The following is a 56,190-nucleotide window of genomic DNA, read 5'->3' on the forward strand; positions in this document are numbered from 1 at the left end:
GGGGGCGGCGGCGCCGAACCAGACCGAGGTGCACCCCTCGGCCCGCAGGATCTCCGCGGCCCGGCGCACCACGCGCGGCGTGGGCACCATCATCCGCGTCCGGTCGCGGACCACGGGGAAGGGCTGCTCCGCGTCGAAGCGCGCGGCCTCCGCGCCGTCGCGCCACGTCGAGGCGTACACCACCACGCTGCCCGGGGCCTGCCGCACCGCCATGTTGTGGACGAACTGCTGGATGCCGCCGGGCCGGGGCGGGAAGTCGTTGGTGACGATGAGGGTCTTCTGCATGGTGATCCGTACCATAGGTCAGGACCGTGCGCCCGCGGGAACCGGGAAACACCTTGTCCCCGTCCCGACAAGGGGCGGTACGCTCGCCCGACCGGCCGGGACGTCCCCCCGACGCAGGCCGTCCGCGACCGAGTGAGGGATGCACCTGTGGAGTCGGCAGAGCCCGGAGAAGCCAGTCCCCCCTCCCCGGCCCGCACACGGCCCCTCCCGCCGTCCCCTGGCCCCCTCCCCCCGGCCGCGCCGGGGCCGCGCACCGCCGCCGGACCGCTGTGGGCGCTCGGCCTGTCCTTCGTCGCCACCCGCGTCCTCGTGGTGCTGATGTGCCTGGGCGTGTGGCGGATCTCCGACCTCGACGTCACCACCGACGTGTCGGTGATCTACCACGGCTGGTACGAGGTGCTGCGGACCGGCACCTTCCCCCTGGACGACGTCACCTGGCAGTACCCGCCCGGCGCGGCCCTGGTGATCCTCGCCCCGGGCCTGCTGCCGTGGTCGTACCTGACGTCCTTCATGGTGCTCGCCGGCGCCTTCGACGCCCTCGCCATGCTGCTGCTGGTGCGGGCGGGCGTCCGCGGCCGCCGCCGGTACGCGGGGGCGTGGCTGTGGGTGGTGGCGGTTCCGCTGCTCGGCCCCACCGTCTACGCCCGCTACGACATCGTCGTGACCGCCGTCGCCGTCGCGGGCCTGCTGGCCGCCGCCCGCCGCCCCCGGCTGGGCGGCGCGCTGCTCGGCGTCGGCGGGCTGCTGAAGGTCTGGCCGCTGCTGGCCGTGCTCGGCACCCCCCGCGGCCGCCGGACCCGGCGCACCTGGACGGCCGCCGCGGCCGCCGCCGCGGGCCTGGGCTTCCTCCTGGCGGCGGCGATGAACGGCGCCTTCCGGTTCCTCGCCTTCCAGCGCGACCGCGGCGTGGAGGTGGAGTCGCTGGGCGCGCTGCCGGTCCACTGGGCGCGGCTGGCCGGCCGGTGGCAGGGGGAGGTCGCCCTCAACTACGGGTCGGTGGAGTTCCTCGGCCCCTGGGTGCACACCATCGGCCGGATCTCCCTGGGCGCCACCGCGCTGGGCTTCGGCTGGCTGCTGCTGTGGCGGCTGCGGGCCCGGGAGCGGCGGGCGGCCACCCCGTACGACGCGGCGCTGGCGGCGCTGCTGGTGTTCACCGTCACCAGCCGGGTGGTCAGCCCGCAGTACCTGGTGTGGCTGATCGGCCTGGCCGCCGTCTGCCTGACGGCCCGGGGGACGACGCAGCGGCCGGTGGCGGTGCTGATCCTGCTGGCCTCGGGGCTGACGGTGCTGGAGTTCCCGGTGATGTTCGGCCCGGTGGTCTCCTCCTCGCCGAGCGGCGTGGCGCTGCTGACCGCCCGGAACCTGCTGCTGCTGGCGGCGACGGTGCTCTCCTGCGCCCGGCTGTGGCGCTCCACGGCCCGGCGGCCGCGGCCGGAGGCGGACACCGGGGAGTGGGAGGCGGGGTCCGAGGTGCACACGCGGGCCGGCGACCCCTTCGAGGCGGAGACCGTCGCGTACACCGTCCGTCCCGGCATCGTGTACGAGAAGCACCTCCTGGACGGCCTGGAGAGGCCGGACGGCCCGGAGGAGCAGGGCGGCGCGGGCTCCGGGGCCCCGGCCCGGTCGGGCGCCGCCCGCTCAGGCGGCGTCCCCTCCTGGGCGCGCGACGACCGCTCCGCCCCGCGCTGACTCCCACGCCCGGGCCGCCGCGATCCGCCGCACCGCGCTCGGGTGGGTGGCGAAGAGCAGCTCCAGCACGCGCGGCGGGTCGACGTCCGCGACGTTGGCCACCGCGAGGCGCCGCTGCATGGCGGCGAACGCCCGGGGGTCGCCGGTGAGGTCCAGGGCGTGCCGGTCGGCGCGGGCCTCGATGCGGCGGCTGACCGCGCACCGGGGCGGCCCGGCCAGGGCTCCGGCCAGCGCGGCGCAGGCGGCCAGCAGCGGCAGCGACCGCGGGTCCGCGGCGTCCGCCGCGCCCGCCGCCCCCAGCAGCGGCTCCAGGGACAGCAGCAGGCCCAGCAGGCAGACGCCGGCCGCGGCGCCCGCCGCGCCCAGCAGGGTGCCGCGCAGCACGTCGCGGTGGACCACGTGGCCCAGCTCGTGGGCGACCACCAGCTCCACCTCGCGCGGCCCGGCGGTGGTCAGCAGGGTGTCGTACGCGACGATGCGGCGGGTGGCGCCGAGGCCGGAGACGTAGGCGTTCAGCGCCGTCGTGCGGCGGGAGGCGTCCGCCACCAGGACCTCCCGGACGGCCACGCCGTCGCGCCCGGCCAGGTCGAGCAGGGCGGTGCGCAGCGCGCCGTCCGGCATCGGCGTGAAGCGGTTGAAGAGCGGCTCCACGACCAGCGGGAAGAGGAACGAGAGGGCGACGGCCAGCACCGCGGCCGCGCCGGCGGCCGGCAGCCACCACCGCTGCGGTGACCACGCGGTGAGCGCGTACACCCCGTACGCGGCGGGCAGCACGAGCACGAGCGTGAGCAGCAGGCCGCGCAGCACGTCCACGGCCCAGCCGCCCCAGCCCTGCGTCACCAGCCCGTACCCGCGCCGGACGACGCGGACCCGGGCGGCGAACGGGAGCCGCAGGGCCTCCCCGAGCAGCACCAGCGCGGCGGCGCCGCCGAGGACCTGGGCGGTCCGCGTCCCGCCGAGCAGGCCGCCGACGGCCGTCACCAGGGCCGCGCCCGCGCCGGTGAGGCCGAGCCAGGCCGTCAGGGCGAGGCCGGCGAGCCGGCCGCCCAGCACCCAGGGGGTCTGCGCCCGGCGCAGGGCGCGCCCGCGGGCGGCCTCCTCGGGGGTGAAGTCCCGGTACCCGCGGCCGTCCGCGCCGCCGCCGCCGTTCACACCGCCGCCGCCGTCCGCGTCGCCGCCGTCCGCGCCGCCGGCCCCGTCCCTGCCGTCGGCCCTGCCCCTGCCGTCGGCCCCGTCCCTGCTGCTGACCCCGTCGGCGTCCACCCGCTGCCTCCCGCCTCCCGTCGCGGCCGGTCGCCCGGCAGGGCCAAGCATCGCAAAGCGGCGCCGCCCGTGCGAGGAGGGCCGCGCAGGGCCGGCGGCCGGTGCTCAGCCGAGCGCGGTCCGCAGGGCGGCGCGCCAGTCCCGGGTGAAGGCGTCGAGGCCGGTGCCGAGGGTGCGGCGCAGGGCGCGGTCGACGACGGCGGCGCGGTCGGCGGACCGGTCGGAGGGGGGCGGTCCCCCGGCGGCGACGGCGCGGTAGAGCGCGGTCAGGCGCTGCGGGCCGTGGCGGCGGGCGACGAGGTCGCAGGCGAACCAGGCCGACTCGTAGGCCTGGGCCAGGCCGGTCGCGGTGGTGGCGAAGTCGGCGTCGGCCGGCAGCGCCCGCGGCAGGCGCCCGGCGGCGACGTCGGCGGCCAGTTCGGGGGCGACCAGGCGGGCGGTGCGCCCGGCGCCGAGGTAGGCGGTCCAGTCGGCGGCGCCCTCGGAGAGCCACAGCGGCGTCCAGGGCCGGGTGGCGGCCCGGGTGGCGACGTGGACGGCCTCGTGGGCGGTGACGACCCGGCGCCCGAGGGTGCTCAGCCCGTGGTAGGCCTCCGGGTTCACCAGGATGCGGTCCGCCGGGGCGGCGGGGGCGCCGGGCGCGGCGGTGGTGACGGCGGCGATGTTCCGGTACTCGGCGGCGGTGGCGTCCAGCAGGCGGGCGAGCTGGTCCAGCGAGGCGGGCGCGTACAGCAGCAGCCGCCCGGCCCAGCCCGCGCCCCAGACGGCGCCGACGGCGGGGACGGCGCGGTCGGCCTCCCGGGCGAGGGCGCGGAGGTCGTCCTCGGGGGCGAGGCCGAGGACGAGGGAGTGCCGGCCGTGCACCGCCCGCACCGTGCCGAGGTCCCACAGCAGGGCGCTCCCGACGGGGTCGTCGGCGGCCACCAGCCAGCGCCCTCCGGCGGGCACGAGCGCGAGGCGCCGGGTGGCGCTGGCGGGGAGGCGGTCGTAGCCGGCGATGCGGTGGTCGAGCTGCACCTCGGCGGCGAGGCCGGCGGCGGTGCGCTCGAGGCGCACCAGGCGGTGGGCGTACGCGGCCAGCGGCACCTGCGCGGTGCGCTCCAGCAGCCCGTCCTGGAGGGGGCGCAGGGCCGGGGCGGCGGTGGCGGCGAGCGCGGCGGGGTCGCGGCGCAGGACGGCGTCGGCCCGGCGGGCGAGCAGGGCCTCGACCTCGCGCCGGGCCTCCGGCGGCGCGGCGGCGGGCCGGGCGCCGGCGGGGGCGGGCCGGACGGGGGCGGGTGACGGGGCCCGCAGCGGGGACAGTTGGAGGAGTCCGCCGGCGGCGAGCAGCAGCGCGCCCCGGCGGCCGATCCGGCGGCCGCCGCCCGGTATGGCGGGGGCCGCTCCTGCCGCGTCCGCCCCGGTCGCGCTCAGACGCGCACCACGGCCGCGACGGGCATGGTGTCGACCCGCTCGTAGCGGACCCGGGCTCCGGGGTAGGGCGCGTGGATGATGGTGCCGCCTCCGACGTACATGCCGACATGGTGCATGTCACCGTAGTAGATGACGAGGTCCCCCGGCCTGGCGTCGGCCAGCGGGACGCGGCGGCCCGCACCCGCCTGGCCCTGGGAGGTGCGGGGCAGGGCCACTCCGGCCTTCGCCCAGGCCCAGGAGGTCAGCCCGGAGCAGTCGAAGGCGTGGGGGCCTGCGGCGCCGAAGAAGTACGGGGAGCCGAGGGCGGAGGTGGCGGCGGCGACGGCGGCCGCGGCCCGGTTGTCGGCGGGGGCCGGGAGGGCGGCGAGGGCCGTGCGCCCCGCGCCGCGGCCGGCGCGCAGCTCCGCCCCGCGGGCGTCGTCCGCGGCGAGGCGGGCGCGCTGTGCGGCGCTGAGCGTGCCGAGGAGGGCGCGGGCCCGGCCGAGCCGGTCCTGGATCTGCCGCTTGTCGCGGGCGAGGGAGCTGCGGACCCGTTCGAGCTCGGCGAGCCGGGCGTCCGCCTCGGCGCGCTGCTGGGCCAGGGCGCGCTGCCGGGCGGTGACCTCGCGCAGGGCGTCGGCCTGCTGGGCGGCGAGGCGGTCCACCACGGTGGCGCCGTCGAGGTAGTGGGCGGGGTCGGAGGAGAGCATCAGCTGCACGCCGGGGTCGATGCCGCCGGAGCGGTACTCGGCGCCGGCGACCTGGCCGAGGTCGCCGAGCATGCGGTTGACCGCGTCCTGGCCGCGGGCGAGCCGGTCCTGGAGGTCGGCGGCCTCGGTGCGGAGCGTGCGGAGGCGCTCGCGGGCGCCGTCGTAGCGCTCGGTGGCGGCCTCGGCCTGGGCGTAGAGCGCGTCGACCTGCTGCCTGACGTCCTGTTCGGAGGGCTGCCGGGGCGGGGCGGCCGGGGCGCCCGGGGTGCCGGGGGCGGCCTGCGCGGCGGCGGCCGCGGACAGGGCGAGGGCGCCGGCGGCGGCCGTGGTGAGCACGGCGGCACGGGTCCGGCCGGGTTGCCGGGGACGTCGGTGGGTGGCCAACGCGGGTGCGCTCCCTTCGTCCTGCCGCCCCCGGAGGGGCGGTGGTCCGGGGGCAGAGGCTAGTGACAGCGGCCCCGTCTGTCCAAATTGCCGTTTGTCATAACTTTTGACCCCTCTTCGGAAAGCCCTGCTGGAGGGGCCGGCGCGGGCGGGCCAGGGGCGCGAAGACCGGCGCGCACGGCTCGTACGCGCCGGTCCGGAACGCCGAGGGCCCGGCACCCCGAGGGGGTGCCGGGCCCTGGACGGGGCCGACGGTGCGTCAGATGCGGACGATCTTGGCGATCGGCATCACGGTCGCGGACTCGTAGCGGACCACCGCGCCGGTGTGCGGGGCGTGGATGATCTGCCCGTTGCCCACGTACATGCCCACGTGGCTCATGCTGCCCGGGTAGTAGATGATCAGGTCGCCGGGCTTGGCGTCGGCGATGCTGGTGCCGACGTAGGTGCCGGCGCCGGCCTGGGCCTGCGAGGTGCGCGGCAGCGAGACGCCGGCCTGGTTGTAGGCCCACAGCATCAGGCCGGAGCAGTCGAAGGTCGACGGGCCGGTGGAGCCGTAGACGTACGGCGAGCCCAGGCGGGTCTCCGCGGCGCGGATGGCGGCGGCCGCGTAGCTGGAGGCGCCGACGGTGCTGGCGCTGCCGCCGCCGGTGCTCAGGTTCGTGCGCTGGGCGGCGCGGGAGGCGCGCTGGGCCGCGGCGGTCTCGGCGGCCTGGAGCGCGGCACGCTCCTGCGCGGTGAGCGTGTTGAGCAGGGACTGCGCCTTGGAGAGCTTCTGCTGGACCTCGCTCTTGGCGTCCTTGAGCTCCTTGGCGGTGCTGTCCAGCTCGGCGAGCTTCTGCTGCGCCTCGGCCTTGTCCTGGTCCAGCTTGCGCTGCTTCTCCTGCAGCTGGCGGAGGGTGTCGGCCTGCTGGGCGCTGACCTGGTCCAGCGAGGACGCCTTGTCCAGGAACTGGCTCGGGTCGGAGGAGAGCATCAGCTGCACGGTCGGGTCGATGCCGCCCGAGCGGTACTGGGAGGAGGCGAGCTGCCCCAGCGTGCCCTGCATGGTGGAGACCTCGGCCTGCTGCCGGGCGACCTGGTCCTGCAGGTCGTTGACCTGCTTCTGCAGCTCGTGCTGCTTCTCCTTGGCGCCGTCGTACTTCTCCGTCGCCACCTCGGCCTGCTCGTTGAGCTTGTCGACCTGGGCCTTCACGGACTCCTTGGTCGGCTTCGGGGCCGCGCTGGCGGCTCCGGCCTGCGCGGAGATCGCGACGGCGGTGGCGGCGGCGGCGGTCAGGACGGAGATCCGCGCGCGGCTCGGCTGCTTGGGACGGCGGTGGGTCGCCACGAAGGCGGGCTCCATTCTTCCAACGGCCGCCTACCGGGTGAGCTGACGGGTTCGGGCCTGGAAGGCGCCCTACGACGTCTCAGCCGCTGCGAAGCCGGCTCTGACGCCGATTCACCCCGAGGAAGGTGGTTCCCCGGCTCCGATCCGACGGCGTCCCCTGGAGGAGGGCACAGCTGCCCTGCCGCATCTCGAACTCGGCGGGAGCCCCCGCCGTCACCCGGTCGGGTGATCGCCGTGCGGTGGCTCGACGCCAGACACTAGTAACTCGACTGTGATCCGTTCAAATCCTTGTAGGTAAAAACTCCCGGCGGGAGCGGTATTTGTTCGGAAGTGACACGGGCGGTAGCCGTGACATAACCGAGAGCCGATCGTTAGGGACCTGCCGACGGCCCGTATCCGGAAAAACCGTCACGTCCGTTGTGTCCGCATTGCCGCTTCCGTCCGGCCTCCTGGTGCGGGGTCAGCCGACGCACGGGACCGGTGGGGCCTCCGGGACCGGTGGGCGGCCCGCCGGGGTCGCCCCGACGCCCTCCCCGCCCACCGCGGCGCCCACCGCGGCGCCCTCCGCACCGCCGCGCCCGGGCGGCGCCGCCGGGCGGACCGCCCCGCCCGCCGTCCCGCCCGCGGAGGCGGTTCCGGACGCCCCGGGGGACGGGCACGGCCACGCCCCGGGCGGCCGCCGGCCCCCGGCCCGCTCAGGTGCGGACGAGACGCTTCAGCAGCAGGGCGGAGGAGACCGGCCGCGCCCCCGCCCGCCTCACCCCGTCGGCCACCTCGCGGTCGGAGGAGACCACCACCACCGGACGCCCGGCCGGCTCGGCCCGGACCAGCCGCCGGATCAGCTCGTCCGCCGTCTCCCCGGTGCGGCTGAACCGCACCCGCACGCCCCGGGGCGGCGCCATGATCACCGGCGCGTCCAGGTCCTGCCCGTCGAAGACGCAGGTCACCTCGGCACCGCTCTGCGCCGCCAGCATGGACAGCCCGCCGAGCAGCCGGACCCGCTGCTGCTCCAGCGGCAGCGAGGGGTAGCCGGTCTTGGTGACGTTGTACCCGTCCACCAGCAGGTGGACCTGCGGCAGTGCCAGGAGCTGGTCGAGCAGCGCCGGGTCGTCCTCCGCCAGCGCCCGCCGGGCGACGTCGTGCGGCGACGCCGACGCGGGCGCGACCGCCTCCACCAGGTCGGCCGGGCGCAGACCGGAGACCGGCAGCGCCAGCTCCCGCTGGAGGCCCTGCGCGGCGTGCAGCACGGTGTCCAGGAGCAGCCGCAGCCGCATGTCGTCGGCGCTGCGGCCCTCACGGGCCGTGCGGCGGGCCGCCTCCAGGGCCGACTCGGCCTCGGCGAGCCGGTGCCGCAGCCGCCGCGCCTCGCCCTCGGCGGCGCTGCGCTCGGCCTGGGCGGCGACCCGCGCCGTCTCCAGCTCGGCGGCGACCTTGCGGGTGGCGGCCTCCGCCCTGCGGGTGTCGCTCTCCAGGCTGCGGATCCGCTTGCGCAGCGTCTCGGACTCCCGCCGGGCGGCGTCCAGTTCGGCGCGCAGCCGGTCGGCGTCGGCCCGGGAGGAGGAGCGCAGCGCCGCCAGCTCGGCCTGGAGCTTCTCCGCCAGGCGCGCGGCCTCGGCGGCACTGCCCTCCGCACCGGCCCGCTCGGCCTCCTCGCCGGCCTCGGCCACCAGGCGGCTCCAGCCCGGCGGGCGCACCAGGTACGCGGCGGCGGCGACGTCCATGGGGTCGGCGGCGGCGGGGGCGGCGCCGGCCTCCAGCGAGCGCACCAGCTCGGGCTGGCCGAGGCGCAGCCGGTCGGCGATCCGCAGCCGGAAGGCCGGTTCGGCGGCCAGGGCGGCGGCGAGCGCGGTGGCGGCGTAGCGGGCCCGCCGGGCGGGGGTGAACTTGGCGTACGGGCGCAGGCCGGCGGGCAGTTCGGCGGCGGGCAGGCTGCCGAGCGCGTCCGCCGCTATGCCGACGACGCGGCGGCGCACGGCCTCGGGCAGCGGGCGGTCGAGCTGCTCGCCCCCGCCGGCCGCGCCGGGGTGCGGGTCCGTGCCGGCGGCAGGGCCGGAGGCGGGCCGGACGGCGGGACCGGCGGCGGGCGGCGGCCCCGCCGGGACCGGGGCGGTGCCGGGCGCGGCGGCGTCGGGAGCGGGGCTGCCGGGAGCGGCGGCGTCGGGAGCGGGGCTGCCGGGAGCGGCGGCGTCGGGAGCGGGGCTGCCGGGAGCGGAGGTGCCGGGAGCGCCGGACGGGCCGGGACCGGCGTCCGTCCCGTGCCCGGTGCCGCCGTCCGCGCTCCGCACAGGGGTCCGCCCCTGCGGCCCGGCGGCCGCCCCAGCTCTGTCCACCACGTCCTCGACTCCGATCCGTCTTGTCAGGCGCCTCCCCGTACACCGCCCCCGCATTGTCCCGCGTGCCGGTTCCTGCCCGGCGCCGCGCCGCCCGAACCGCGCCGTCAGCCCTGCGGAGCGCCTCCCGCGGACTCCCCGCCCGGCCGGCCGGCCGCCTCCTGCGCGGCCGCGGTCTCGGCGGCCCCCGGGCGGTCGACGAGCTCCACCTGGTCCACCGCGTTGCACCAGCGGCAGCGGACCGACTCCACGGTCTCGCTCAGCACCTGCCGCTCCTCGACGCGGGACTCGCCGGCGAGGTCGAGGTGGACGAACTCCACCACGCGGGAGGACCGCGTGACGTCGAAGCGGGTCAGGTTGCCGCACAGCGTGCAGCGCCAACGGGTCGCTTCGGTGGGCACGGGGACAGGCATGGGAGGGTCCTCTCGGTCGTCCCGGTCGATCGCGTACGCAAACCCTATGGCCTGCGGCGCCGCCCGCGGGCACCGCGTTCGCACCTCGGGACGCACCGGCCCGGGGGGCCCGGGTCCGCACGGCGCCCGCGGTCGCGCCGCGGCCCCGGGGGCCGCCCCGGTGCGGGGCGCGGGGCTCGCCCGTCCGCACCAGCCCGCCGTGTCGGCCCGGCGGCGCCGAGGCATGCTGCGAACCATGGTGATCCCGGTGCACGACGACAACCCGGTCCGCAGGCCGCCCCTGGTGACCTACGCGCTGATCGCGGTGAACGCCGTCGTCTTCGCCGCCGGCCCGGCCTCCGGCCTCGACCCGTCGCCCGGCCCTGCGCAGCGGCGGGCGTGCGCCGTGCAGCGGTACGACCAGCGGTGGGGGGCCGTCCCCCGGGAGCTGCTCACCAACCGCGTCCTCTCCCCCGCCGAGCTCCCGCCCCCCGCCCCCGGCGCCCCGCGCTGCCCGCCGGCCCCCGTGCGGGGGAAGGTGCCGGTGCTCTCGGCGGTCACCTCGCTCTTCGTGCACGGCGGCTGGCTGCACCTGCTGGGCAACCTGCTCTTCCTGCTCGTCTTCGGCAACAGCGTCGAGGACCGGATGGGCCGGCTGCGCTTCCTCGGCTTCTACCTGGGCATGGGGGCGCTGGCGGCGTACGGGTACGCCCTGGCCGAGATCCACACCGCGGAGGCCGTCCGCAGCCTGATCGGGGCGTCGGGCGCGATCGCCGGGGTGCTGGGCGCGTACCTGCGCCTCCACCCCCGGGCGCGGGTGACCAGCCTGGTGCCGCTGCTGCTCTTCCTGCCGCTGCGCTTCCCCGCCTGGCTGGTGCTGGGGTCGTGGTTCGCGGTGCAGTGGTGGCTGGCGCACTCCGAGGACGGGGCGGCGCCGGGTGTCGCCTACCTGGCCCACGTGATCGGCTTCGCCGGGGGGTTCGTCTGCACGTGGCTCCTGTACGGACGGCGGCGGCGCGCCCCGCTGCCGCCGGCGCCACCGGCCGCACCGGCGCCGGACCCGGCCCCGCCCCGCGAGGCCGACCCCGACCCCGTCTGAACGGGGCCGGTGCCCGAGCCCCGCCGGGGGCACGGCCCGGCACCCTGCACCCCTCCGGCCGGCCGGGCTCAGTACGCTGGCTGACGGCCGTCCCCCCTTCCGCCCAGGAGACCTGTGTGATCACCGCGATCGTGCTCATCAAGACCACCGTCGACCGGATCCCCGAGATCGCGGAGACCGTCGCCGCCCTGGACGGCGTCAGCGAGGTCTACTCCGTCACCGGCACGTACGACCTGGTCGCGATGGTCCGGGTGCGCCGGCACGAGGACCTCGCCGAGGTGATCCCCGGTCGGCTCAACAAGGTCCCCGGCGTGCTGCACACCGAGACGCACATCGCCTTCCGCACCTACTCGCAGCACGACCTGGAGACGGCCTTCGCCCTGGGCCTGGACGAGTAGCCCCGCCGGTCCCGCCCCCGGGGCTCGCCGGTCCCGCCCCCGGGGCTCGCCGATCCCGCCCCCCGGGCCCGGGGGCGGGGGCGGCGGCCGGCGGCGCCGGTCAGCGGCGGCGGGTGTCCGGCACGCAGCGGCCGCCCTCGGTCCGGTACGACCAGCGGGCGCCCTCGGCGACCAGCTCCCGCAGCGCCGCCAGGAACCGCTCGACGTGCTCGTCGGGGGTGCCCGCCCCGAAGCTGACCCGCACCGCGTTCAGGCTCCGCCCGCCGGGGAGGGACGCGTCGGGCGCGCCGCACGCGGAGGGCTCCTCCCCGGTACCGCCGAGCAGCGTGCGCACCAGCGGGTGGGCGCAGAAGAGGCCGTCGCGCACCCCGATGCCGTACTCGGCGGAGAGTGCGGCGGCGACGTGCGAGCTGTTCCAGCCGCGGACCGTGAAGGAGAGCACCCCGACCCGCGGGTGGTCCTCGCCGAACAGGGTGAGCACCCGCACCCCGGGGACCTCCGCCAGCCCCTCCCGGAGCCGGGCGAGGAGCCGCTGCTCGCGGGCCCGCAGCGCCTCGAAGCCCGCCTGGGTGAGCGCCCGGCAGGCGGAGGCGACGGCGTGGGCGCCGACGACGTTGGGCGAACCGGCCTCGTGGCGGGCCGGGCCGCGGTGCCAGTCGACGGCGAGCGCGCCGCCGGCCTGCCGGGCTACCGTGCGGCTGGCGCCGCCCCCGGCCAGGTACGGCTCGGCGGCGTCCAGCCAGTCGGCGCGCCCGGCGAGCACGCCCGCGCCGAACGGCGCGTAGAGCTTGTGGCCGGAGAAGGCCGCCCAGTCCACGCCCAGCTCCCGCACGGAGACCCGCTCGTGCGGGGCGAGCTGGGCCGCGTCCAGCACCACCCGGGCGCCGTGGCGGTGGGCGGCGGCGGCGAGCTCGGCGACCGGCCAGACCTCGCCGGTGACGTTGGAGGCGCCGGTGACGCAGAGCAGCGCGGGCCCGTCCGGGCCGTCCGCCAGCGCCTCCTCCACGGCGGCGACGGCCTGCTGCGGCGAGCGGGGGGCGGGCAGGCAGGTCAGGGTGATCCCCTCGCGGCGCCAGGGCAGCAGCGCGGCGTGGTGCTCGGTCTCGAAGACGAGGACGCGGGTGCCCGCGGGCACGGCGGAGGCCAGCAGGTTGAGGGAGTCGGTGGTGGAGCGGGTGAAGACGACCTGGTCGCCGTCGCGCAGGTCGAGGAAGGCGGCGACCGTCCGGCGGCTCTCCTCGAAGAGGTCGGTGGAGAGCTGGGAGAGGTACCCGGCGCCGCGGTGCACGCTGCCGTAGAGGGGGGCGTAGGCGGCGACGTCGTCCCAGACCCGGCGCAGGGCCGGGGCGCTGGCGGCCTGGTCGAGCGCGGCGTACGGCACCCGGCGGCCGTCGGCGAGGGGGACCTCCACGTCGGTGCCGAGCACCGGCAGGGGCGCGTCGGCGGCGGCCGGGGCAGCAGCAGCCGGGGCAACGGCGGTCGGGGCAACGGCGGTCGGGACGGCGGCGGCCGGGGCGGCGGCGTACGCGGAACGGACGGTCATGGCGGTGCTCCAGGGGGCGCGAAGGCGTGCGGGGGCGGGCGCCGGACGGGCGCGGGCAGGGCCGACCGTGGCGCGGCGGTGCCGCACCGGACGGGTGGTGCAGCCGGGAGGGCTGCGAGGGGGTCGGCCCCGGGGCCGGGGAGGGCGCGCGGACGGGGGCGCACGGATCCGGCCGTGGGGAGGGGAGGCCTGCGGCCTCTAGCGCATTCGCTGCTTCACGGGTGGACTCCTCGGGACAGGACCCCCGGACGTGGCACGAGGGGTCCGCGCTTGCCGCGGGGCGTCTGCCGCACGGCCCGGTCCTCACCCGGGGCACCCCGCCACGGACGGAGGGTTGCCGGACAGCCGGCCGGGGCCTTGGTGGCTGTCACTCGTGACCTGCCGAGGAGTATGCCAGGGCCCGGCCGCCCCCGCAGCCGCCGTCCGGGATGCGGACGGGAGGTGCGGCGGCGGCCGGGCCTGCGGAGCGGGTCCGGCGCGGCGGGGTCAGCCCCGCTGGGTGGCGGCGGCCCAGCGCTCCAGGGTCCGCTGCGCGGCGCCGGAGTCGACGGCCTCCGCCGCGCGGGCGACGCCCGCGGCCAGCTGCCCGGTGAGCGGCGCACCGGTGAGGTCCAGGGCGGTGAGGGCGGCCGCCGCGTTGAGGAGCACCGCGTCCCGCACCGGCCCGCGCTCGCCGGCGAACAGGCGGCGGGCCACCTCGGCGTTGTGGGAGGCGTCGGCGCCGCGCAGCGCCTCGATGCCGACGAGCGGGATGTCCAGGTCGCGCGGGTCGAAGGCGGTCTCGGTGACGGCGCCGTCGCGGACCACCCAGACGTGGGAGGTGCCGGTGACGGTGAGCTCGTCGAGGCCGTCGTCACCGCGGAAGACCAGGCCGGTGGAGCCGCGCCGGGCGAGCACGCCCGCCATGATCCCGGCCATCCGGGGGTCGAAGCAGCCGATGGCGGAGGCGGTGACGCGCGCCGGGTTGGTGAGCGGGCCCAGGAAGTTGAACGCGGTGGGGACGCCCAGTTCGCGGCGGGCCGGGGCCGCGTGCCGCATCGCGGGGTGGAACCTCGCCGCGAAGCAGAAGGTGATGCCGGTCTCCTCCGCGACCTCGGCCACCCGGCGGGCGGACAGGTCGAGGGAGATGCCGAGCTTCTCCAGGACGTCGGAGGAGCCGCTCGCGGAGGAGGCGGCGCGGTTGCCGTGCTTGACGACCTTGGCGCCGGCCGCCGCGGCGACGATCGCCGCCATGGTGGAGATGTTGACGGTCCTGGCCCGGTCGCCGCCGGTGCCGACGATGTCGACGGCGGGTCCGGGGATCTCCAGCGGCTCGGCGTGGGCGTACATCGCGTCGACCAGGCCGCCGACCTCGTCCACGGTCTCGCCCTTGGCGCGCAGCGCCACCATGAAGCCGGCGACCTGGGCCGGGGTGGCCTCCCCGCTCATGATCCGGTCCATGGCCCAGGAGGTGTCGGCCGCGGTGAGGTCCTGGCGCTGCAGCAGGGCAGCGAGGACGTCCGGCCAGGACCGTGCCTGCACGGGGTCGACGCCTCCGTACGCAGGTGACACGTTCGCCATGACCAACTCCAGCCTTCGCCTCGGGACAGATGGGAGAGGAGAAGGCCCACCCTATCCAGCCGGGGAGGCGCGACGCCCGGAGCCGGGCCTCCCGTCCCACCGTGCGGACGGGCCGGAGGGCTTCGGCGCGCCGGGCCCGGGCCGCGGGTCCGGGCCCGGCCGGGGGCGCTCAGGAGGCGGCGTGCGCCCGTCCGGCGGTACGGGCCCGCAGCAGTTCGGCGGCGGCGCCGGCCAGCGCGACCGGGTCGACGGGGTGGGGGACGGCGGCGTCGGCGCGGCTCCAGGCGGCCAGCCAGGTGTCCTGCGGGCGGCCGATGAGGACGAGCACCGGCGGGGCCTGGTAGATCTCGTCCTTCAGCTGGCGGCACAGGCCCATGCCGCCGGCGGGCGCCGCCTCGCCGTCGAGGACGCAGAGGTCGACGCCCCCCGCGTCGAGCGCGCGGACCACCGCGGGCGCCGTGGCGCACTCCAGGTACTCCACCTCGGGCAGGTCGGCGGCGGGGCGCCGGCCGAGGGCGAGGCGGACCTGCTCGCGGGTGGTGCGGTCGTCGCTGTAGACGAGGACGGTGACGGTCTCGTGCGCCATGGACGGTGCCCCCGGGGCTCGGCGGGATGTGATCGGGACCACTTCGACTGCTGCTGGATGGTACTCCCGATCAGGGCCGCCGACACCCCGCGTGAGCCGTTGGAGGGTACGTCGTCCACCGGACACACCGAGGGAGGACCCCCGGAGTGAAGGCTGAATAAGGGACCGACATAATGTCGGACGTGGCGACAGCAACAGCAGTAGAAACCGGGCACGCGCACGGATCGGTCAACCGGCCGAACATGGTCAGCGTCGGAACCATCGTCTGGCTGAGTTCCGAGCTGATGTTCTTCGCGGCCCTCTTCGCGATGTACTTCACGCTCCGGTCCGTGACGGGGCCCGCGTTCTGGCACGAGAAGGCGGCGGCGCTCAACGTCCCCTTCTCCGCGACCAACACCACGATCCTGGTGCTCTCCTCGTTCACCTGCCAGATGGGTGTCTTCGCCGCCGAGCGCGGCGACGTGAAGAAGCTCCGGTCGTGGTTCACGGTCACCTTCATCATGGGCGCGATCTTCGTCGGCGGTCAGATCTTCGAGTACACGGAGCTGGTCAAGAAGGACGGCCTGTCGCTGTCCTCGGACCCGTACGGCACCGTGTTCTACCTGACCACCGGCTTCCACGGGCTCCACGTGACCGGTGGACTGATCGCGTTCCTGCTGGTCCTCGGCCGCACGTACGCCGCCAGGCGGTTCACGCACGAGCAGGCCACGGCCGCGATCGTCGTGTCCTACTACTGGCACTTCGTCGACGTCGTCTGGATCGGCCTCTTCGCGACCATCTACCTGATCAAGTAGCGGTCCCGGGCCGACCCGCCTGCCGACCAGACACCCAGACGACCAAGATCCTGACACCGGGGTTATCCGTGAAAAAGCTCTCCGCACGACGGCGCCACCCGCTGGCGGCGCTTGTCGTCCTACTCTTCGCGCTGGCGGCCACCGGGGGGCTGTACGCCGCGTTCGCGCCCGCCGGGACGGCGCAGGCCGACTCCTCCTCGCAGTCGCTCGCGATCGAGGAGGGCAAGAAGCTCTACGCCGTCGGCTGCTCCTCCTGCCACGGCCTGAACGGCCAGGGCGGCACCGACGGCCCGAGCCTCGTCGGCGTGGGCTCCGCCGCGGTCGACTTCCAGGTCGGCACGGGCCGCATGCCGGCCCAGCAGCCCGGCGCGCAGGTGCCCGCGAAGAAGAACATCTACTCGCAGGCCCAGATCGACCAGCTCGCCGCGTACGTCGCGTCCTTCGGCCCCGGGCCGGTGGCCCCGACCAAGGACCAGTACGACACGGCCAAGGGCGACGTCTCCGCCGGTGGAGAGCTGTTCCGCACCAACTGCGCGCAGTGCCACAACTTCGCGGGCAAGGGCGGCGCCCTGACCCACGGCAAGTACGCCCCGGCGCTGGACAACACCTCCCCGAAGCACATCTACGAGGCCATGCAGACCGGCCCGCAGAACATGCCGGCGTTCCCGGACTCGGTGATGCCCGAGAAGCAGAAGCGCGACATCGTCGCCTTCGTGCGCCACACCGCCGAGGCCCCGTCGCCCGGCGGCATGGACCTCGGCAGCCTCGGCCCGGTGACCGAGGGCCTGTTCGGCTGGATCTTCGGACTCGGCGCCCTGATCGCCGTCGCCATCTGGGTCGCCGCCCACACCTCCAAGGCCAAGAAGTCATGAGCCACGACATGTCAGAAGAGAAGCTGCCGGAGCACCGCGGCTCCGAGGGCCACGAGGTCGCCGTCCACGACGACCCGTTCGCCGACCCGGGGCTGCCGCCCCACGAGGTCCGCCGCACGGACATCGACGAGCGCGCCGCGAGGCGCGCCGAGCGCCAGGTCGCGCTGCTGTTCACGGTCTCGATGCTGGCCACCATCGGCTTCATCGCCTCCTACGTGGTCTTCCCGATCGACCAGATCGTGTTCATCTGGCCGTTCGGCCACGTCAGCAGCCTGAACTTCGCCCTGGGCACCACCCTGGGCGCGGCGCTGTTCTGCATCGGCGCGGGCGCGGTCCACTGGGCCCGCACGCTGATGTCGGACGTCGAGGTCGCCGACGAGCGCCACCCGATCGAGGCCCCCGAGGACGTCCGCGCCAAGGTCATCTCCGACTTCAAGGCGGGCGCCGAGGAGAGCGGCTTCGGCCGCCGCAAGCTGCTCCGCAACACGCTGATCGGCTCGATGGCCCTGGTGCCGCTCTCCGGCGTGGTGCTGCTCCGCGACCTCGGGCCGCTGCCCGGGAAGAAGCTGGAGCACACCGGCTGGGACGCGGCCACCCCCGCCAAGCCGATCAAGCTCGTCTCGATGAACACCGACGAGCCCCTCAAGGCCGAGGACGTCACCGTCGGCTCGCTGGTCTTCGCCAAGCCCCAGGGCCTCTCCGAGGCGTCCGAGGGCTTCCAGCAGGCCATCGCCAAGGACGCGGTCATGCTCGTGCGCATCGCGCCGGAGGACATCAAGGACCGCCCCTCGCGCGAGATGGGCTTCGATGGCATCCTGGCCTTCTCGAAGATCTGCACGCACGTGGGCTGCCCGATCAGCCTGTACGAGCAGCAGACCCACCACGTGCTGTGCCCGTGCCACCAGTCGACCTTCGACCTGTCGGACGGCGCCCGCGTGATCTTCGGCCCGGCGGGCCACCCCCTGCCGCAGCTGAAGATCAAGACCGACGCGGACGGCAACCTCATCGCCACGGGTGACTTCAACGCCCCCGTCGGCCCGAGCTACTGGGAGCGCGCATGAGTGCCGCGAGCGGCGCCGCCTCAGGCGGCGCGAAGCCGAGCAGCAGCCGCGCGAAGCCGGCCAACAAGGCCGAGGCGGCTGCCGACTGGGCGGACGGCCGGCTGGGCATCTACAGCCTGGCCAAGTCCAACCTGCGGAAGATCTTCCCGGACCACTGGTCCTTCATGCTGGGCGAGATCTGCCTCTACACCTTCATCATCATCATCCTGACCGGCGTCTACCTCACGCTCTTCTTCAAGCCGAGCATGGGCGAGGTCGTCTACCACGGCTCCTACATGCCGCTGAACGGCATCAGGATGTCCGAGGCGTACGCCTCGACGCTGGACATCAGCTTCGACGTCCGCGGCGGTCTGCTCATCCGGCAGATCCACCACTGGGCGGCCATCCTCTTCGTGGCCGCGATGCTGGTCCACATGATGCGCGTCTTCTTCACCGGCGCGTTCCGCAAGCCGCGTGAGATCAACTGGATCTTCGGCGCCATGCTGCTGATCCTGGGCATGTTCGACGGCTTCATGGGCTACTCGCTCCCCGACGACCTGCTGTCGGGCACCGGCATCCGGTTCATGGAGGGCGCGGTCCTGGCGGTGCCGATCGTCGGCACCTACCTGCAGATGTTCCTGTTCGGCGGGCAGTTCCCCGGCGACGACATCATCCCGCGCCTGTTCACCGTGCACGTGCTGCTGATCCCGGGCATCATGCTGGGCCTGCTGGTGGCCCACCTGATCCTGGTCTTCTACCACAAGCACACCCAGTTCGCCGGTCCCGGCCGGACCGAGAAGAACGTCGTGGGCATGCCCCTCATGCCCGTCTACATGGCGAAGGCCGGCGGCTTCTTCTTCCTGGTCTTCGGCGTGACCTCGGTGGTCTCCGCGATCGCCACGGTCAACCCGATCTGGGCGTATGGCCCGTACCGCCCGGACCAGGTGTCGACCGACGCCCAGCCCGACTGGTACATGGGCTTCTCCGAGGGCCTCATCCGGCTCATGCCGGGCTGGGAGATCCGGGCCTGGGGCCACACCCTGAACCTGGGCGTGTTCATCCCGCTGATGATCTTCCCGCTGGTCCTCGTGGCCATCTGGGTGTACCCGTTCATCGAGGCCTGGGTCACCGGCGACAAGCGCGAGCACCACATCGCCGACCGCCCGCGCAACGCCCCGGTCCGCACCTCCTTCGGTGCGGCGTGGATCAGCCTCTACCTCGTCCTGCTGGTCGCGGGCGGCAACGACCTGTTCGCCACCCACTTCCACATGTCGATCAACTCGATCACCTGGACGATGCGGATCGCGTTCTTCGTGGTGCCGGTCCTGACGTTCATCGTCACGAAGCGGATCTGCATGGGCCTGCAGCGGCGCGACCGCGACAAGGTCCTGCACGGACGCGAGAGCGGCATCATCAAGCGCCTGCCGCACGGCGAGTTCATCGAGGTCCACGAGCCGCTCAGCCCGGCCCAGCTGCACAAGCTGACCGCGCACGACCAGCTCCGTCCGGTCGAGCTGCCCGCCGCGGTGGACGAGAACGGCGTCAAGCGCAAGATCACGCGCTCGCAGAAGCTGCGGGCGAAGCTGTCCCGCGGCTACTTCGGCGAGGAGGGCCAGATCGCCAAGCCCACCGCCGAGGAGTACCGCGAGATCACCAGCGGCCACGGCCACCACTGACGCTCCCCGGAGCAGTCGCCACACCAGCAGGGCCCGTCCCCGGCAGCAGCCGGGGGCGGGCCCTCGGCCTTTGCCCGGCTCCCCCGCCCGGAGCCCGCGTCCCGGAGCCTCCGGCCCCGGCCCGCCCCGGCCCGCGCTGCCGCCACAATGGGGTCCACCGCCACCGCGCCGCGCCGTCCGCCACCGGACCGGGCCGCCGGCGGCCGGAACCCGCAGCCGGAACGAACCCGAGGGACCCGCACCGTGCAGATCACCGTCGACCCGTCCTCCCCCGTCCCGCCCTACGAGCAGGTCCGCGCCCGGATCGCCGAGCTGGCCCGCTCCGGGGAGCTGCCCACCGGCCACCGGCTGCCCGCCGTCCGGGCCCTGGCCTCCGACCTGGGCCTGGCCGCGAACACGGTGGCCCGCGCCTACCGGGAGCTGGAGGCGGACGGCGTCGTGGAGACCCGGGGCCGGCACGGCACGGTGATCGCGGCGGCCGGGGACGCGGCCCACCGCCGGGCGGCGGCCGCCGCCGCCGAGTACGCCGGACGCGCCCGGCACCTGGGCCTGGACCACGACGAGGCCCTGGCGGCCGCGGTGACGGCCCTGCGGGCCGCGTACGGCGGCTGACGGGGCCGCCCCGGGCGGGCCCACGGGCCGGGAGTGCCCACAGGGCCGACGGAGGCCGTGGGAGGCCGGTGAGGCCGGTGAGGGGACGGCGAGGCGTCTGCGGCCCCGGCGAGGGGCCGGGGGCGGTCCGCGCGGGGTCAGCGGGGCCCGGCGGGCCGGGCGGCGGTGGTCGGGGCCGACGGGACGGCCCGCGGGACCGGGGCGGCCCGGCCCGGCGCGCGGACCCGCCCGCCGGGCGGCGCCGGCGGGGAGGACGGTCCGGCGGAGGCGGGCGGCTGCGGGAAGGGGACCGCCGGGGAGTCTCCGGGCGACGCGGCGGCACCGGGCCCGTGGGCGCAGAAATCCCGGGGGAAGGGCGCCACGGGCAGGCCGCGCGCCAGGCGGGACCGGACACTGCGGCAGAACGAGGTGGCGCCCGGCCCGGCCGCGCCGGCGGGCTCGTGGGCCCGGCCGGCGAACCGCGCGTGACGGCGGCAGTGGAGGGCGAGGCCGGGGTCGAGGGTCCGGTCGCCGGCGGCGGCCCGCCGGTCGACGGCCGAGCAGGTCGGGCTGGGGCCCTCGGCGGAGCGCAGCCCCAGCCGCCCGGCCTGGCGGCGCAGGTCCTCCATCGCGGCGGACTCCTGCCGGTCGCAGGCGACGGCCCGGGCGGTGTCGACGGCGCGTCCCGCGTCGAGTGCGGAGGTGAGGGCGGCGCAGTCGGCGGACTGGCTGGCCCCGAGGACCCTGACCTGCGGGAGGTGCTCCCGGGCCGGCGCCGCACCGCCCCCGGAGAGCGCCCCCAGGGCGGCGGCGGCCGTGCCGGCGGCCAGCAGGGCGCCCACCAGCAGGCCGCCGAGGACCGGCGCCCCCCTGCGGCGCTCAGCAGGACGATCGGCACCGTCCATGGTCACCCTCCTCCCTTCCCTTCCTCTCCCTTCCCGGCCGCCGCGGACAGCCGGGGGTCCCTCCGGCGGCCGGGCCTCGGCCGCCTGCCGGGGCCGGGCGGCGCCCCGCACGGTCCGGGCCGCGGCGGCCGGACGCCTCCGGCCGGCCGGTCCGGACGGTGCCGCCGGACGGCCCCGGCCGTGCGCCCCCGTACCGCACGGCCCGCGGGCCGTACGGCGGCCCCGCTCAGAGCAGCGGTGCGAGCGCTCCGGCGGGCGCCGCGGCGCCGCCGGCCGTACCGGCCCCGGCCGTCGCCCCGGTCGCCGCCCCGGCTCCGGCCGCGGCGACGGGCGCCGCGGGGGGACCGGCGGTGGAGACCGCCTGCCCGGCGGCCGACCCGGCCAGCCACTGGCTCCAGGTGAGGTTCCAGTCGCCGAACCCGTTGCCGAACGGCTCCATCATGTGGCCGTTGCTGCGGACCACCCGGACGATGTCGCCGAGCCGGACCTGCCCGTAGAACCAGTGGGCGTCCTCGGTGGACATGCCGGTGCAGCCGTGGCTGACGTTGGCGTGGCCCTGCGCGGCCACCGACCAGGGCGCGGCGTGCACGTACTCGCCGCTCCAGGTGACCCGGGTCGCCCACTGCACGTCCAGGCTGTAGGCCTCGGAGCTGCCGGCGGCGATGCCGACGGTCTCCCCGTCCATGCGGACCTCGGCCTCCTGGCCCAGCACGACCTTGACGCCGTTGCGGGTCTCGAAGCCGGGCTTGCCGGTGGTCACCGGGAGGGTCCGGACGAGTCTGCCGTTGCGGCGGAACTCCATGTGGTCGGTCACCGCGTCGACCAGGGCCTCCACCCGGTCGCCGGTGCGGAAGGAGATGCGGCTGGGCGCTCCCCCGTACAGGCCCGGCCGGATGTGCCGCCCCTGGGCGTCGAAGGCGACCTGGACGGCGGCGTGGGCGGGCCAGTACTGCTGCGGCCGGAAGTGCAGGGTGCTGTCGTCGACCCAGTGCCAGGCGCCGGTGACGGCGGGCTGGGAGGTGACCCGGAGGCCGTGCTCGACGGAGGCGCGGGCGGCGCGGTCGTGGACCGGCCGGGAGAGCTGGACGGTGACGGGCTCGCCGACGCCGTAGACGGCGGCCGCGCCCTCCTGGCCGCCGGCCGGGCCGAGGACGGCGGTCAGCAGCGAGGTCCCCGGCCGGGTGGAGAGGGCGGCGGTGGTCCCGCCCCGGCCGCCGCGGCCGTCGTCGGCGCCGACCCGGACCGTGTAGCGGGCCCCGGCGGCCAGCGGGGAGGTGCTGCGCCAGGTCCGCCCGTCGGCGCTGAGGCGCCCGGTGACCTGCCGTCCGTCCGCGGCGGCCACCGTGACGTCGGTGAGGCGGCCGCGGGCCAGGGTGACGGTCAGCGCGGTGGAGGGGTCGGCGACGGTGCCCGCGGCCGGGGTGAGCCGGACCAGCGGTGCGATGTCGACGGCCCGGGGCGGCGCGACGGCGTCCTGGGGGGCGCGGGAGGGGGAGGTGCACGACCCGAGCAGGACGAGGGAGCCGGCCAGGACGGCGGGGAGCGCCGCCCTGCCCCGGCGCCGCCGGCGGGACCCGACCGGGCGGAGCCTGCCCGACGGTGACGCACCGGCCGGGGACGCACCGTTGTGCGGTGTTCCTGCCGCAGTGCCCATCGCTGCCTCCGCATCGCCGAAGATCCTTCACATCGTAGGAAGAGCGGACGGAGGGGGCCCTCCACGCCGGGCGCGGTTCGTCCGCACGGGTGAACCGCTCACCCGTACGGACGCGCGGACAGGCGCGCGGACGCGGACGCACGGACGGAGACGCACGGACGGCCGGGGCCGGGCACCTCGGAAGGTGCCCGGCTCCGGCCGTCGTGTGCGGGTCCTGCTACTGGTTCTGGTTCTCGCCCCGGTAGTACTCGAAGACCCAGCCCCACAGGCCGACCAGGATGATCGGGAGGGACCAGTAGAGCAGCCACCAGCCGAAGACCACGCCCAGGAAGGCGAGTGCGCCGCCGAAGCCGAGGGCGAGCGGCTGCCAGCTGTGCGGGCTGAAGAAGCCCTGCTCGCCGGCGTCGTCGGAGACCTCGGCCTCGGGGTTGTCACCGGCGCCGGTGTCCACCCGCCGGGCGGTGAAGCCCAGGTAGAAGGCGATGAAGATGCACAGGCCGAAGGCCAGGAAGAGGGCGGTGGTGCCCGCCGGCTCCTTGGACCACAGGCCGTACGCGATGGCCACCGCCAGGATGAAGACGGAGAGGCCCGCGAAGATCTTGCCCTGCTCCCTCATCGGGCGTCGCCCTCCTTGCGGTCAGCCGGGGCCGCGGCCGCGGTGAGGTGCTTGGCCGGCTCGCCGTGGTTCTCCAGGTAGTCCTGGGCCGCGATCTCCGGGTGGTGCAGGTCGAACGCCGGGGACTCGGAGCGGATCCGCGGCAGGGTGAGGAAGTTGTGCCGCGGCGGCGGGCAGGAGGTCGCCCACTCCAGCGAGCGGCCGTAGCCCCACGGGTCGTCCACGGTGACCTTCTCGCCGTACCGGGCCGTCTTCCAGACGTTGTAGAGGAACGGCAGGATCGACAGGCCGAGCAGGAACGAGCCGATGGTCGAGACGGTGTTCAGCGTGGTGAAGCCGTCCGCGGCCAGGTAGTCGGCGTACCGGCGGGGCATGCCCTCGGCGCCGAGCCAGTGCTGCACCAGGAAGGTGGTGTGGAAGCCGATGAAGAGCGTCCAGAAGGTGATCTTGCCGAGGCGCTCGTCGAGCATCCGGCCCGTCATCTTCGGCCACCAGAAGTGGAAGCCGGCGAACATCGCGAAGACGACGGTGCCGAAGACCACGTAGTGGAAGTGGGCCACCACGAAGTAGGAGTCCGAGACGTGGAAGTCGATCGGCGGGGAGGCCAGCAGCACGCCGGTCAGACCGCCGAAGAGGAAGGTCACCAGGAAGCCGACCGTCCACAGCATCGGCGTCTCGAAGCTCAGCGAGCCCTTCCACATGGTGCCCAGCCAGTTGAAGAACTTCACACCGGTGGGGACCGCGATGAGGAAGGTCATGAAGGAGAAGAACGGCAGCAGCACCTGGCCGGTGACGTACATGTGGTGCGCCCACACCGTCACCGACAGGCCGGCGATCGCGATGGTCGCCGCGATCAGGCCGGAGTAGCCGAACATCGGCTTGCGGCTGAAGACCGGGATGATCTCCGACACGATGCCGAAGAACGGCAGCGCGATGATGTACACCTCTGGATGGCCGAAGAACCAGAAGAGGTGCTGCCAGAGGAGCGCTCCGCCGTTGGCCGGGTCGAAGACGTGGGCGCCGAACTTGCGGTCCGCCTCCAGCGCGAAGAGCGCGGCGGCGAGCACCGGGAAGGCCAGCAGCACCAGGACACCGGTGAGCAGCACGTTCCAGGTGAAGATCGGCATCCGGAACATCGTCATGCCGGGCGCGCGCATGCAGATGATCGTGGTGATGAAGTTGACCGAGCCGAGGATCGTGCCGAAGCCGGAGAAGGCCAGACCCATGATCCACATGTCGGCGCCGACGCCCGGCGAGCGGACCGCGTCGGAGAGCGGGGAGTAGGCGAACCAGCCGAAGTCGGCCGCACCCTGCGGGGTGAGGAAGCCGGCGACGGCGATGATCGAGCCGAACAGGTAGAGCCAGTAGGCGAACATGTTCAGCCGCGGGAACGCCACGTCGGGCGCACCGATCTGCAGCGGCATGATCCAGTTCGCGAAGCCCGCGAAGAGGGGCGTCGCGAACATCAGCAGCATGATCGTGCCGTGCATGGTGAACGCCTGGTTGAACTGCTCGTTGGAGAGCAGCTGGGTGCCCGGGCGGGCCAGCTCGGCGCGCATGACCAGGGCGAGGACGCCGCCGATCAGGAAGAAGGCGAACGAGGTGCCGAGGTACAGCGTGCCGATCGTCTTGTGGTCGGTGGTCGTGAGCCACTTCACCGCGGAGGCGCCCTTGCGGGTGCGCGGCTCACCCCCGCCGACCGGAGCCGCGGGCGCTCCCGCGGCTGCCCCGTGGGGCTCGTTGAGGATGGTCACTTCTCACTTCCCGTGCTGATGAGGCCGGAGGGGACCGCGCCGGTCTGGCCCTTGGCCCGCAGTTCCTGCAGGTGCTTCCGGTAGTCGGCCGGCGAGACGACCTTGACGTTGAAGAGCATCCGCGAGTGGTCCACACCGCACAGCTCCGCGCACTTGCCGCGGAACGTGCCGTAGGCGGTGGGCGTCACCTGGAACTGGTTGACCAGGCCGGGGACGACGTCCTGCTTCATCAGGAAGTTGACCGTCCAGAAGTCGTGGATGACGTCCCGGGAGGTCAGCTTGAACAGGACGGACTCGCCCTTCGGCAGGTACAGCGTCGGCGGCTGCGCCGGGGTGCCCACCTCGTACGCGCCGGCGGCGTTCTTGCCGTGCTCGTCGTTCTCGTAGTTGAACGCCCAGCTCCACTGGAAGCCCACGACGTTGACGACGTGGTCCGGCTTCTTGGAGGTCTCCAGCAGGCGGGACTCGTCACGGGCGGTGAAGTAGAACAGCACCGAGACGATGATGATGGGGACCGCGGTGTAGAGCGCCTCGATGGGCACGTTGTACCTGGTCTGGGGCGGAACCTCCACCTTGGTGCGGCTGCGGCGGTGGAAGACCACACTCCAGAGGATCAGGCCCCAGACCAGCACGCCGACAACGAGTGCAGCGATCCAGGAGCCCTGCCACATCAGGAGGACGGTGGGTCCTTCCTTGGTGACGGGCGAGGGCAGGCCGAGCCTGGGGAGGTCCTGGGACGAGCAGCCGGTGGCGGTCGCGATGACGAGGCCCAGTGCCAGCGCCTGAGGCAGCTTCCGCCGCATCGTGCGCCGCGGCGAGCGGTCGGAGCCGTTGGGACTCACGTAGCGCCTTCCCGAAGTCTCGCCCGCGATCGCGCCCGGCGGGGAAGGTCTGTCGACCTCCGACCCGTTGGGGCCCGGCCACGGGCAGGGTTTGGATGTTTATGCGGGCCAAACCCTACTCCAGCCCGGTGCAGGTCTCGCGGGCAGGTCCCGCTAACGCGCCGTCCGGGTACCCGATCAGCCCTTGTGGGAGGGGAATCGCAGGTCACGGGGGTCGTACAGCCGATCGGGGGACGGTCGGCCGCAGGGGCTGCACACGGTCCCGGGGGAGGCGTGGAGGGGCCTCGGACGGGGTATCCCGCAGGTGTGCGGACGGCGTCCGGCCGGTGGCCCGCGATCGGGCTACCGTGGCCTGCGTGCCCTACTTCGACGCCGCCTCCACCGCCCCTCTCCACCCGGTCGCCCGGCAGGCCCTGACCGCCGCCCTCGACGAGGGCTGGGCGGACCCCGCCCGCCTGTACCGCGACGGCCGGCGGGCCCGGATGCTGCTGGACGCGGCCCGCGAGACGGCCGCCGAGGTGCTGGGCGCCCGGGCCGACGAGGTCTCCTTCACCGCCTCCGGCACCCAGGCCGTGCAGCTCGGGGTGCTGGGCGCCCTCGCGGGGAACCGCCGCACGGGCCGTCACCTGGTGCACTCCGCCGTGGAGCACTCCAGCCTGCTGCACGCCGCCGAGGTGCACGCGGCGGCCGGCGGCGAGGTGACCGAGGTGCCGGTGGACCGGCTGGGCAGGGTCGACGCCTCCCGCCTCGCCGCCGTGCTGCGGCCCGCGGCGGAGCACGGCGCCGGGCGGGGCACCGCCCTGGCCTGCCTGCAGTCCGCCAACCACGAGGTGGGCACCGTGCAGCCGGTGGCGGAGGCCGCCGAGCTGTGCGCGGCGGCCGGGGTGCCGCTGCTGGTGGACGCGGCGCAGAGCGCCGGGCGGCTCCCGGTGCCCGGCGGGTGGTCGCTGCTGGCGGCCAGTGCCCACAAGTGGGGCGGGCCGGCCGGGGTAGGGGTGCTGGCGGTGCGCAAGGGGGTCCGGTACGCCTCGCCGCTGCCCGCGGACGAGCGGGAGCGCGGCCGGGTGCCGGGCTTCGTCAACGTGCCCGCCGTGGTGGCGGCCGCCGCCTCGCTGCGGGCGGTGCGGCAGGAGGCCGAGGCGGAGAACGCCCGGCTGCACGCACTGGTGGAGCGGATCCGGGCCCGGGTGCCGCAGCTGGTGCCGGACGTCGAGGTGGTGGGCGACCCGGTGCGGCGCCTCCCCCACGTGGTGACCTTCTCCTGCCTGTACGTGGACGGCGAGGTGCTGCTGACGGAGCTGGACCGGGCCGGGTTCGCCGTCTCCTCCGGGTCGTCGTGCACCTCCAGCACGCTGACGCCCAGCCACGTGCTGAAGGCGATGGGGGTGCTGACCGAGGGGAACGTGCGGGTCTCGCTGCCCTTCGGCGCCGAGGAGGCCGACGTGGAGCGCTTCCTGGCGGTACTGCCGGATGCGGTGGCCGCCGTGCGCGCCCCCCTGGGGCTGGACGCGCCCCCGGTCACGCCCCCCGCCGCACCCCCGGTGGAGTCCCCTGCCGCGGCGGCCGCCGCTGCGGCGGACCCCGCCACGGGAGCTCCCGTCCCCGGGGCGGCTGTCCCGGGGTCCGCCGTCATGGTCGTGGACACGCTCGGGCGGCGCTGCCCGATCCCGGTGATCGAACTGGCCAAGCGGATCGGCGGGGTGCCGGTCGGCGGCACGGTGGCGGTGCTCTCCGACGACGAGGCGGCCCGGCTGGACATCCCCGCCTGGTGCGGGATGCGCGGCGAGGAGTACGCGGGCGAGGCGCCCGCCGCACGGTACGGCGGCGACCGGGGAACGGCGTACCTGGTGGTGCGGCGCAGCGGATGAGCCGGCCGCGGCCCGGCCGACGCCGGGCCGGGTCCGGCAGGCCGGGCCGGACGGCCCGGCCCGGGTGCCTCAGCCCAGGTGGGCGCGGACCTCGGCGGCGGCGGTGTCGCCGTAGGCCTTGGCGAACCGCTCCAGGAAGTGGCCGCGGCGCAGCGCGTACTCCTGCGTGCCGACGGTCTCGATGACCAGGGTGGCCAGCATGCAGCCGATCTGCGCGGCCCGCTCCAGGCCGAGCTCCCACGAGAGGCCCGCCACGAAGCCGGCCCGGAAGGCGTCGCCGACACCGGTCGGGTCGGCCTTGGCCTCCTCCTCCGGGCAGCCGACCTCGATCGGCTGCTCGCCGCGGCGGTCGATCCGGGCGCCGCGCGGGCCGAGGGTGGTGACACGGGTGCCGACCCGCTCCAGGATGTCGTCGGCGGACCAGCCGGTCTTGCTCTGGATGAGGGCGGCCTCGTACTCGTTGGTGAAGAGGTAGTCCGCGCCGTCGATCAGCTCGCGGATCTCCTCGCCGCCCATGCGGGCCAGCTGCTGGGAGGGGTCCGCGGCGAAGGCGTAGCCGCGGGAGCGGCACTCCTGGGTGTGGCGGACCATCGCCTCGGGGTCGTCGGCGCCGATGAGCACCAGGTCGAGGCCGCCGAAGCGGTCGGCGATCGGCTTGAGCTCGATGTTGCGGGCCTCCGCCATGGCGCCGGTGTAGAAGGACGCGATCTGGTTGTGGTCGGCGTCGGTGGTGCAGACGAAGCGGGCGGTGTGGCGCAGCTCGGAGATCAGGACGGAGCCGGTGTCCACGCCGTGGCGCTCCAGCCAGGAGCGGTACTCGGCGAAGTCGGGGCCGGCCGCGCCGACCAGCAGCGGCCGCAGGCCGAGCAGGCCGAGGCCGAAGCAGATGTTCGGCCCCACGCCGCCCCGGCGCACGTCGAGGTCGTCGACGAGGAAGGAGAGCGAGACCGTGTGCAGCTGGTCCGCGACCAGCTGGTCGGCGAATCGGCCGGGGAAGGTCATCAGGTGGTCGGTGGCGATCGAGCCGGTGACGGCGATGCGCACGGCGGGGTCTCCTCGGTGGGGGGCTGGGTCGAACCCCCACACGGTACCCGTGCCCCGGAGCGGGTCGCGGACGCAGCGCCGCAGGCCGGCTCCGGAGGGTGTCCGGGCGGCTACCGTCCGGTAGGGGTGGCTGGCGGACGCGGGTCGGCCTAGGGTCGCAGACGGGGCGCCGTACCCGCCCCCGCCTGCGCGCGCACCCTGCGCGCGGGCCGCCGAGCGAACCGGAGCAGGCCCATGACGCCCGACCGCGACACCCGTACGGCCCCGACCCCGCCGAGACGCGACGCCGACCCCGAGACACTGGCGGGACTGGTGAGCTCCTCCCGCCGGATGGGCCTGTTCTGGCCGGTGCTGGCGGAGGCACCGGCCCCGCGGCCGCGCCGGGCGGCCCGGCCGGCCTTCGCGGTGCCGCCGCGCGCCGCGTCGGTGGTGGCCGGCATGGCGGAGTACGCCGACTGAGGCGGGGCCGCCGGCCGGGGGCGGCGGGACGGGGCAGTCGGCCGGGGGCGGTGCACCGGCCCGGGACCCGGGCCCGCCTCCCCCGTCCGGGTGGCGGGCGGGAACCGGGGCGCCGTCCGCCGCGTCCCACCGGGGGTTCCGCAGCGGCGGGGCCGTACCGGCAGGACGTGCGCCAGGAGGATGAGCGGTGGAACCGGAAGCGGTGGAACCGGAGGGGGCGGGGACGGGACGGACGCCCGCACGCCCGGAGGCCGGGGACGCCCCGGGCGCGCGCGGGACCGGCGGCGGGGCGGCCGGTGACGGCGGGACCGGCGGGTCGCGGCGGCGGGTGTGGCCGGTCGCGCTGGCGGTGGTCGCGGTCCTGGCCATAGGGGGCGGTACGGCCCTGGCGGTGCGCGGCGGGGACGGTCCCGCCACGGCCGGTGCGGGCCGCTCCCCGGGCGCCACGGCGACGGCCCCGGCCACGGCGGTGCCGGGTGCCCCCGGGAAGGCCGGGCCCTCGGGGTCCGCCACGCCCTCCGGGGAGGGGAAGGCGCCGCTGAGGCCCGGCAAGGGCGGCCCGACCGAGGTGCGGCCGCCGGACTGGCCGGAGGGCAGCGCTCCCCCGGACCGCGCGGGCGGCCCGGCCCCCCGCTCGTGGACGGCGGACGGGAACCGGCTGTCGGTCTGGTTCTGGGCGGGCGTCTGCCAGAAGTTCGCCCTGCGGGCGGACGAGTCCCGCGTCGGCGTCGTGGCGGTGCGGGTGGTCGTCGCCGAGCCGGCGCCCCCGGGCCAGGTCTGCCCGATGATCGCCAAGTACCAGCGGGTGGAGGCGGTCCTGCAGCGGCCCGTCGGGGACCGGTCGGTCGTCGACGCGGCCACCGGCAGGCCGCTCCCCCACGGCTCGGCCCTGCCGGTGCTGCCGCGGCCGGGCGTGCGCACGCCCACGGAGAAGGGCCCGCAGTAGGCCCGGGGCCCGGCCCCGGCACGCGCCGGGACGCACCGCGGGCGGCGGCCGGGGTCGCCCCCGGGCCGCCGCCCGCGTCACGCCGGCGGGGTGCCGGTCAGCTGAAGGAGTCGCCGCAGGCGCAGGAGCCGGTGGCGTTGGGGTTGTCGATGGTGAAGCCCTGCTTCTCGATGGTGTCGACGAAGTCGACGGTGGCGCCACCCAGGTAGGGGGCGCTCATGCGGTCGGTGACGACCTTGACCCCGCCGAAGTCCGCGACGACGTCGCCGTCGAGCGAGCGCTCGTCGAAGAAGAGCTGGTAGCGCAGGCCGGAGCAGCCTCCGGGCTGGACCGCGACCCGCAGCGCGAGGTCGTCGCGGCCCTCCTGCTCGAGCAGGCCCTTGACCTTCGCCGCGGCGGCATCGGTGAGGATGATGCCGCTCTTCGCGGTGGTCTCGTCCTGGACGGTCATCTGCATACTCCCGGTTCTGACGACAGACTGCCGCCAGCGTGAACCGGCGGCCTCCCGGATGTATTCCGGGGTGGTCCCGGGGTCCGCGGCGCCGTGTCCGGCGGCGGCCTCCCCGCCGCTCCATGCTCGCACACGGACCGGGCGCGGTCACGGCCGCGCGGTCACGGCCGGGGACGGCGGGCGGGGCAGCGGGCGGGGCAGCGGGCGGAAGGGGCGGGCGGGGCCCGGACGGCGGGATCGCGCCGCGGACCGCGGAACGGCTGCCGGGCGGGGGTGCGGCGTGCCAGCGTGGGGGGATGATCCTTCGACCGGTGCGCGACACGGAGGCCGACGCCGAGGCGGTGCAGGAGGTGTCGGACGCGGCGTTCACGGCGGCGTCGGCGGCCCGGGGCGAGCCCGTCCGGCACCCGGCCCCGGCGGACGGGGTGCGGAACCGGGCCAGGACCCGCCACCTGGCCCGGAACGACCCGCAGGGCTGCTGGCTGGCCGAGGAGGACGGCCGTCCGGTGGGGGTGGCGCTGTCGGCGCGCCGGGAGGGCACCTGGATCCTCGCCCTGTTCGCCGTGCGGCCAGAGGCGCAGGGCAAGGGCGTGGGCCGGACGCTGCTGGAGCAGGCCGGCCGGTACGGGCAGGGCTGCCTGCGCGGGATGCTCTGCGCCTCCCCGGACCCGCGGGCCGTCCGGCGCCACCGCGCGGCGGGCTTCACCCTGCACCCGGCGATGGAGCTGCACGGCCGGGTGGACCGGTCGGGGCTGCGCGACCCAGGCGAGATCCCGGTCCACCCCGGCGGGCCGGCGCAGCGGCACCTGCTGGAGTCGGTGGACCGGCTGGCGCGGGGCGCCTCCCACGGCCCGGACCACGGCTTCCTGGCCCTGCACAGCGACGAGCTGCTGGTGGCGGACACCCTCGCCGGCAGCGGCTACTGCTACCGGCGCGGCGGCCGGGTCGTGCTGCTGGCCGCCACCTCGCGGCGGCTGGCGGCCCGGCTGCTGCGGGAGGCGCTGGCGCGGGTGCCGGACGGTGCGGAGGCGGAGGTGGCGCACCTGACCGCCGAGCAGGAGTGGGCGGTGGACGTCGGCCTGGAGGCGGGCCTGGAGCTGTCCACTCGGGGGTACGTGGCGCTGCGCGGCATGCGCCCGCCGTCCCCGTACGTGCCGCACGGCGGCCTCCTGTAGGGGAGGCCGCCGTGCGGGGGCGGAGGGGGCGGAGGGGGCGGCGGGAGCGGCCGGGGCCGGCGCGCCGGGCGGTCAGGCCATGGTGCCGAGGATCTCGTGGACCATCTCCATGCTGGTGCCCGGGTGGAGGAAGGCGAAGCGGGCGACGGTCTCGCCCTCCCAGCCGGTCGGGGTGACGAAGCCGACCTGGCCGGCCAGCAGCCGCTGCGACCAGTCGTAGTAGTCCTGCGCGCCCCAGCCCTTGCGGCGGAAGACCACGGCGGACAGCTCGGGGTCGCGGACCAGCTCCAGGTGCTCGGTGTCCCGGATGGCCTGGGCCGTCTCGCGGGCCAGCCGCAGGCCCTCCTCGATCGCGTCGGTGTACGCCTGGGTGCCGTGGACCGCGAGGGAGAACCAGAGCGGCAGGCCGCGGGCGCGGCGGGTGAGGTGGTAGGCGTAGTCGGTGGGGTTCCACTCCTCGCCGTCGCCGGTGTGCAGCACGTCGAGGTAGGAGGCGTCCTGGGTGTGGACGCCCTTGGCGAGCCACGGCTTGCGGTAGATCAGCGCCGCGCAGTCGAAGGGGGCGAAGAGCCACTTGTGGGGGTCGACCACGAAGGAGTCGGCGCGCTCGATGCCGTTGTAGCGCTCCCGGACGGAGGGAGCGAAGAGGCCCGCGCCGCCGTAGGCGCCGTCGACGTGGAACCACAGGTCGTAGTGGCCGGCGACGTCGGCGACGCCCGCCAGGTCGTCGATGATGCCCGCGTTGGTGGTGCCGGCGGTGGCGACCACGCCGATGATGCTGCCGCGGTCGTCGTCGGCCTCGATGGCGGCGCGCAGCGCCTCGCCGGTGAGGCGGTGGCCCTCGGTGGGGACGACCAGGGCCTCCACGCCGATGATGTTGAGCGTGTTGGTGATCGAGGAGTGGGCCTGGTCGCTGACGGCTATCCGCAGCCGGGCGCGGGCGTCGACGCCGTGCTTGCGGCGGGCGGTGTCGCGGGCGACGACGAGGGCGGAGAGGTTGCCGGCGGAGCCGCCGGAGACGAAGCAGCCGCCGGCGGTGGCGGGCAGGCCGGCCCGGTCGGCGATCAGGCGCAGCACCTGGTTCTCGGCGGCGATGGCGCCGGCCGCCTCCAGCCAGGAGATGCCCTGGAGGGAGGCGCAGGAGACCACCATGTCGAAGAGGAGGGCGGCCTTGGTGGGGGCGCAGGGGATGAAGGAGAGGTAGCGGGGGCTGTCGGCGGAGATCACGGCCCGGCTGAGGTGCTCGTCGTACAGCTTCATCACGTCCGCGGGGGCGTTGCCCCGCTCGTTGAGGAGGCCGTCGAGGTGGGCGCGGAGCTTGTCGCCGTCGCCGGGGTGGTCCAGCGGCACGGGGTCGTACTGCAGGCGTCCCCGCATGTAGTCGAAGACCAGGTCGACCAGGTCGGCGTCGTACTGGTGCATGCGGTGCGGCGCGGCGGACACGGGCACCCCTCTCGGTGGCTGGCGCGGTGCGCGCGGTGGACTGCGGACGGTGCGGCGGGTGCCCGGGGAGGCCGGGGACCGGCGCTCCGGCGAGGGTCGGCGCTGGTCACTGGTCGCGTTCGCGTCGCCGGAGCGGTCCCGGGCCGGTGCGCCCGCGCCCGGCGTGACGCGGGGTGCGTCCGGGGCGCCCGGGGCGCTGCCGGACGGGGTTCAGCCTAGGCAGGGGGCGGCTCCGGGCGCGCGTCGATCCTTTGCACGGCGCGCAGCATTCGGGCGTGTTCGGCGGGTCGGCTGCAGGATTCCTGCGCGGGGGCGGGATGGGCCGGACGGGTGAGGGGTGCCGGGGCCGGGCCCGGGGCCGGAAGCGGCCGTCAGCCGATGAGGCGGGAGAGGACGACGGAGCTGCGACTGCGCTGCACGCCGGGCTCGCGGCGGATGCGCTCGATGACGGCCTCCAGGTGCCGCATGTCGGCGGCCCGCAGGTGGACGAGGGCGTCGGGGTCGCCGGTGACCGTCCAGGCGGCGACGACCTCGGGGAACTGGCGGAGGCTGGCGAGGATCTCCTCGGGCGAGGTGCGCTCGCGGCAGTACACCTCGACGAAGGCCTCGGTGCCCCAGCCGAGCAGCTGCGGGTCGAGGACGACGGTGAAGCCGCGGACCACGCCGCGGGCGCGGAGCCGGTCGATGCGGCGCTTGACGGCGGTGGCGGAGAGGTTCACCTCGGCGCCGATGCGGGCGTAGGAGGCGCGGCCGTCCTCGCCGAGGCGGCGCAGCAGGCGGCGGTCGACGTCGTCGAGGCCGGTGTCGGGCGCGGTGCCGAGGGGCGGGAACGGGCCGTGGCCGCCGGGACGGCTCGTACTCATGGGTTGCGGCTCCCGCTGGTCGGTGAAGACGGGGCGACACGCCCCGGGGTCCTTGCGATTCGACGCCCCCACCAGGCTAGTACCTGGGATTCCGTGCCGGGCGCACCGCGGTCGTCCGCGTCACATCGCCGGGGTGGCCATCGTCAATCTGACGCGAACGCGTTATGATAGATAACGTCAGATAGACGAAAAGCCGTTGGCGATCGAAGAAGGGCACCGGCCCGTGACCACCACACCCGCCGCAGAGCCTCTGCTGGACGTGCAGCCCACCCCCCTCGCCCTGCTGCTCCTCGGCAGGGAGGCCGACCCGGCCAGCGAGCGGGGCGTGGAGTGCCCCGGCGACCTCCCCGCAGCGTCCGACCCGGACCTGGTGGAGCGCGCCCGCGCCGCCAAGGCCCGCCTGGGCGACCGGGTCTTCATCCTCGGCCACCACTACCAGCGGGACGAGGTCATCGAGTTCGCCGACGTCACCGGCGACTCCTTCAAGCTGGCCCGGGACGCCGCGGCCCGCCCGGAGGCGGAGTACATCGTCTTCTGCGGCGTGCACTTCATGGCCGAGTCGGCGGACATCCTCACCTCCGAGCGGCAGCAGGTGGTCCTCCCCGACCTGGCGGCCGGCTGCTCCATGGCCGACATGGCCACCGCCGAGCAGGTCGCCGAGTGCTGGGACGTCCTCACCGACGCCGGCGTGGCCGACGCGACCGTCCCGGTCTCGTACATGAACTCCTCCGCCGACATCAAGGCCTTCACCGGCCGGCACGGCGGCACCATCTGCACCTCCTCCAACGCGAAGCGGGCCCTGGAGTGGGCCTTCTCCCGGGGCGAGAAGGTGCTCTTCCTGCCCGACCAGCACCTGGGCCGCAACACCGCCGTGCGCGAGATGGGCCTCACCCTGGACGACTGCGTCGTCTACAACCCGCACAAGCCGGGCGGCGGGGTGGCCCCGGAGCAGCTGCGGGCCGCGAAGATGATCCTGTGGCGCGGCCACTGCTCGGTGCACGGCCGCTTCTCGCTGGACTCGGTCAACGAGGTCCGCGAGCGCGTCCCCGGCGTGACCGTGCTGGTCCACCCCGAGTGCAGGCACGAGGTGGTGGCGGCCGCCGACATGGTCGGCTCCACCGAGTACATCATCAAGGCGCTGGACGCCGCCCCGGCCGGCTCGAAGTGGGCGATCGGCACCGAGCTCAACCTGGTGCGGCGCCTCGCCAAGGCCCACCCGGACAAGGAGATCGTCTTCCTCGACCGGACGGTCTGCTTCTGCTCCACCATGAACCGCATCGACCTGCCGCACCTGGTGTGGGCGCTGGAGTCGCTGGCCGACGGCCGGGTGGTCAACCGGATCCAGGTCGACCCGGAGACCGAGAGGTTCGCCAAGGCCGCGCTGGACCGGATGCTCGCGCTGCCGTAGCGGCGGGCGCCCGGCGGCGCGGACGCGCCGACGTCCGGTGTACGCACGGGACGGGCAGGACGCGCAGGACACGTCCAGGACACGCGGGAGGGCCCCGGCACGCGGTGCCGGGGCCCTCCCGCGTCGTGTGGTGCCCGGCCGTGCCGGGGCCGGGGCTCAGCCCGGGATCAGGCCCCCGTCGCGCAGCAGCCTGCCGACCTCCTCCGCCGTGGCGTCCTCGTTCGGCAGGATCAGCTCGGACGGCTCCAGCGCCTCCGCGGGCAGCGGCGAGCCGCTCTCCCGCACCGCCGCCAGCAGGCTGCGCAGCACGCTGCGGAAGGCCTCCTCGTCGCCCCGCTCCAGCGCCTCCGAGAGCCGCACGTCCAGCGCGTTCAACCGGTCCAGGTGGCTCTCGGCCACCTCCAGCTGGCCCTCCCCCATGATCCGCACGATCATGACGGCGCCCTCACTTCTCGAAGCGGGTCGGGGTGTCCTGGGGGGCCGACTGCGGGTGCTGGCCGGCCTGGCCCTGCTCCAGGGCCTGCGGCGCCTGGCCGCCGGACAGCTCCGCCTTCATGCGGGCCAGCTCCAGCTCCACGTCGGCGCCGCCGCCGATCCGCTCCAGCTCGGCCTCGATGTCGTCCTTGCGCATCCCGCTCGGGTCGTCGAGGGCGCCGGACGCCAGGAGCTCGTCGATCGCGCCCGCCCGGGCCTGCAGCTGGGCGGTCTTGTCCTCCGCCCGCTGGATGGCCAGGCCGACGTCGCCCATCTCCTCGGAGATGCCGGAGAAGGACTCCGCGATCCGGGTCTGCGCCTGGGCGGCGGTGTACGTCGCCTTGATGGTCTCCTTCTTGGTGCGGAAGGCGTCCACCTTGGCCTGGAGCCGCTGCGAGGCGAGGGTGAGCTTCTCCTCCTCGCCCTGGAGCTGCTGGTACTGCGTCTGCAGGTCGGTGATCTGCTGCGTCAGCGCGCCCTTGCGGGTCAGCGCCTCGCGCGCGAGGTCCTCGCGGCCCAGGGAGAGCGCCTTGCGGCCCTGGTCCTCGTACTTGGCCGACTGCTGCTGCAGCTGCTGGAGCTGGAGTTCGAGGCGCTTGCGGGACGTGGCGACGTCGGCCACCCCGCGGCGCACCTTCTGCAGCAGCTCGAGCTGCTTCTGGTACGAGTAGTCGAGCGTCTCGCGCGGGTCCTCCATGCGGTCCAGGGCCTTGTTCGCCTTGGAGCGGAAGACCATCCCCATCCGCTTCATGATTCCGTCGCCCATGAACCTCGGCGCCCCCTTCTCAGGCCTGCTGTTCTCTGGTTCCCACAGTACGGGCAGGGGGGCGCCTGACGCAGCGCACCTGCCTGCAACAAGCCTGCTACAGCGCGGGCGGAAGGGCATCGTCCGCACGACGGAGAAGGGCACTAGGGGTCGGGGCCCGACACCACGTACTCTTCTCTACGTGTTCCGACGCCGCTCCCAGGATGCCCCCGCCGCTGCCACCGCCCTCGCGGACGAGCAGGCCGCCCAGCCGCGCAACCCGCAGGCGCCCAAGGGCAGGCCCACGCCCAAGCGCAGCGAGGCCCAGGCCAGCCGCCGCACCCGCACCTCCGTGCCCAAGGACCGCAAGGAGGCCGCCCGCGACGCCCGCACCCGGATGCGCGCCGAGCGGGAGAAGCAGCGCCTCGCGCTGCTGAACGGCGACGAGCGGGCGCTGCCCGCCCGCGACAAGGGCCCGGTGCGGCGCTTCGCCCGCGACTTCGTCGACTCCCGCTTCACCGTCGCCGAGTGGTTCCTGCCGTTCGCCGTGGTCATCCTGATCCTGAGCGTGCTGCGCAACCCGGCGCTGCAGTTCGTCTCGCTGCTGATGTGGCTCGTGGTCATCGTCGGCATCGTCCTGGACTCCGTCCGGCACGCGGTCGTGCTGCGCAAGCAGCTCCAGCAGCGCTTCCCGAACGAGAGCCACAAGGGCGTCACCGCCTACGCGCTCATGCGCACCCTCCAGATGCGGCGCCTGCGGCTGCCCAAGCCCCAGGTCAAGCGCGGGGCCAAGCTCTGAGCACCGTGCCCGTCCCCTCCTGGCCGGAGGGGCGGCACCCGCAGCACGCGGGCCGCGCACTCCTCCCCGCCCCGGCCGCCGGCTTCGCCCCCGGCGCCGGGGCGTGGCTGTCGCACCTGGGCGGCCTGCGCAACGTCGTGCGCCAGGAGCTGGTCGCCCGGCAGCTCGCCGAGCAGCTGGCCGGCCACTTCGGCATCGGCCGGGCGGCCGGCGGGCTGCCGGCCGGCGGGCTGCCGGCGGGCGGGCTGCCTGCCGGGGGCCACCCCCTCGGCGGCCCGGCGCACGGGCACCCGGACCGGCAGCTGCGGGTGCTGGACGCCGGATGCGGACAGGGCACCCAGACGCTGCGGCTGGCCCGGGCCGGCCACCTGGTGACGGGCCTCGACCCGGACCCCGCCACCCTGGGCGCCGCCCACGCCGCCCTGGCCGCCGAGGGGCCCGAGGTCCGGGGGCGGGTCCGGCTGCTCGCCGGCGACGGCCGCGAGTGCGGCCGCTGGTTCGAGCCCGGCAGCTTCGACGTGGTGCTCTGCCACGGCGTGCTGATGTACCTGCCGGAGCCCGGCCCGATGCTGGCCGCGCTGGCCCGCGTGCTGGCCCCCGGCGGCATGCTGTCGCTGCTGGTCCGCAACGGCGGCGCCCTCGCCATGCGGCCCGGCCTGGCCGGCGACTGGCGGGGCGCCCTCCAGGCCTTCGACGGCGGCGTGCGCTACACCAACCGGCTCGGCCTCGCGACCCGCGCCGACCGGCTGGAGGACCTGGCGGAGGCGCTGGACTCCATGGACGTGCCGCTGCGGGACTGGTACGGCGTGCGGGTCTTCACCGACACCGCGCCCGACGACGCCCCGCTGCCCGCGGACGGGCGGCAGCTCGCGCAGCTGCTGGACGCCGAGGAGCGGGCCGGCCGGGAGGACCCCTACCGGGGCGTCGCGGCGCTGCTGCACGTCGTGGGGGCCCGGCGCCCGGCGGTGTGACCGGCGGTCCGGGGCGGCCACCGGGCCGGGGTGGCCGCCGGGCGGGCCCGTCCGGCCGCCCGGGGTGATCACCGGGCCGGTCCGCGGGGTACGGTCCCGTGCATGGAGTTCCGTCACCTCGGCCGCAGCGGCCTCGTCGTCAGCGAGATCGCCTACGGCAACTGGCTCACCCACGGATCCCAGGTCGAGGAGGAGGCCGCGCTCGCCTGCGTGCGCGCCGCCCTCGACGTCGGGATCACCACCTTCGACACCGCGGACGTCTACGCCGAGACCCGCGCCGAGGCCGTCCTCGGCCGGGCGCTGAAGGGCGAGCGCCGCGAGGGCCTGGAGGTCCTCACCAAGGTCTTCTGGCCCACCGGCCCCGGCCGCAACGACCGCGGCCTGGGACGCAAGCACATCATGGAGTCGATCGACGGCTCGCTGCGCCGCCTGCAGACCGACTACGTCGACCTGTACCAGGCGCACCGGTACGACCCCTCCACGCCGCTGGAGGAGACCATGGAGGCCTTCGCCGACGTGGTCCGCGCCGGCAAGGCCCTCTACATCGGCGTCTCCGAGTGGACCGCGCAGCAGATCCGCGAGGCCCACGCGCTCGCCCGCGAGCTGCGGATCCCACTGGTCTCCAGCCAGCCGCAGTACTCGATGCTGTGGCGGGTGATCGAGGCCGAGGTCGTGCCCACCTGCGAGGAGCTCGGCATCGGGCAGATCGTCTGGTCGCCGATCGCGCAGGGCGTGCTGACCGGCAAGTACGCGCCCGGGGCCCCGCTCCCGGCGGGCAGCCGCGCCACCGACGACAAGGGCGGGGCGAACTTCGTCTCCCGCTGGCTGCGCGACGACGTGCTGGAGCGGGTGCAGCGGCTGCGGCCGCTCGCCGACCAGGCGGGGCTCTCCCCCGCCCAGCTGGCGGTCGCCTGGGTGCTGCAGAACGCCAACGTCTCCGCCGCGATCATCGGCGCCTCCCGGCCCGAGCAGGTCGGCGAGAACGCCAAGGCGGCGGGCGTGCGGCTGGAGGCGGACCTGCTCCGCGCCGTCGACGAGGTCCTCGACCCGGTGGTCGAGCGCGACCCGGCCCGCACCGCGGAGACGGCCCCCAAGGGCCGCCCGTAACGGCGGCGCGGCGGGGGGCGGGGCCCGCGGGCCCCGCCCCCCGCCGCATTCGGCTCGACGCCCGTGCGGGCCCAGCCCTCGTGGAGACTCAGCCCTCGTGCGGGCCCAGCCCTCGTGCAGGCTCAGCCCTCGTGCAGGCTCATGGTGTAGACGGCGGAGCCGTCGTCGAGCAGCGCCACCTTGTCCACGCCGTCCTCCAGGAGCTCCTTCCAGGACTCGCCGATCCACGACTCCGCGTCGCCCTGGGTCGGGAACTCCTCCTGCGGCCCGGCCGGGGCCACCACGGAGCCGTCGGCCTTCTCGTACCGCCACGTCCACGCCATGCCCGGCTCCTCCCGTGCCCGCGCGGCCGTCCGCCGCGCGCCCTGGACGCAGGGTAGCCGAGCGGTGGCCCCCGATCACCCACCCCGGCACGGCCGCACGGCGGGCCGCCGGACAGGATGGCCCCATGACGCGCACCCTCCTCCTCGGCGGCGCCCGGTCGGGCAAGTCCACCCGGGCCGAGCAGCTGCTCGCCGACCGCGACGACGTGCTGTACGTGGCCACCGGCGGGACCCGGGACGGCGACCCCGAGTGGGCGCGGCGCGTCGCGCTGCACCGCGGGCGGCGCCCGGCGGGCTGGCGCACGGCGGAGACCTGCGACCTGGAGCCGCTGCTGCGCGACACCGCCGACCCGGCGCCGCTGCTGGTCGACTGCCTGGGGCTGTGGCTGACCCACGTGATGGACGCCTGCGGCGCCTGGGACGACGCGGTGTGGGAGGACGGCGGCGAGGCCGCGGTGCAGGCGCGGGCGGCGTCGCTCGCCGCGGCGTGGCGGGAGGCGCGGCGGACGGTGGTGGCGGTGAGCAACGAGGTCGGCATGGGCGTGGTCCCGGCGACCGCGTCCGGGCGGCGGTTCCGCGACGAGCTGGGGCGGCTGAACATGGCGGTCGCGGAGGCCTCGGAGACGGTGCTGCTGGTGGTCGCCGGGCAGGTGCTGCCGATCCGGCAGGCGTGACGGGTACTCTCCCCTGTTGATGGACAGCACTGTGGACCTCGACGCGTTCTCCTCCCGGGTGGAGCGGCCCGACGACACCGCACGGCAGGAGGCCGGGGAGCGGTGGGCGGCGACCGGACTGCCGCGCGGCGGCCTGGGGCAGCTCCAGGAGCTGTCCGGCTGGCTGGCCGGCGTCCAGGGGCGCTGCCCGGTGCGGCCGGTGGAGCAGCCCGCGGTGGTGCTGTTCGCGGGCGACCACGGGATCGCCCGGCTCGGCGTCTCCGCGCTCCCGCAGGACGCCACCGCGCGCCGGGTGCGGGCCGTGCTGGACGGCGCGGCACCGGTGAACGTGCTGGCGCGGCGGTTCGGGGCCCGGGTGCGGGTCGTCGACATGGCGGTGGACGCCGACGAGGACGCCTTCCCGGCGGAGGTCGTGCGGCACCGGGTGCGGCGCGGCTCGGGCCGGATCGACGTCGAGGACGCGCTGACCGCCGCCGAGGCCGAGCAGGCGTTCCGGGCCGGGATGGCGGTCGCCGACGAGGAGGCCGACTCGGGCACGGACCTGGTGGTGCTGGGCGACCTCGGGGTCGGCTCGACCACGGTGGCCGCGGTGCTGGTCGGCGCGCTCTGCGGGACGGACGCGGCGGCCGTGACCGGGCGCGGCTCCGGCATCGACGACCGCGTGTGGATGGTGAAGTGCGCGGCCGTCAGGGACTCGCTGCGGCGGGCCCGGCCGGTCCTCGGAGACCAGCTGGCGCTGCTGGCGGCGACCGGCGGCGCGGACTTCGCGGCGGTCACCGGCTTCCTGCTGCAGAGCGCGGTGCGGCGCACCCCGGTGCTGCTGGACGGCGTGGTGTCGGCGGCCTGCGCGCTGGTGGCGCAGCGGGTCGCCTTCCGGGCGCCCGAGTGGTGGCGGGCCGGGCAGGCGACGGGCGAGCCGGCGCTGGCCAAGGCGTACGACCGGCTGACGCTGGAGCCGCTGCAGGACCAGGGGATCACCGTGGGCGAGGGCACGGGCGCGCTGATGGCGCTGCCGCTGGTGCAGGCCGCCGCGGCGGCGCTCGCCGAGCTGCCCGTGGCGGACGTGCCGGCGGCGGACCGCCCGGCCGACGGCCCGGGGTGGGCCGAGTCCGCGACGTGACGGAGCGTCACACCGCGGGCCGGGCCGGCGGCCTGCCGCCGCTGCACGGGCTGCGGTTCGCGTTCGGCACGCTGACGGTGCTGCGGGTGCGGGTGGACCGCTGGGACCGGCCGACGGCCGGGGCGGCGATGCTCTGGGCGCCGCTGGCGGGGCTCGTGGTGGGCGCGGCGGGTGCCGCGTGCGGGGCGGCGGTGGTCCTGCTCGGCGGCGGGCCGCTGCTCGCGGCGGTGGCGGCGGTCGGCACCGGGGCGGCCCTGACCCGGGGGCTGCACCTGGACGGACTGGCCGACGTCGCCGACGGGCTGGGCAGCGGCCGGCCCGCCGAGGACGCCCTGCGCATCATGAAGCAGTCGGACATCGGCCCCTTCGGCGTGCTGGTGCTGGTCCTGGTGCTGCTCGGTCAGGCCGCCGCGCTGGCGGGCGCGTACGGGGGCGGCGCACGGCGGGGCGCCCTGGCGGCGGTGACGGCGGCGGTGGCGGCGCGGTGCGCGCTCGCCTGGGGCTGCCTGCGGCCGGTGCCGGCGGCGCGGCCGGGCGGCCTGGGCGCGGCGGTGGCGGGCACGGTGGCCCCCGGCGCGGCGGCGGCGGTGACGGCCGGGTGGGCGGTCCTGGCGGGCGCGGCCGCGGCCGCGGACGGCTGGGCCGCGCTGTGCCCCCCGGCGGCGCTCGCGGCGGGGGTGGGCTGCGCGGGGCTGCTGCTGCGACGGTGCGTGCGGCGGCTGGGCGGGGTCACCGGGGACGTGCTGGGCGCGATGGCGGAGACGGCGGCGACCGGGACGCTGGTGGCGCTGGCGCTGCTGCCCGCGGCCGGCTGAGCCGCTGCGGCGCGGCGGGCCGGGGGTGCCGGAGAACGGAGGTGCCGGGGCCCGGGGGCGGCGGACGGGACGGCTGCGGACGGCGGCTGAGGGGCGGTCCGGGATCCGGGGCGGCCGGCGGACGGGACGTCTGGCGGTCGGCCGCCGGTGGCGAGTACCCGCCGTGATCATCGGCCTCCGGACCCCCTCCCCCGCCGCGGCCGTCCACGATGCGGACTACCATGCGTGAGGAACCGGCACCCCGGGAACCCCTGGTGAATCCCCCTCCGGACCCCTCTCGCGGAGGAGACCCCCACACGGCCGGACCCGGCGGCGGACGAAGAGCCCCGCCCGGACCCGTCCGGCTCCGGCCCGCATCAAGAACAGGACCCACATACGTGACTGCATTGTCTGTGAGCACCTCCTCCGCGGCCTCGCTGCGCGTGGACGCCGTCGTCGTCGGCATCGCCAAGGGTGACAAGGGCCCCGTCCTGGCGCCGGGCGCCGAGTCGGTGGCCGAGGCCTTCGGCGGCCGCCTGGCCGAGGTCCTGGCCACCCTGGGCGCCACCGGTGCCGAGGGCGAGGCGGTCAAGGTCCCCGCCCCCGCCGGGCTGAAGGCCGGCGTGGTGCTCGCGGTCGGCCTCGGCGACGCCGCCGAGGACGGCGCGTACGGCCCCGAGGCGCTGCGCCGCGCCGCCGGCGTCGCCGCCCGCACCCTGGCCGGCACCGGCAAGGCCGCGCTGGCGCTCCCCGCCGTCGGCCCCGCCGAGGTCGAGGCCGCGGCGCTGGGCGGCCTGCTCGGCGCGTACGCCTTCACCGCGTACCGCACCGACGGCCGGAACGGCAAGGCGCCGGTCGGCGAGCTGGTCGTGCTGGCCGGCCGCAAGGGCCAGAAGGACGCCAAGGCCGCCGTCGAGCGCGCCACCGTGCTGGCCGGCGAGATGAACCGCGCCCGCGACCTGGTCAACACCCCGTCGAACGACCTGCACCCGAAGTCCTTCGCCGCCGCCGCCCAGGCCGCCGGCAAGGAGTACGGCCTCAAGGTCGAGGTGCTGGACGAGAAGGCCCTGGCCAAGGGCTCCTACGGCGGCATCCTCGGCGTCGGCCAGGGCTCCGCCAACCCGCCGCGCCTGGTGAAGGTCGCCTACACCCACCCGAAGGCGAAGACCACCCTGGCCTTCGTGGGCAAGGGCATCACCTACGACTCGGGCGGCATCTCGCTCAAGCCGGCCGGCCACAACGAGACCATGAAGTGCGACATGTCCGGCGCCGCCGCCGTGCTCGCCGCCGTGGTCGCCGCCTCCCGGCTCGGCCTGGCCGTCAACGTCACCGGCTGGCTGGCGCTGGCCGAGAACATGCCGTCCGGCTCCGCCACCCGCCCCGGCGACGTGCTGCGGATGTACGGCGGCAGGACGGTGGAGGTGCTCAACACCGACGCCGAGGGCCGCCTGGTGCTGGCCGACGCGATCGTGCGCGCCGGTGAGGAGGGGCCGGACGCCATCGTGGACGTGGCCACCCTCACCGGCGCGATGGTGCTGGCGCTGGGCACCCGCACCTTCGGTGTCATGTCCGACCGCGACGCCTTCCGGGACCGCGTCGTGGACGCCGCGGGCCGCGCCGGCGAGCAGGCGTGGCCGATGCCGCTGCCGGCCGAGCTGCGCAAGGGCATGGACTCCGCGGTCGCCGACATCGCCAACATGGGCGAGCGGATGGGCGGCGGCCTGGTGGCCGGCCTGTTCCTGAAGGAGTTCGTGGCCGAGGGCATCGCCTGGGCGCACCTGGACATCGCGGGCCCGGCCTTCCACGAGGGCCAGCCCTACGGCTACACCCCCAAGGGCGGCACCGGCTCGGCCGTGCGCACCCTGGTGCAGCTCGCGGAGGACGCCGCGGCGGGCGCCCTGCTGTAACCCGAAGGTGGCGCGTCCGGGGCCCGGAAGGATGTCCTTCCGGGCCCCGATGCGTGCACGGAACGGCTCACGCGGATGCCCGCACCGCTGTGAGCTGCGGCGATACCCTCGCACAGGGGGCGGACGGGCCGCCCCGCACCACCGCCGGGGCGCCCGCGGGGCGACCCCGGCCATCGACACCCGCCGACAAGTGCGAAGATGTATTTCCGGCACGACTGGGCTCCCCACAAGGGAGCACCCACCCGGTCCGGACCGGCCGGGCACAAGCACCCATGCATGGAGGACGTGACGTGGCGAACGACGCCAGCACCGTTTTCGACGTAGTGATCCTCGGAGGCGGAAGCGGCGGTTACGCCGCGGCGCTGCGCGCGGCCCAGCTGGGGCTCCAGGTCGCGCTCATCGAGAAGGGCGAGCTGGGCGGCACCTGCCTGCACCGCGGCTGCATCCCCACCAAGGCCCTGCTGCACGCCGCCGAGGTGGCCGACGAGACCCGTGAGGCCGCGCAGTTCGGCGTGAAGGCCACCTTCGAGGGCATCGACCTCCCGGGTGTGCACAAGTACAAGGACGACGTGGTCGCGGGCCTGTACAAGGGCCTCCAGGGCCTGGTGGCCTCCCGCAAGATCACCTACGTGACCGGCGAGGGCCGCCTGTCCTCCCCCACCTCGGTGGACGTGAACGGGCAGCGCTACGAGGGCCGCCACATCGTGCTGGCGACCGGCTCCGTGCCGAAGTCGCTGCCGGGCCTCACCATCGACGGCGACCGCGTGATCTCCTCGGACCACGCCCTGAAGCTCGACACCATCCCGAAGTCCGCGGTGATCCTGGGCGGCGGCGTCATCGGCGTCGAGTTCGCCTCGGTGTGGAAGTCCTTCGGCGTGGACGTGACCATCGTCGAGGCCCTGCCGCACCTGGTGCCGCTGGAGGACGAGGGCAGCTCCAAGCTGCTGGAGCGCGCCTTCCGCAAGCGCGGCATCAAGTTCGAGCTGAAGGCCCGCTTCTCGGGCGTGGAGTACACCGGGTCCGGTGTCCGCGTCTCGACCGAGAACGGCAAGCAGATCGACGCCGACCTCCTGCTCGTCGCCATCGGCCGCGGCCCGGTCTCGCAGGGCCTGGGCTACGAGGAGGCCGGAGTCGCGATGGACCGCGGCTACGTCCTGGTCGACGAGTACATGCGCACCAACGTGCCGACGATCTCGGCCGTGGGCGACCTCGTCCCGACCCTGCAGCTGGCGCACGTCGGCTTCGCGGAGGGCATCCTCGTCGCCGAGCGCCTGGCGGGCCAGCAGGTCGTGCCGATCGACTACGACGGCGTGCCGCGCGTGACCTACTGCAACCCGGAGGTCGCCTCCGTCGGCATCACCGAGGCCAAGGCCAAGGAGATCTACGGCGCGGAGAAGGTCAAGGTCGCCAAGTTCAACCTGGCCGGCAACGGCAAGAGCAAGATCCTCAAGACCGCCGGCGAGATCAAGCTCGTCCAGGTCGAGGACGGCGCCGTCGTGGGCGTCCACATGGTCGGCGCCCGCATGGGCGAGCAGGTCGGCGAGGCCCAGCTGATCTACAACTGGGAGGCGCTGCCCACCGAGGTCGCGCAGCTCATCCACGCGCACCCGACGCAGTCCGAGGCCCTCGGCGAGGCCCACCTGGCGCTGGCCGGCAAGCCGCTCCACAACCACGACTGAGCCCAGGACACGCCACACCATCCGCACCGCACGACTCTGAAGGAGTTCCTGAAACCATGGCGGTCTCAGTAACGCTGCCCGCGCTCGGCGAGAGCGTGTCCGAGGGCACTGTCACCCGCTGGCTCAAGGCCGAGGGCGACCGGGTGGAGGTCGACGAGCCCCTGCTCGAGGTCTCCACCGACAAGGTCGACACCGAGATCCCGGCGCCCGCCTCCGGCGTGCTGGCCTCGATCAAGGTCGCCGAGGACGAGACGGTGGAGGTCGGCGCCGAGCTGGCCGTCATCGACGACGGCTCCGGCGCCCCCGCGGCCGCCCCCGCCCCGGCCGCCGAGGCCGCCCCGGCGCCGGCCGCCCCCGCCCAGGAGGCCCCCGCGGCCCCCGTCCAGGAGGCCCCGGCTGCTCCGGCCGCCCCGGCGCAGGAGGCCCCCGCCGCCCCGGCCCCGGCCGGCGACGCCCAGGGCACCCCGGTGCTGCTGCCGGCGCTCGGCGAGTCGGTCACCGAGGGCACCGTCACCCGCTGGCTCAAGGCCGAGGGCGACACCGTCGAGGCCGACGAGCCGCTGCTCGAGGTCTCCACGGACAAGGTCGACACCGAGATCCCGGCGCCGACCGGCGGTGTGCTGCTGAAGATCCTGATCGGCGAGGACGAGACCGCCGAGGTCGGCGCCCGACTCGCCCTCATCGGCGCCCCCGGTGCCGCCCCGGCCGCCCCCGCCGCCCCGGCCGCCCCCGCCGCCCCGGCCCCGGCCGCTCCGGCTCCGGCTCCGGCTCCGGCTCCGGTCCAGGAGGCTCCGGCCCCCGCCCCGGCCCCGGTCCAGCAGGCCCCGGCTCCGGCCGCCCCCGCGGCCCCGGCCCCGGCCCCGGCCGCGCCGGCCCCCGCGCCGGTCCAGCAGGCGCCCGCCGCGCCGGCCCCCTCCGCTCCCGCCCCGGCCCCGGCCGCCGGCGAGGGCGAGGGCGCGTACGTCACCCCGCTGGTCCGCAAGCTCGCGGCCGAGCAGGGCGTCGCGCTGGCCGACGTCAAGGGCAGCGGCGTCGGCGGCCGCATCCGCAAGCAGGACGTCCTCGCCGCCGCCGAGGCCGCCCGCGCCGCCCGGGCCGCGCAGGCCCCGGCCCCGGCCGCCGCGAAGCCGGCCGCCCAGGCCGCCCCGTCGCCGCTGCGCGGCCAGACCGTGCCGATGACCCGTGTGCGCAAGGCCATCGCCAAGCACATGGTCCAGTCGCTGCAGGTGTCGGCCCAGCTCACCACCGTGGTCGAGGTCGACGTCACCCGCGTCATGCAGCTGCGGGCGCGGGCGAAGAACGCCTTCCAGCAGCGCGAGGGCGTCAAGCTCTCCCCGCTGCCGTTCTTCGTGAAGGCCGCCGTCGAGGCCCTCAAGGTCCACCCGGTCCTCAACGCCCGGGTCAACGACGACGACACCATCACCTACCACGACGTCGAGAACGTCGGCATCGCGGTGGACACGGAGAAGGGGCTCTTCGTCCCGGTCATCCACGACGCGGGCGACCTCAACATCGCCGGCATCGCCAAGCGGACCGCCGACCTCGCGGCCCGCACCCGCGACGGCGGCCTCAAGCCCGACGAGCTGGCCGGCGGCACCTTCACGGTGACCAACACCGGCTCGCGCGGCGCGCTGTTCGACACGCCGATCCTCAACCAGCCGCAGGTCGGCATGCTGGGCATCGGCGCGACCGTCAAGCGCCCGGTGGTCGTCGAGACCCCCGAGCTCGGCCAGACGATCGCCGTCCGCGACATGGTCTACCTGGCCCTGTCGTACGACCACCGGATCGTGGACGGCGCCGACGCCGCCCGCTACCTCGGCACGGTCAAGGCCCGCCTGGAGGAGGGCGCGTTCGAGGGCGACCTCGGCCTGTAGTCCTCCCTCAGCACGGCGCGGTGCGCCCCCGGTCCGCCTCGGCGGGCCGGGGGCGCACCCGTTCGCAGGAGCGGTCGGCCCGCCGCATGCGGCCGCGCCCCCGGGCGTGGATGCTGGTGGCGTGATGTACGAGACGGAGTTCTGGCAGCTGCTCGACGAGACCCGGAACGCCGCCGACGGCGACCCGGAGGACCAGGCGGACCTGCTGGTGGAGCGGCTGACCGCGCTCGTGCCGGACGACGTGGCGGACTTCGCCCGGCTCTTCGAGGTGCGCTTCCAGCGGGCGTACCGCTGGGACCTGTGGGGTGCCGCCCACCTGCTGCTGGGCGGGGCCTCCGAGGGCGCCTTCGCCTGCTTCCGGTGCTGGCTGATCAGCCGCGGCCGGGAGGTCTTCGAGGGCGCGCTGCACGACCCCGACAACCTCGCCGAACTCCTCCCCCGCTTCGACGAGGAGGAGGACGGCGACGCCGAGGACGTCGGCTACGCGGCCGACGAGGCGTACGAGCGGCTCACCGGCGGGCCGCTGCCCGACCTGGACGTGCCCGAGCCCGACGAGCCGGCCGGGCGGGCGCTGGACTTCGAGGACCACACGGCGATGGCGGAGCGCTTCCCCCGGCTGTGGGACCGCTACGGGAGCTGAGGGTCCGGCGGGGCGCCGCGCGGCGGACGGGCGGCCCGGCATCCCCGGGAGCCGCACTCCCGGCGCGCCCCCCGGCGCGGCATCAGGGCGCGGCACCCCGGCTCGCCCCGGCGCGGCGTCAGGGCGGCGGCCCTACGGCAGCGGGCCCTCCTGCGGCAGCGGCCCCGCGCCGTCGAGGAGGCTGCGGCCCATCAGGACGTCGTCGACGTAGGCGCCGTCCAGCAGGAACTCCCCCGGCTGCACGCCCTCCACGGCGAAGCCGCACCGCTCGTACAGGGCCCGGGCGGGGGCGTTGTGGCCGAGCACCCGCAGCGTGAGGCGGCGCGCCCCCTCGGCGCGGGCCCGGACGCCGGCCGCGTCGACCAGGGCCCGCCCGATGCCGCGCCCCCGCAGGCCGGGGTCGACGGCCAGCCCCTGGATCTGGCGGACGTGGGCGTTGCTGGGAAGCGGTGTCGGCGGGACCACCCGGACGTAGCCGGCGATCCGGCCGTCGAGGACGGCGACCTGGTACTGGTCCGGGCCGTGCCGCTCGTCGAAGAAGGGGGTGCCGGGCTCGCGCGGCGGCATCACGTCGCTCAGCGGGGACCAGCTGCGGCGGTCGAGGTCGGCCAGGGCGGCGTCGTCGGCGGCGGCGGCCGGTCGGACCACCAGCTCGACGGTCTCCGACTCGGCGGTCTCCGGCCCGGCGGCCCGGGTCCGCGGGTCGGCGGGCGGGGCTGTGCGGGGTGCCGGGCCGTGGGCCGCCGGGGCGGCGGTGGCCGGGTCGCGGATCTGGTCGTCGGACGGCATGCGGATCACTGTAGGCCGCCCGGCGCGCGTCCTCACCCCCGCTCGGGTCCGGCTGCCAGGATGAGCCCATGCGCATCGCTGTCACCGGCTCGTCCGGACTCATCGGCTCCGCACTCGTCCGCTCACTGACCGCCGACGGCCACCAGGTGGTGCGGCTGGTCCGGCACGCCCCGAAGGGCCCGGAGGAGGTGCACTGGGACCCGCAGCGGCAGCAGGTCGACTCCGCCGGCCTGGCCGGGGTGGAGGCCGTGGTCCACCTGGCCGGGGCGGGCGTCGGCGACCACCGCTGGACCGACGCCTACAAGCGGGAGATCCGCGACAGCAGGGTACTGGGCACGGCGGCGCTCGCCGAGGCCCTGGCCGGGCTCGCCACCCCGCCGTCGGTGCTGGTCTCCGGCTCCGCGATCGGCTTCTACGGGCAGACCGGCGACCGGGTGGTCGACGAGACGGCCCCGCCGGGCGGCGACTTCCTGGCCCGGGTGTGCCAGGAGTGGGAGGAGGCGGCGCAGCCGGCCGCGGAGGCCGGGATCCGGGTGGTGCACCCGCGCACCGGCCTGGTGGTGGCCTCCGGGGGCGGCGCGTGGGCGCGGATGTTCCCGCTGTTCCGGATGGGGCTGGGCGGCCGGATGGGGTCCGGGGACCAGTACTGGTCGTTCGTCTCGCTGCGGGACGAGGTCGCGGCGCTGCGCTTCCTGGTGGACACCGAGGGGCTGAGCGGGCCGGTGAACCTGACCGCGCCCGAGCCGGTCACCAACCGCGAGGTGACCGCGGCCATGGGCCGGGTGCTGCGGCGGCCGACGCCGTTCCCGGTGCCGGAGGCGGCGCTGCGGGCGGTGCTGGGCGAGTTCGCGGTGGAGGTGGTGGGCAGCCACCGGGTGGTCCCGGCCAAGCTGCTGGAGGCGGGTTTCCGGTTCTCGGACCCGACGATCGACGAGGCGGTGCGGGCGGCGCTCTAGCGGCCCGGGAGGGGGCGGGGCGGCCGGGCGGCGGCCCGGCCCCCGCCGGACGGCGGGGGCCGCCGGGCGGTGTTCCCGGCCGCCGCCCGGCGGGCGGTCGGCGGGGAGGCGGTCCGGGGTCCCCGGACCGGCCCCTCGTGCCCCGGGCGCCCCGTCCGCACCACCCGCCACGGAGCCGCCCCGGTGTCCGCCCCTCCCGGCGAATTCGGCCGGAAGTTCCTGTCTGCCGACCGGCTCGGCGGGGCATCACCCTGGCGGACCGCACCCCGCCGCCCGGCCCCAGGGACGCCGGCGCCGGGAGCGACCAGGGAGGAGCGCCCCGTGCCGGCACACGACCTCGCCCACCGCATCCGCGGCCGCGACGATCCCGACGTGGTGGTCGTGGGGGCCGGCACCGCCGGTCTGGCCGCGGCCCGCCACCTGTGCGCCGCCGGGCTGTCGGTGACGGTCCTGGAGGCCGCGCAGCACGTGGGGGGCCGGATGGCCGGGGAGGAGGTCGACGGCTTCCGGCTGGACCAGGGCCTGCACCTGCTGAACACCTCGCTCCCGGAGCTCTCCCGGTCCCTGGACCCCGGCCGGCTGGAGCTGCGCCCGCTGGCGCCCGGCGTGCTGGTGCACGCGGGCGGCCGCCGGTACCGGGTCGGCGACCCCCGCATCCCCGCCGCGCGGCTCGCGGCGGTCCGGGCGCCCATCGGCAGCCCGCTGGACAAGGCCCGGCTGGGGGCCGCGCTGGGCCGCCTCGCCGCGACCCCCGTCCCGCAGCTGCTGAGGCGGCCCGAGCTGACGACGGCGCAGGCGCTCGCCGCCCGCGGCCTGTCCGCGCGGGTGGTCGACGGCTTCCTGCGGCCGCTGCTGACGGCGCTGCTGAGCGACCCGGAGCTGTCCACCAGCAGCCGCTGCGCCGACCTGGTGCTGCGCGCGTACGCCCGGGGCCGGCTCTGCCTGCCCGCGGGGGGCGCGGCGGCGGTGCCGCGGCAGCTGGCGGAGGGGCTGCCGCCGGGCACCGTGCGGCTGGGCGTGCGGGCGACGGCGGTGTCGGCGGACGGGGTGGAGACCGAGGGGCACGGCCGGGTCCGCGGCCGGTGCACGGTGCTGGCCACCGACGCGGCGTCCGCGGCGCGGCTGCTGCCCGGCCTGCACCTGCCGGGCTTCCACCCGGTGACCACGTACTACCACGTCGCGCCGGAGGCGCCGCTGGCGGAGCCGCTGCTGCTGCTGGACGCGGACCGCGCCAGCCCGGTCTCGCACTCGCTGGTGCTCAGCCGGGTGGACCCCTCGTACGCGCCGCCCGGGCGGTCGCTGGTGGCCACCGCGGTGCTGGGGAGGCGGTCGTTCGACGCGGGCGGCCCGGCCGCGCTGGAGCCGCGGGTGCGGCGGCGGCTGTCGGAGCTGTACGGGACCTCGACGGCGGCGTGGGCGTTCCTGGCGGTCCGCCACGTGGAGCAGGCGGTGCCCGCGATGCCGCCGCCGCACCACTTCGGCCGCCCGGTGCGGGTGATCGGCGGCCTGTACGTCTGCGGCGACCACCGGGACACGAGCTCCGTCCAGGGCGCGCTGGTCTCCGGACGGCGGGCCGCCCGGCAGATCCTCCGCGACCTCGGGGCCCCCGCCCTGGTCCGGGAGGCGGCGGCGGCCTGACCGCCCCCGGCCCGCGACGTGCGGGCGTGCGGCACACCGCCGCCGGGCGCGCCCCCTGCCGTGCGCCCCCGCCGGTGCACTCCTGACCGGTGCACCGCCGGCGGCGCGAGGCGCGGCCCGGCGGGAGGAGGCCGCGCGGGGTCAGACGATCCCGGCGCCGCGCGCGGCCTCCTCGAAGGCCCGCACGACGGGGCTGCCGCGGTACGGGGCGAGCCGGCGGTGGAAGTCCCGCAGGTACTCCACCGCCCGGGCCGAGCGCATCTCCGCCGCGGCGCGCAGCGCCTCGGTGGCCACCGCGCAGGCCTCGTCCACGTCGCCCATGCCGAGCCGGGCGGTGGCGAGCACGCAGCGGGAGAAGACCCGGCTGCGGGCGTACCCCGGCGACCGCAGCCGCAGTGACTTCTCCGCATGCTGGGCGCTGAGCCGCCACTGCTGGAGGTCGCGGTAGCACAGGGCGAACTCGGCGGCGAGCTGCGCCTCGTCGAAGGACCGCGCCCAGGAGGGCTGGTCGTCGCCGGGCCGGGCGGCCTGCAGGGCCCGCTCGGCGCGGACCAGCGCCCCGGTGCAGGAGCGGCTGTCGCCGAGCACGCCGTGGCCGCGGGCCTCGGCGGCGTGCATCAGGGACTGCAGTCCGGCGGGCGCCGTCGTGCCGACGCCCTGCTGGGCGACCCGGGTGAGCTGCACCGCCTCCCGGCCGTGCCCGAGGTGGACGGCCTGGCGGCTCATGGTGACCAGGACGTACCCGCCGTAGACGCGGTCGTTGGCGGCCTGCGAGAGCCGCAGGGCCTGCACGAAGTAGCGCTGGGCGAGGCCGTGGGCGGCGATGTCGAAGGAGGTCCAGCCGGCGAGCCGGGTGAGGTCGGCGACCGCGCCGAACAGCGCCCGTCCGACGGGCTCCCCGTAGCGGCCACGCAGCATCGGCTCGGCCTCGCTCTCCAGGTACCGCACCAGCGCCTGGCGGGCGTGGCCGCCGCCGTAGGCGTGGTCGAGGGCGCGGAAGAGGTCGCCGACGGCCCGGACGGCGGCGATGTCGCCGCGGCCCACCCGCAGCGCGCCGCGGCCCTCCCGCTGGGGGTGCGGCGAGGGGTGCTCGGCGTCCGCCCTGATGCCCGCCCGGCCCGTCGCCGCGCCGGGCCGGCGGCCCTGCAGCGGCACGCGGCCGCCCGGCCCCAGGGGCCGGGCCGGGGGGCGCAGGCCGCCGGCCGGGGCCCGGTGGGGCCGGCCGTCCTGGCCGTCCTGCCCGTCCTGGTCGGACGGGGCCTCGCGGGCGACCCGCTCGTCGGTGCGGCCGATGAGCCAGTCGCGGCTGGGCACCACGAGGCCGGCCGGGGTGAAGGCGATCCGGCGCAGCTCGGAGTGGGGGCCGGTGTCCTTGCGCCACATGCTGGAGACGATGTCGACGGCCTCGGCGGGCGTCTCGGCGAACTCCAGTCCGGCGTAGACGGGGGCGCAGGCGTCCAGGCCGAGGTCCTGGGCGCCCAGCCGTCTGCCCAGCCGGCGGGTGAAGACCTCGGCGATCAGCGCCGGGGTGGCCCCCCGGGGCTGCTGGCCGCGCAGCCAGCGGGTGACCGAGGTCTTGTCGTACCTCAGGTCGAGCCCGTGCTCGAGGCCGAGCTGGTCCACGCGTCTGGCCAGTCCGGCGTGGGAGAACCCCGCCTCCTCGATGAGCGCCGCGAGGCGCTGGTTGTGGGACCGGTCCGCGGCCTGCCGCGGCGGGCCGGTGGTGCCGGTCCGCGGCTCTGCGGCTGCCGGCGGCCGGTCGGCCCGCGGCGCGAAGGCCGGGCGGTCGGTTGCGGGTCGTTGGGGCATGTGCGTCACACCTTCCGAGCGCCGCGACGGCACGTGATCGTCCCCCGGTGCTGTGTGCGGCGCCCCCTGTCGGGAATCGGCGTGAATGTAGCGAGCATCCGGGGCCCGCGACCGGCGACCGGCACTCGGTCCTCCGAACGGGTGACACGTTCAGGCCCGTTGGGACGAAGACGGTGCTGTGGCGGTTTGCACCGTGGTAGCGCGACGGCGACCGCCGGGGCGGCGGAGGGACATGGCTGCGGCCCACACATCCGGGCGGCCTTTCGTGGCGCGCTCCCCCATGTGAGCGGACGCCGCGCGTACCTACCGTTTCCGGCCATGGACACCACTTCAGCCCCGCTGCCCGGCGCCCCCGGCCCGGACTCCTGGGACCTGGCCGGCCGCACCGCCCTGGTCACCGGGGCCGCCTCCGGCATCGGCCGGGCCTGCGCGGTGGCGCTCGCCGCCGCCGGCGCCCGGGTGTACGTCGTCGACGTGGCGGCGGAGGCGGCCGAAGCGGTCGCCGGGGAGACCGGCGGCACCGCCCACGTCGTCGACCTGTCGGACCCGGTGGCGGTCGACTCCCTCCCCGACGACGCGGACATCGTGGTCAACAACGCGGGGCTGCAGCACGTGGCACCGCTGCACGAGTTCCCCCCGGAGCGCTTCACCCTGATCCAGCGGGTGATGGTGGAGGCGCCGTTCCGCATCCTGCGCCGCACGCTGCCCCACATGTACGCGCAGGGGTGGGGACGGGTCGTCAACATCTCCTCCGTGCACGGCCTGCGCGCCAGCGCCTTCAAGTCCGCGTACGTCACCGCCAAGCACGGCCTGGAGGGCCTGTCGAAGACGGTGGCGCTGGAGGGCGCCCCCCACGGCGTGACCAGCAACTGCATCAACCCCGGCTACGTCCGCACCCCCCTGGTGGAGAACCAGGTCGCCGCCCAGGCCGCGGCCCACGGCATCGGCGAGGACGAGGTCGTGGAGCGGATCATGCTGGACCGCACCGCGATCAAGCGGCTGATCGAGCCCGCCGAGGTCGCCGAGGCGGCCCTGTGGCTCTGCTCCCCCCACGCCTCGTACATGACCGGCACCAGCCTCCCCCTGGACGGCGGCTGGACCGCCCGCTGACCCCTCCGGAACCACCTGCACCAACTGCACCACCCGCACCACCTGCACCACCTGCACCACCTGCACCACCTGCACCAGCCGCGAGACGCACCACCCGGTGCGGCCGGCTCCCCCGCCGGCCGCACCCGCCCCGCCCGCCCCCACCCCCAGAGACGGTGACCCATGGCCAGCGCTCCCAGTGCCGCGAACGCGCCCGGCTCCAGACCCGCCCACCTGCCCAAGGTCGTGGCAGCCAGCCTGATCGGCACCACCATCGAGTGGTACGACTACTTCCTCTACGGCACCGCAGCCGCCCTCGTCTTCGGCAAGGTGTTCTTCCCCGAGAGCGACCCGCTGACCGGCACGCTGCTCTCCTTCCTCACCTACGCCATCGGCTTCGCCGCCCGCCCCGTGGGCGCCCTGGTCTTCGGCCACTTCGGCGACCGGATCGGCCGCAAGCGGCTGCTGGTGCTCTCGCTGCTGCTCATGGGCGGCGCGACCACCCTGATCGGCTGCCTGCCGACGTACGCCTCGATCGGCGCGGCGGCGCCGGTCCTGCTGACCGTGCTGCGCCTGGTGCAGGGCTTCGCCCTGGGCGGCGAGTGGGGCGGCGCCGTCCTGCTGGTCTCCGAGCACGGCGACGCGAAGCGGCGCGGCTTCTGGGCGTCCTGGCCGCAGGGCGGCGCCCCGGCCGGCAACCTGCTGGCGGCGGGCGTGCTCTCGCTGCTGACCACCGTGCAGTCCGACTCGGCGTTCCTGTCCTGGGGCTGGCGCGTCCCGTTCCTGCTCTCGGCGGTCCTGGTGGGCGTCGGCCTGTGGATCCGGCTCTCGGTCGACGAGTCGCCGCTCTTCAAGGAGGCCCTGGCCCGCGCCGAGGCCCGCAAGGCGGTCGAGCAGGCCGCGGAGCAGCCCCCGCTGCTCGCGGTGCTGCGCCACCACTGGCGGGACGTGCTGGTCGCCATGGGCGCCCGCATGGCCGAGAACATCTCGTACTACGTGCTGACCACCTTCGTCCTCGCCTACGCCACCACGCACGTGGGCCTGCCGAAGCAGACCGCCCTCAACGCGGTGCTCATCGCCTCCGCGATCCAGTTCGCCCTGATCCCGCTCTTCGGGGCGCTGTCCGACCGGGTCGGCCGCAGGCCGGTCTACCTGGTGGGCGCGGTCGGCGTGGGCGTCTGGGCCTTCGTCTTCTTCACCATGGTCGACACGAAGAGCTTCCTCTCCCTGGTGACGGCGATCACCGTCGGCCTGGTCTTCCACAGCGCCATGTACGCCCCGCAGGCGGCCTTCTTCTCGGAGCTGTTCGCGACCCGGATGCGCTACTCCGGCTCGTCGATCGGCGCCCAGTTCGCCTCGGTGGCGGCGGGCGCGCCCGCGCCGCTGATCGCCACCGCCCTGCTGAAGGGGTACGGCTCGTCCACCCCGATCTCGGTCTACGTG

At 76.0% G+C, this 56,190-nt stretch carries 51 protein-coding genes, 1 pseudogene and 2 riboswitches (2 of these 54 only partly in view); of the genes and pseudogenes, 28 read left to right on the forward strand and 24 right to left on the reverse strand.

Features of this window, described 5'->3' with window-relative positions:
• A protein-coding gene (locus tag LO771_RS04455) for a glycosyltransferase family 4 protein (RefSeq protein ID WP_230648247.1) crosses the window boundary here: on the reverse strand, nt 1–285 show its 5' end (the start). 855 nt of this gene lie to the left of the window's left edge; the window shows 285 of its 1,140 coding nt (coding positions 1–285); it begins with the start codon at nt 283–285; the stop codon falls past the left edge of the window.
• Nucleotides 286–432: 147 nt separating this feature from the next.
• On the opposite strand from LO771_RS04455, the gene LO771_RS04460 reads away from it, so the two are divergent.
• The gene (locus LO771_RS04460; RefSeq protein ID WP_374228062.1) at nt 433–1,974 is read left to right on the forward strand and encodes a glycosyltransferase 87 family protein; all 1,542 of its coding nucleotides are present in this window, start codon (nt 433–435) and stop codon (nt 1,972–1,974) included.
• Here the strand turns inward: LO771_RS04460 and LO771_RS04465 are convergent.
• Nucleotides 1,924–3,237: a M48 family metalloprotease gene (locus tag LO771_RS04465; RefSeq protein WP_230648248.1), complete on the reverse strand. Its 1,314-nt coding sequence runs from the start codon at nt 3,235–3,237 to the stop codon at nt 1,924–1,926. The genes LO771_RS04460 and LO771_RS04465 overlap by 51 nt on opposite strands.
• 105 nt (nt 3,238–3,342) lie before the next feature.
• On the reverse strand, nt 3,343–4,323 hold the full coding sequence (locus tag LO771_RS04470; RefSeq protein WP_230648249.1) for a hypothetical protein: 981 nt from the start codon (nt 4,321–4,323) through the stop codon (nt 3,343–3,345).
• Here LO771_RS04470 and LO771_RS04475 point away from each other — a divergent pair.
• Complete coding sequence (locus tag LO771_RS04475; protein WP_230648392.1) at nt 4,300–4,518, forward strand: hypothetical protein; 219 nt, start codon at nt 4,300–4,302, stop codon at nt 4,516–4,518. The genes LO771_RS04470 and LO771_RS04475 overlap by 24 nt on opposite strands.
• 128 nt (nt 4,519–4,646) lie before the next feature.
• Here the strand turns inward: LO771_RS04475 and LO771_RS04480 are convergent, their stop codons facing one another.
• The 4 genes from LO771_RS04480 to LO771_RS04495 all read right to left on the reverse strand — a co-directional run bounded on the left by LO771_RS04480 (nt 4,647) and on the right by LO771_RS04495 (nt 9,793).
• Entirely contained in the window at nt 4,647–5,675 is a 1,029-nt protein-coding gene (locus LO771_RS04480) for an NlpC/P60 family protein (RefSeq protein WP_308188837.1), read from the reverse strand.
• Between the two features lie 307 nt (nt 5,676–5,982).
• On the reverse strand, nt 5,983–7,050 hold the full coding sequence (locus LO771_RS04485; protein ID WP_230648251.1) for a C40 family peptidase: 1,068 nt from the start codon (nt 7,048–7,050) through the stop codon (nt 5,983–5,985).
• Between the two features lie 11 nt (nt 7,051–7,061).
• Nucleotides 7,062–7,213: riboswitch (cyclic di-AMP (ydaO/yuaA leader) on the reverse strand.
• A 532-nt stretch (nt 7,214–7,745) separates the two neighbouring features.
• Nucleotides 7,746–9,383, reverse strand: a complete 1,638-nt coding sequence (locus tag LO771_RS04490) for an NYN domain-containing protein (RefSeq protein WP_230648252.1) — start codon at nt 9,381–9,383, stop codon at nt 7,746–7,748.
• A 104-nt stretch (nt 9,384–9,487) separates the two neighbouring features.
• Entirely contained in the window at nt 9,488–9,793 is a 306-nt protein-coding gene (locus LO771_RS04495; RefSeq protein WP_230648253.1) for a hypothetical protein, read from the reverse strand.
• A 235-nt stretch (nt 9,794–10,028) separates the two neighbouring features.
• On the opposite strand from LO771_RS04495, the gene LO771_RS04500 reads away from it, so the two are divergent.
• Both LO771_RS04500 and LO771_RS04505 read left to right on the forward strand, forming a co-directional pair.
• Nucleotides 10,029–10,871: a rhomboid family intramembrane serine protease gene (locus LO771_RS04500; RefSeq protein WP_230648254.1), complete on the forward strand. Its 843-nt coding sequence runs from the start codon at nt 10,029–10,031 to the stop codon at nt 10,869–10,871.
• A 116-nt stretch (nt 10,872–10,987) separates the two neighbouring features.
• Nucleotides 10,988–11,269 (forward strand): Lrp/AsnC family transcriptional regulator, encoded by a 282-nt coding sequence (locus LO771_RS04505; protein ID WP_230648255.1) that lies wholly within the window; start codon nt 10,988–10,990, stop codon nt 11,267–11,269.
• A gap of 100 nt (nt 11,270–11,369) precedes the next feature.
• On the opposite strand, the gene LO771_RS04510 is transcribed toward LO771_RS04505, so the two are convergent.
• The 3 genes from LO771_RS04510 to LO771_RS04520 all read right to left on the reverse strand — a co-directional run bounded on the left by LO771_RS04510 (nt 11,370) and on the right by LO771_RS04520 (nt 14,958).
• Nucleotides 11,370–12,812 (reverse strand): aminotransferase class V-fold PLP-dependent enzyme, encoded by a 1,443-nt coding sequence (locus tag LO771_RS04510; protein ID WP_230648256.1) that lies wholly within the window; start codon nt 12,810–12,812, stop codon nt 11,370–11,372.
• A 261-nt stretch (nt 12,813–13,073) separates the two neighbouring features.
• A riboswitch (SAM riboswitch) is annotated at nt 13,074–13,191 on the reverse strand.
• 107 nt (nt 13,192–13,298) lie between these two features.
• The gene (gene trpD, locus LO771_RS04515) at nt 13,299–14,372 is read right to left on the reverse strand and encodes an anthranilate phosphoribosyltransferase (protein ID WP_230648257.1); all 1,074 of its coding nucleotides are present in this window, start codon (nt 14,370–14,372) and stop codon (nt 13,299–13,301) included.
• Nucleotides 14,373–14,541: 169 nt separating this feature from the next.
• Nucleotides 14,542–14,958, reverse strand: coding sequence for a hypothetical protein (locus LO771_RS04520; protein WP_230648258.1), 417 nt, complete (start codon nt 14,956–14,958; stop codon nt 14,542–14,544).
• Between the two features lie 173 nt (nt 14,959–15,131).
• Here LO771_RS04520 and LO771_RS04525 point away from each other — a divergent pair, with 173 nt between their 5' ends.
• From LO771_RS04525 to LO771_RS04545, 5 genes are all read left to right on the forward strand, one after another.
• The gene (locus tag LO771_RS04525) at nt 15,132–15,752 is read left to right on the forward strand and encodes a heme-copper oxidase subunit III (RefSeq protein ID WP_230648259.1); all 621 of its coding nucleotides are present in this window, start codon (nt 15,132–15,134) and stop codon (nt 15,750–15,752) included.
• A 68-nt stretch (nt 15,753–15,820) separates the two neighbouring features.
• The gene (locus tag LO771_RS04530) at nt 15,821–16,624 is read left to right on the forward strand and encodes a c-type cytochrome (protein WP_230648260.1); all 804 of its coding nucleotides are present in this window, start codon (nt 15,821–15,823) and stop codon (nt 16,622–16,624) included.
• Nucleotides 16,621–17,685, forward strand: coding sequence for a ubiquinol-cytochrome c reductase iron-sulfur subunit (locus LO771_RS04535; RefSeq protein WP_230648261.1), 1,065 nt, complete (start codon nt 16,621–16,623; stop codon nt 17,683–17,685). The genes LO771_RS04530 and LO771_RS04535 overlap by 4 nt, the downstream gene beginning before the upstream one ends.
• Nucleotides 17,682–19,340 (forward strand): cytochrome bc complex cytochrome b subunit, encoded by a 1,659-nt coding sequence (locus tag LO771_RS04540; RefSeq protein ID WP_230648262.1) that lies wholly within the window; start codon nt 17,682–17,684, stop codon nt 19,338–19,340. The genes LO771_RS04535 and LO771_RS04540 overlap by 4 nt, the downstream gene beginning before the upstream one ends.
• A gap of 243 nt (nt 19,341–19,583) precedes the next feature.
• The gene (locus LO771_RS04545) at nt 19,584–19,952 is read left to right on the forward strand and encodes a GntR family transcriptional regulator (RefSeq protein ID WP_230648263.1); all 369 of its coding nucleotides are present in this window, start codon (nt 19,584–19,586) and stop codon (nt 19,950–19,952) included.
• Nucleotides 19,953–20,089: 137 nt separating this feature from the next.
• On the opposite strand, the gene LO771_RS04550 is transcribed toward LO771_RS04545, so the two are convergent.
• The 5 genes from LO771_RS04550 to coxB all read right to left on the reverse strand — a co-directional run bounded on the left by LO771_RS04550 (nt 20,090) and on the right by coxB (nt 25,702).
• A complete protein-coding gene (locus LO771_RS04550; protein WP_230648264.1) occupies nt 20,090–20,836 on the reverse strand; it encodes a hypothetical protein in 747 nt (248 codons plus the stop codon).
• A gap of 226 nt (nt 20,837–21,062) precedes the next feature.
• Complete coding sequence (locus LO771_RS04555; RefSeq protein ID WP_230648265.1) at nt 21,063–22,490, reverse strand: Ig-like domain-containing protein; 1,428 nt, start codon at nt 22,488–22,490, stop codon at nt 21,063–21,065.
• A 217-nt stretch (nt 22,491–22,707) separates the two neighbouring features.
• Nucleotides 22,708–23,106, reverse strand: coding sequence for a cytochrome c oxidase subunit 4 (locus LO771_RS04560; RefSeq protein ID WP_230648266.1), 399 nt, complete (start codon nt 23,104–23,106; stop codon nt 22,708–22,710).
• Nucleotides 23,103–24,860: a cytochrome c oxidase subunit I gene (gene ctaD / locus LO771_RS04565; RefSeq protein ID WP_230648267.1), complete on the reverse strand. Its 1,758-nt coding sequence runs from the start codon at nt 24,858–24,860 to the stop codon at nt 23,103–23,105. The genes LO771_RS04560 and ctaD overlap by 4 nt, the downstream gene beginning before the upstream one ends.
• Nucleotides 24,857–25,702, reverse strand: coding sequence for a cytochrome c oxidase subunit II (coxB, locus tag LO771_RS04570; RefSeq protein ID WP_230648268.1), 846 nt, complete (start codon nt 25,700–25,702; stop codon nt 24,857–24,859). Before coxB ends, ctaD begins: the two co-directional genes overlap by 4 nt.
• Before the next feature lie 356 nt (nt 25,703–26,058).
• On the opposite strand from coxB, the gene LO771_RS04575 reads away from it, so the two are divergent.
• Nucleotides 26,059–27,570 (forward strand): cysteine desulfurase/sulfurtransferase TusA family protein, encoded by a 1,512-nt coding sequence (locus tag LO771_RS04575; RefSeq protein ID WP_230648269.1) that lies wholly within the window; start codon nt 26,059–26,061, stop codon nt 27,568–27,570.
• Nucleotides 27,571–27,639: 69 nt separating this feature from the next.
• Here LO771_RS04575 and LO771_RS04580 read toward each other — a convergent pair whose 3' ends face one another.
• Nucleotides 27,640–28,614 carry a carbohydrate kinase family protein gene (locus LO771_RS04580; RefSeq protein WP_230648270.1) on the reverse strand — a complete coding sequence of 325 codons (975 nt, stop codon included), beginning with the start codon at nt 28,612–28,614 and terminating at the stop codon, nt 27,640–27,642.
• 234 nt (nt 28,615–28,848) lie between these two features.
• Between LO771_RS04580 and LO771_RS04585 the strand changes: the two genes are divergently transcribed.
• Nucleotides 28,849–29,073 (forward strand): hypothetical protein, encoded by a 225-nt coding sequence (locus LO771_RS04585; RefSeq protein WP_230648271.1) that lies wholly within the window; start codon nt 28,849–28,851, stop codon nt 29,071–29,073.
• 187 nt (nt 29,074–29,260) lie between these two features.
• Nucleotides 29,261–30,019, forward strand: a complete 759-nt coding sequence (locus LO771_RS04590) for a hypothetical protein (RefSeq protein WP_230648272.1) — start codon at nt 29,261–29,263, stop codon at nt 30,017–30,019.
• A gap of 97 nt (nt 30,020–30,116) precedes the next feature.
• On the opposite strand, the gene erpA is transcribed toward LO771_RS04590, so the two are convergent.
• The gene (gene erpA, locus LO771_RS04595; RefSeq protein ID WP_230648273.1) at nt 30,117–30,470 is read right to left on the reverse strand and encodes an iron-sulfur cluster insertion protein ErpA; all 354 of its coding nucleotides are present in this window, start codon (nt 30,468–30,470) and stop codon (nt 30,117–30,119) included.
• A gap of 296 nt (nt 30,471–30,766) precedes the next feature.
• Here erpA and LO771_RS04600 point away from each other — a divergent pair, with 296 nt between their 5' ends.
• Nucleotides 30,767–31,645 carry a GNAT family N-acetyltransferase gene (locus LO771_RS04600; protein ID WP_230648274.1) on the forward strand — a complete coding sequence of 293 codons (879 nt, stop codon included), beginning with the start codon at nt 30,767–30,769 and terminating at the stop codon, nt 31,643–31,645.
• Between the two features lie 72 nt (nt 31,646–31,717).
• On the opposite strand, the gene LO771_RS04605 is transcribed toward LO771_RS04600, so the two are convergent.
• Nucleotides 31,718–33,088 carry an aspartate aminotransferase family protein gene (locus LO771_RS04605; protein ID WP_230648275.1) on the reverse strand — a complete coding sequence of 457 codons (1,371 nt, stop codon included), beginning with the start codon at nt 33,086–33,088 and terminating at the stop codon, nt 31,718–31,720.
• A 371-nt stretch (nt 33,089–33,459) separates the two neighbouring features.
• Nucleotides 33,460–33,951, reverse strand: coding sequence for an Lrp/AsnC family transcriptional regulator (locus tag LO771_RS04610; protein WP_230648276.1), 492 nt, complete (start codon nt 33,949–33,951; stop codon nt 33,460–33,462).
• A 223-nt stretch (nt 33,952–34,174) separates the two neighbouring features.
• Between LO771_RS04610 and nadA the strand changes: the two genes are divergently transcribed.
• The gene (nadA, locus tag LO771_RS04615) at nt 34,175–35,359 is read left to right on the forward strand and encodes a quinolinate synthase NadA (RefSeq protein ID WP_230648277.1); all 1,185 of its coding nucleotides are present in this window, start codon (nt 34,175–34,177) and stop codon (nt 35,357–35,359) included.
• Between the two features lie 156 nt (nt 35,360–35,515).
• Here nadA and LO771_RS04620 read toward each other — a convergent pair whose 3' ends face one another.
• Nucleotides 35,516–35,794 (reverse strand): hypothetical protein, encoded by a 279-nt coding sequence (locus tag LO771_RS04620; protein ID WP_230648278.1) that lies wholly within the window; start codon nt 35,792–35,794, stop codon nt 35,516–35,518.
• Between the two features lie 10 nt (nt 35,795–35,804).
• Nucleotides 35,805–36,599 carry a PspA/IM30 family protein gene (locus LO771_RS04625; protein ID WP_230648279.1) on the reverse strand — a complete coding sequence of 265 codons (795 nt, stop codon included), beginning with the start codon at nt 36,597–36,599 and terminating at the stop codon, nt 35,805–35,807.
• Between the two features lie 181 nt (nt 36,600–36,780).
• On the opposite strand from LO771_RS04625, the gene LO771_RS04630 reads away from it, so the two are divergent.
• From LO771_RS04630 to LO771_RS04640, 3 genes are all read left to right on the forward strand, one after another.
• Nucleotides 36,781–37,377: a DUF3043 domain-containing protein gene (locus LO771_RS04630; protein ID WP_230648280.1), complete on the forward strand. Its 597-nt coding sequence runs from the start codon at nt 36,781–36,783 to the stop codon at nt 37,375–37,377.
• A 116-nt stretch (nt 37,378–37,493) separates the two neighbouring features.
• A complete protein-coding gene (locus LO771_RS04635) occupies nt 37,494–38,348 on the forward strand; it encodes a bifunctional 2-polyprenyl-6-hydroxyphenol methylase/3-demethylubiquinol 3-O-methyltransferase UbiG (protein WP_230648378.1) in 855 nt (284 codons plus the stop codon).
• A 102-nt stretch (nt 38,349–38,450) separates the two neighbouring features.
• On the forward strand, nt 38,451–39,455 hold the full coding sequence (locus LO771_RS04640) for an aldo/keto reductase family protein (protein WP_230648281.1): 1,005 nt from the start codon (nt 38,451–38,453) through the stop codon (nt 39,453–39,455).
• 122 nt (nt 39,456–39,577) lie between these two features.
• Here LO771_RS04640 and LO771_RS04645 read toward each other — a convergent pair whose 3' ends face one another.
• Nucleotides 39,578–39,778, reverse strand: a complete 201-nt coding sequence (locus tag LO771_RS04645; protein WP_230648282.1) for a hypothetical protein — start codon at nt 39,776–39,778, stop codon at nt 39,578–39,580.
• A 26-nt stretch (nt 39,779–39,804) separates the two neighbouring features.
• On the opposite strand from LO771_RS04645, the pseudogene cobU reads away from it, so the two are divergent.
• The 7 genes and pseudogenes from cobU to LO771_RS04680 form a co-directional block, all read left to right on the forward strand.
• A pseudogene (gene cobU / locus LO771_RS04650) lies at nt 39,805–40,452 on the forward strand (bifunctional adenosylcobinamide kinase/adenosylcobinamide-phosphate guanylyltransferase); the annotation flags it as partial.
• Between the two features lie 19 nt (nt 40,453–40,471).
• Nucleotides 40,472–41,572: a nicotinate-nucleotide--dimethylbenzimidazole phosphoribosyltransferase gene (cobT, locus tag LO771_RS04655; RefSeq protein WP_230648380.1), complete on the forward strand. Its 1,101-nt coding sequence runs from the start codon at nt 40,472–40,474 to the stop codon at nt 41,570–41,572.
• A complete protein-coding gene (locus LO771_RS04660; protein ID WP_230648283.1) occupies nt 41,569–42,387 on the forward strand; it encodes an adenosylcobinamide-GDP ribazoletransferase in 819 nt (272 codons plus the stop codon). The genes cobT and LO771_RS04660 overlap by 4 nt, the downstream gene beginning before the upstream one ends.
• Before the next feature lie 377 nt (nt 42,388–42,764).
• Nucleotides 42,765–44,273 (forward strand): leucyl aminopeptidase, encoded by a 1,509-nt coding sequence (locus LO771_RS04665; protein ID WP_230648284.1) that lies wholly within the window; start codon nt 42,765–42,767, stop codon nt 44,271–44,273.
• A gap of 290 nt (nt 44,274–44,563) precedes the next feature.
• Entirely contained in the window at nt 44,564–45,952 is a 1,389-nt protein-coding gene (gene lpdA, locus LO771_RS04670) for a dihydrolipoyl dehydrogenase (protein ID WP_230648285.1), read from the forward strand.
• A gap of 56 nt (nt 45,953–46,008) precedes the next feature.
• Nucleotides 46,009–47,826 (forward strand): 2-oxoglutarate dehydrogenase, E2 component, dihydrolipoamide succinyltransferase, encoded by a 1,818-nt coding sequence (sucB, locus tag LO771_RS04675; RefSeq protein WP_230648286.1) that lies wholly within the window; start codon nt 46,009–46,011, stop codon nt 47,824–47,826.
• 124 nt (nt 47,827–47,950) lie between these two features.
• A complete protein-coding gene (locus tag LO771_RS04680; RefSeq protein WP_230648382.1) occupies nt 47,951–48,466 on the forward strand; it encodes a DUF4240 domain-containing protein in 516 nt (171 codons plus the stop codon).
• Between the two features lie 132 nt (nt 48,467–48,598).
• On the opposite strand, the gene LO771_RS04685 is transcribed toward LO771_RS04680, so the two are convergent.
• The gene (locus LO771_RS04685) at nt 48,599–49,117 is read right to left on the reverse strand and encodes a GNAT family N-acetyltransferase (protein ID WP_230648383.1); all 519 of its coding nucleotides are present in this window, start codon (nt 49,115–49,117) and stop codon (nt 48,599–48,601) included.
• A gap of 206 nt (nt 49,118–49,323) precedes the next feature.
• On the opposite strand from LO771_RS04685, the gene LO771_RS04690 reads away from it, so the two are divergent.
• The gene (locus LO771_RS04690) at nt 49,324–50,211 is read left to right on the forward strand and encodes a TIGR01777 family oxidoreductase (protein WP_230648287.1); all 888 of its coding nucleotides are present in this window, start codon (nt 49,324–49,326) and stop codon (nt 50,209–50,211) included.
• A 321-nt stretch (nt 50,212–50,532) separates the two neighbouring features.
• Nucleotides 50,533–51,849 carry an NAD(P)/FAD-dependent oxidoreductase gene (locus LO771_RS04695; RefSeq protein ID WP_230648288.1) on the forward strand — a complete coding sequence of 439 codons (1,317 nt, stop codon included), beginning with the start codon at nt 50,533–50,535 and terminating at the stop codon, nt 51,847–51,849.
• Between the two features lie 141 nt (nt 51,850–51,990).
• Here LO771_RS04695 and LO771_RS04700 read toward each other — a convergent pair whose 3' ends face one another.
• Nucleotides 51,991–53,658 carry a regulator gene (locus LO771_RS04700; RefSeq protein WP_230648289.1) on the reverse strand — a complete coding sequence of 556 codons (1,668 nt, stop codon included), beginning with the start codon at nt 53,656–53,658 and terminating at the stop codon, nt 51,991–51,993.
• 318 nt (nt 53,659–53,976) lie between these two features.
• Here LO771_RS04700 and LO771_RS04705 point away from each other — a divergent pair, with 318 nt between their 5' ends.
• The gene (locus LO771_RS04705; protein ID WP_230648290.1) at nt 53,977–54,768 is read left to right on the forward strand and encodes a 3-hydroxybutyrate dehydrogenase; all 792 of its coding nucleotides are present in this window, start codon (nt 53,977–53,979) and stop codon (nt 54,766–54,768) included.
• Nucleotides 54,769–54,930: 162 nt separating this feature from the next.
• Nucleotides 54,931–56,190, forward strand: the 5' portion of a protein-coding gene (locus LO771_RS04710) for an MFS transporter (protein ID WP_230648291.1). It continues 141 nt past the right edge of the window; only the first 1,260 of its 1,401 coding nucleotides appear in the window; the start codon lies at nt 54,931–54,933; its stop codon lies off the right edge, out of view.

This window comes from Streptacidiphilus sp. ASG 303 (assembly GCF_020991365.1).
In the GTDB taxonomy this organism is placed as follows: Bacteria; Actinomycetota; Actinomycetes; order Streptomycetales; family Streptomycetaceae; genus Peterkaempfera.

Excerpts from the sequence above, each read along its gene's own strand:
- LO771_RS04495 (WP_230648253.1), bottom strand. The coding sequence starts at position 9,793 with ATGCCTGTCCCCGTGCCCACCGAAGCGACCCGTTGGCGCTGCACGCTG.
- LO771_RS04500 (WP_230648254.1), top strand. The coding sequence starts at position 10,029 with ATGGTGATCCCGGTGCACGACGACAACCCGGTCCGCAGGCCGCCCCTG.
- LO771_RS04510 (WP_230648256.1), bottom strand. The coding sequence starts at position 12,812 with ATGACCGTCCGTTCCGCGTACGCCGCCGCCCCGGCCGCCGCCGTCCCG.
- trpD (WP_230648257.1), bottom strand. The coding sequence starts at position 14,372 with ATGGCGAACGTGTCACCTGCGTACGGAGGCGTCGACCCCGTGCAGGCA.
- LO771_RS04520 (WP_230648258.1), bottom strand. The coding sequence starts at position 14,958 with ATGGCGCACGAGACCGTCACCGTCCTCGTCTACAGCGACGACCGCACC.
- LO771_RS04525 (WP_230648259.1), top strand. The coding sequence starts at position 15,132 with ATGTCGGACGTGGCGACAGCAACAGCAGTAGAAACCGGGCACGCGCAC.
- LO771_RS04535 (WP_230648261.1), top strand. The coding sequence starts at position 16,621 with ATGAGCCACGACATGTCAGAAGAGAAGCTGCCGGAGCACCGCGGCTCC.
- LO771_RS04540 (WP_230648262.1), top strand. The coding sequence starts at position 17,682 with ATGAGTGCCGCGAGCGGCGCCGCCTCAGGCGGCGCGAAGCCGAGCAGC.
- LO771_RS04550 (WP_230648264.1), bottom strand. The coding sequence starts at position 20,836 with ATGGACGGTGCCGATCGTCCTGCTGAGCGCCGCAGGGGGGCGCCGGTC.
- LO771_RS04555 (WP_230648265.1), bottom strand. The coding sequence starts at position 22,490 with ATGGGCACTGCGGCAGGAACACCGCACAACGGTGCGTCCCCGGCCGGT.
- LO771_RS04560 (WP_230648266.1), bottom strand. The coding sequence starts at position 23,106 with ATGAGGGAGCAGGGCAAGATCTTCGCGGGCCTCTCCGTCTTCATCCTG.
- LO771_RS04585 (WP_230648271.1), top strand. The coding sequence starts at position 28,849 with ATGACGCCCGACCGCGACACCCGTACGGCCCCGACCCCGCCGAGACGC.
- erpA (WP_230648273.1), bottom strand. The coding sequence starts at position 30,470 with ATGACCGTCCAGGACGAGACCACCGCGAAGAGCGGCATCATCCTCACC.
- LO771_RS04600 (WP_230648274.1), top strand. The coding sequence starts at position 30,767 with ATGATCCTTCGACCGGTGCGCGACACGGAGGCCGACGCCGAGGCGGTG.
- LO771_RS04610 (WP_230648276.1), bottom strand. The coding sequence starts at position 33,951 with ATGAGTACGAGCCGTCCCGGCGGCCACGGCCCGTTCCCGCCCCTCGGC.
- LO771_RS04620 (WP_230648278.1), bottom strand. The coding sequence starts at position 35,794 with ATGATCGTGCGGATCATGGGGGAGGGCCAGCTGGAGGTGGCCGAGAGC.
- LO771_RS04625 (WP_230648279.1), bottom strand. The coding sequence starts at position 36,599 with ATGGGCGACGGAATCATGAAGCGGATGGGGATGGTCTTCCGCTCCAAG.
- LO771_RS04640 (WP_230648281.1), top strand. The coding sequence starts at position 38,451 with ATGGAGTTCCGTCACCTCGGCCGCAGCGGCCTCGTCGTCAGCGAGATC.
- LO771_RS04645 (WP_230648282.1), bottom strand. The coding sequence starts at position 39,778 with ATGGCGTGGACGTGGCGGTACGAGAAGGCCGACGGCTCCGTGGTGGCC.
- cobT (WP_230648380.1), top strand. The coding sequence starts at position 40,472 with ATGGACAGCACTGTGGACCTCGACGCGTTCTCCTCCCGGGTGGAGCGG.
- sucB (WP_230648286.1), top strand. The coding sequence starts at position 46,009 with ATGGCGGTCTCAGTAACGCTGCCCGCGCTCGGCGAGAGCGTGTCCGAG.
- LO771_RS04680 (WP_230648382.1), top strand. The coding sequence starts at position 47,951 with ATGTACGAGACGGAGTTCTGGCAGCTGCTCGACGAGACCCGGAACGCC.
- LO771_RS04690 (WP_230648287.1), top strand. The coding sequence starts at position 49,324 with ATGCGCATCGCTGTCACCGGCTCGTCCGGACTCATCGGCTCCGCACTC.
- LO771_RS04700 (WP_230648289.1), bottom strand. The coding sequence starts at position 53,658 with ATGCCCCAACGACCCGCAACCGACCGCCCGGCCTTCGCGCCGCGGGCC.
- LO771_RS04705 (WP_230648290.1), top strand. The coding sequence starts at position 53,977 with ATGGACACCACTTCAGCCCCGCTGCCCGGCGCCCCCGGCCCGGACTCC.